The sequence below is a fragment of the Bradyrhizobium sp. 23 genome, from assembly GCF_023073295.1.
Classification (GTDB): Bacteria; Pseudomonadota; Alphaproteobacteria; order Rhizobiales; family Xanthobacteraceae; genus Bradyrhizobium; species Bradyrhizobium canariense_D.
The window spans coordinates 67,151-124,821 of the sequence record NZ_JADPJF010000109.1 but is presented as its reverse complement, the minus strand read 5'-3'; the positions used below and the strand labels follow the sequence as shown (position 1 = coordinate 124,821).

Sequence of the window (57,671 nt, the reverse complement as noted above, 5' to 3'; positions counted from 1 at the left end):
GGTCGCAAAAATCGCTGAACTTCTGCAGAAGCAATGGTCACTTCGTGCTCTTGCGTTGAAAGACTTCCGTACAACTGGCTGGTTCAAGTTAGATATGGCGTCGGTGATGGCTTCGATTGACGATCGATTAAATGAGATCCGACACGTGCGGAATGACATTTGGCGCTGTCGAAGAAGGCTTAAAAGCGAGCTGAGTGATCTCGAGCGTAAGGTTCTCGAAGATCGCCTGCTTGAGCGGCAATCTGCCTTTGAACGGCTCCTAGCGACCACGTTTCCTTTTACATTGACACTGTCAAGCAAAATTCGGGAGCCGCAGGTCATTGGCGCGCAAAATGGCGTCGGCTCATAGAACGCATGCGCCTGCGTCAGAAACGTAGGCTCCGTCGCCGCGGACCGCCGCGCCATCATGGCCGCCGCCGAGCTGAAATGCGTCGGTCCTCAGCCTTTTCACCGATGTGCTGGCCCGTGGCGCACCGTGAGCGCCGATAATGAAACCGTTCGGGCCGGCCATCCAGGACCACGGCTGGGGGACACCGATTGCGCCGTTTCTGCGAAACCGCGGTCACCATGAGCAGCTTTCATCGACAGAGCGATCGAAGAAAGCTTGAATCGGCCGTAGCGTCAGATTGTACAGAGCAGGCGAACGATACTCCAGACTAGGTGTAGCCGAATGAGAAGAGCCGTTATCGCTTTTGCATTATGTTCCGCTCTCGAGCTGCTCGGGCTAAGCGCGAGCGCGGTTGCGGACACAAGGCGGTACGCGTGCACGATCACTGCCGCCGATAGAGAGCCGGTCGGAGTTCGGAACGAGCGGGTCATTCTCACGGTTCAATATGGCTGCCGGATCGCGGATGGTCTCTCGAGTGACGCGGGGATTACAGCAGTGTCGGTCAGCGAGTGGGCTGCTGATAAAGGAACGTACCTAGCGTCCGTGGAATTTCACCGCGCGCTGGGGGGAGTTGCAATTGGGCAACTCTCGGAGGCGACCGGCTTCTCTAGCATGGAAGGCGAGCAAGGCATTGCGGTCGCAACTTCCGGCACGACAGTATTCAAGTTCGCATCTGGCTCATTGGCAGCCCTTTCAGGGAAGACCCTTAAATTCACCACCAAACTTACTGGCCTACGTAGCTTCGAATTGGAGTTCACAGATTGGCCAGAATCTCTTTTTTGGAAGTGACTCGTGTCGTAACCGTCCGGTGAGGCTTTCAATTACCCACATTTCCAGCCGCTCCGATTTTGGCGCCGAGTTCGATATCGGTGAGTCTGGAGAGTCCGCGCCAGATGACAACATTTCCGGGTGGCGGATCGGCGGCGCTGGCCAGGTAGCCACCCAATCGTGCAAGTTTGGTCAAGTAGAATGCGAGGGTTCCAGGGCGACATCGTCGATCGCCAACGTCGCTGATGAGTTCATCGAGCAATGCGATCTCGGTGTCCGTCAAGGCCATCTTCGGTGACGCGTCTGGGGCCGTGCGATTGAGCATGGTGAGCCAGAGGACGCGCCAGCTGAGAATGCAGAAGACCGCCATCAGATTAGCGAGGCGCTCCGCGGTCCGCAGTTTCGAGTCTTCCGCCCTGCAGCCCGATTTCAGGATCTTGTGGAACATCTCGATTTTCCACCGCATGGCGTACCAGTTAATCTTCTCGATTGCCTCGGAGCGTCCGCGGACGGGTAGGTCCGTGATTAGCTTCCACTCAATGGGTTTCCGGCCCTTCGGCGCACCGCGCTCGCCGGCGTGGATTACCCTCAGGTTGAGGGCGGGATAGCGGTTTTGCTTTCCGATCGGAGGCAAGACCGCAATCCGCTTGAACTTGATCTCCAGCGCTGCTTTCGTCATCTCGCCCTTGTGGTCTCGCACGTCGATGTAATGCAGGCCCTTGACGCTAGTCTCTTCTATCTCGATCGCAATCGTATCGCCGCCATCGCCTGCCAGCCGATCGACGCAGGCGCGGACAAGGAAGTGAGCGCCAAGCTCTTGCGTCAGGCAATACAATTCGTAGATGTCGCTTTCGCGGTCGCCGATATGAATTGCAACGCTCCGGCTGTCCGAGCCGTTCGATCGATTGCCTGAGATTGTCGAGCCATCGAACGCTCTCCTTCTTCTCGATGGGAACGCGGGTCGGGTTGACCTTCTTCTTGAGTTGGGCCGTGCCCTTGAATTGTTTCCGTGTCCAGAACTTCACCGCCGCCAATCCCAGGGGGAGGCCCTCTACGGTCACCGCGAGGCTCGAATGCATCAGCATTCCGCAGACCGTGTGATGGCGCCAACGGCCACCTTTGTCCCGGCCGCTATTGACGCTCTTGGTTATGCCGATCGCGCTCGTGTTCGCGCGTTGGTAGGAGAATTCTGTGGTGTCCTGGATAAGGAGAATCGGGCCTGTACAATCATCGTAACGGGTGCGCGTGGCGGCGAAGTGGCCGCTAAGAATGTCGGCTTCCTCCACGCGCTCGTTGGCGAAAAAGCGGTAGGCTGCCTTCGTGTTCGCCCAGTCTTGGCACGCGAACGGTATGCTCCCGCCCATGCCATCACCAATTTGCCTTAACAGCTCGCCAAATCGTTGACCAAGACGGGCGTCCTTGAAAGCCGTCTTGTCGAATCTCGCGCTCAGTCCAGTGTGCGACGGCGCTTTCATCACGATCATCCTGGTGATCATCCGGGCCCGCCGACCGACGAGATATCGCACCGCTCGAACACATGAAGGCACCTCGCCGTCGCGATTCAGGTGCTCAACAATGAATCACAACCGAGTCATCTGATTCAAGATTCTTCGATCGAGCCCTCCCGCAAATGAATCAAGCACTTGTGGGTAATTGAAAGCCGGCGAGGGCCGCCTTGTTGGATTAGTCCAATTGGTGCGTAACAGTTCTTATGGACATGTGTGGACGCCCCCGTTGATGCAAAAGGAATCTTTCGAATGAGTCTAGAGCGCGCGGTCGGGTGCGGACATGTGTCCGGCCTCTGATGCGGCCGTTATATGCCGCCGGCCTGTATGGGAGTTCGCGGAGCGGGTCCAATTCAGTGATGCGCGCTCGAGGCGCGTGTCCATAATCTGGTTTTCCCGATCCCGTCTCTGACTGTTGCGCCATACTCTCCGTTCGACCTTCTCACATCGTAGACAGCGGGAGAATTAGCCCACGACGGCCGGAGCTCGATATATTCCGCCTCTCGCCATCAATGCCCAGACTATCCGCGCCATCTTGTTAGCTAGGGTGACAATCACCAGCATGGGCGGCTTACGACTTAAAATATTCATGAGCCAAGGGTTAGAAGAGCCCTTGCCCTTGCGCCTTGCCCATCGCACGGCAGCACTTGCGCCGATGATCAGCAGCCTGCGTAATGTTCGCTCACCCATGCGAGAGGTTTCACCAAGCCTCTGCTTTCCTCCGGTCGAGCGCTGCAGCGGCGTTAGACCAAGCCACCCAGCAAAATCACGGCCTTTCTTAAAGGCCTGGGCAGTCGGAGCTAACGCAACAAGCGCCGTCGCGGTAATAGGTCCTATTCCGGGAACGGTCATCAACCGCTTGGCTTGCTCATCCTCTTTAACACGATGGGCAAGTTCTTGGTCCAATTGGGTGATCTTCTCATCTAATGACCGTAATTGATCGGCGAGCAATTGCAGGATCGGTTGGGCCATCGTGGGAATGTCCGCTATCTTAGCCAGGAGCTTGGCGACGTGACAGGGACCCTTTGCGACGATGCTCCCGAACTCGGCCAAGTGGCCTCGTATCGCATTAATGATTTGGGTTCGCTGACGGACTAGAAGATCGCGAGCACGAAATACGATCGCCGCTGCTTGTTGCTCTTCTGTTTTCATCGCCACGAAACGCATGGTCGGCCGCTGCGCGGCTTCACAGATGGCTTCCGCATCGGCTGCGTCGTTCTTTTGCCGCTTAACAAACGGCTTGACGTAAGCCGGTGCGATGAGGCGAATCCGATGTCCGAATTTTGCGATCTCCCGCCCCCAATGATGACTACTAGCGCAGGCTTCCATGGCAACCGTGCAGGCCGGCTGCGTGGCGAAAAACTTAAGCACCTGCTCTCGCCGCCGCTTCTTGCGGAGAGTCACGGTTCCTGAGACATCAGAGCCATGGACTTGAAACACGTTTTTCGCCAGATCCAGCCCAATCGTGCTAACCCCTGACATAGGAACCTCCGTTTCAATGATGTTGGACGATGCCACCTTGCCACAAGGATGCTGCGAGGGGGCATCCACCCCATCAGCCATAAGCGCAGTACTCAGCTTGAACGGCTTGAGGTGGTCGAGACTGGTCGTCGTCGGCGCTGGTCGGATGACGAGAAGCTGCGGATCGTGAGCGAGAGCTTTGAAGCGCCGCGCGCTATATCGTCGACGGCACGGCGCCATGGCATATCACGTTCGTTGCTGATGACATGGGCGACGCGCGTTCGGGCCCGAGCCGATCAGCCCTCAAAGCGAACAATCTGGCTTTGCGCGGGTCGTCCTGGCCGCTGAGGTCGAGCCGGCGGTTGCTCCCACACCGCCGAGTGGGCAGATGGTGATCGTGATTGGCAGGGATCGTCGAGTGATTGTCGACGCCAGCGTCGATGCGGCAGCGCTGGCGGGTGCTGCAGGTTCTGGAGCGTCGATGATACCGATCTCTTCGAACGCACGGATCTGGATTGGGCTTCGAAATCCCAGTGCGTTAGGGCGGCCAGAGGCCTGCCTCTCACCTCCGCTTAGCGCCACGTAGGGCAGCCATACCGCCGAGGACGGCTACGAGCAGATCGGCATCTTCCGCCGTGCCGTCCCACACGGACAGTGCGCTATCGACGATGCGCTTCTTGGCGTCCTCATCTCCGTGAACACGCCCGACGAAACGCAACGGGTCAATTCCAAGTTTTATGCAAATTTGCAAGACATTCTGGCTAACCGCCCTGAAGTCTTGTGCGAGAATCCTGCTGACTTGGCCTTGGTTTACACCGGCTATTGTTGCCAAATCCGATGCAGAAAGCTGGCGCGCGCTCATCTGATCGCGGATTTCGTCCACCAGCGCTCGCTTCGATTCGCTTGCCAACTTCATGCAAATTTGCATATATAGCGGCATTCGATTTTGCAACCTTATTCAAAGGCACGTGTCCTGCGCCCGACGCCAATGGAACAAGGTTCGCATTTCGGCATATACTCGGAGGGACTGATGCCTTGGGAAGCGAACACAGTGGTTGCGGTCAGGATAGATGTCGGACCATCGATCATGCTCCAAAGCGGGGCATGGTTCGACTTCGCTGCGCCTCACGCCAGCCCCTTCACGGTCGAAGACATCGCTCATGGACTCGCTCACATCTGCCGGTATTCCGGGCAGTGCAGGGAGTTCTACTCGGTAGCCGAGCACAGCCTCCTCGTCAGTGATGTGGCCACTGGCTTCGAGTTCGAAGCGTTGATGCACGACGCTGCCGAGGCGTTCCTCGGTGACATCACCCGGCCGCTGAAGCAGATGCTGCCCGACTACAAGCGAATCGAGGGCGAAGTCGAGCGGGCGATCTTCTCCCGCTTCGGGCTTCAGACCCCGATGCCGCGCGAAGTGAAGCAGGCCGACCTCCGCGTGCTCGCCGCCGAGCAGCGCCAGATCATGCCAAGGGGAACCGACGAGTGGCTCCGGGGACTGGACGTCGTTCCCGCCCCCGTGACTGTGCGCAACCTGTCTTCGCAGGAGGCAAAGCGGGCGTGGCTGGAGCGTTTTGAGGCTCTGTTTTCGCAGCGATCGAGAGTCAATCCCCTCAGATCCGCTCGGTGAAATGCGGTGAAAACCGCTTCCCCGTCTGGACGTGAGCCGATCGCACCTGTAGCACCCGCGTTAGTTTAGTTCTGTATCGTTCTCGAGACGAGGTCTTGCATATGTCGCTCAGGAAAGACCAATCGCTCGACGAACTCGCGCGGATCGGCAACGTCGCCCAATTCGTGAGCTACTCGCCGGGCGGAAAGACACCCAATCAGCAGTTCTGCCGGATCGCCGGCTATGAGCCGAACCACCGCTTCACAACGGTACGTGACGGCCTCTACAGCCTCGTGGAACGCAGCCCCGAAGGCACGATCAATCTTCGGAGCTTCACGCCGGAAAGTCCCCGTAGCAGGGACTTCCACTACGGCCTGGGTAACGTCGATGAAGCGGAATCCTTGCTGACGAGGATGTCGGCGGAGGGTCTTTTCGTCATTGCAAACGAAACGGTCGACGTCTCAGACGGCGGCGTGTCGGGCGTCATACAAGGCGGGGTCGCGGAGTTCGCTCCCGACGACACTCCTCGTTGCGTCGAGAAAGAAGGCACGGCGTCCATGCCGTCCGATCTGGCGAAGTCGATCATCCGCATGGTTTTCGGGTTCGAGCCGGAAACGGTCGCGGCCGATCGGGGGCGTCTGGAGTTTAGCATCCATCCGAAGCCCCGCGGCTGGCGTCGGTCCCATACCCTGATGTGGGAGTACGAGGGCACCGAGTCCGCGCCGGCGCAGGCTGCAATGAAGTGGCCGAACCGGTTCAGCCAGCACATCGGCGACAAGACGTTCGGTCTCCTCGTCGCACACGCGATCGGCCTGCCCGTCCCCCGCACGACTTGCTTCTCGAGAAGGGTCGCGCCGTTCACGTTCGGTCAGGATACGGCTTCCCGCGAGGTCTGGACGCGTACTTGCCCGCGGGAACAGGAGCCGGGCCGATACACGACCGTCAAAGGATGGGCCGACCCGTTCAAGCTATTGGCGATCGAAGACCCGCAAGGCACGCAGATCCCCGCGATCCTTTGCCAGGCCGCCGTTCCGGCGACCCATTCGGGCGCAGCCATCACGGACGCAACCGGCAAATTGGTCATCGAGGGTACGGCCGGTGAAGGCGATCACTTCATGCTCGGCCGGAAGATGCCGGAGAGAATTCCGACTTCGGTAATGGCCGATGTCGGGGCTCTCTACGATCTCGCGAAGGCGTCTCTAGGCCCCGTTCGTTTCGAGTGGGTCCATGACGGTTCGAGGGCGTGGATCGTACAGCTGCACAAAGGCGCGACTGACAGTGCCGCATCGACGATCGTGCCGGGCGACGCACGGCGCTGGGAAGTTTTCCAGGTATCGCGCGGCCTTGAAGCGTTGCGTGGCTTCCTCGATGAACTACCGGGGGACGTCGGCGTGAGCATCGAAGGCGAAATTGGATTGACGAGCCACTTCGCCGACCTGTTGAGGAAGGCGCGGCGCCCGGCTCGCATCGAGAGCGCAGCGGCCGCGGGCCACTGACTACGGCCCCTCGTCTGCGGCCGTTCCTTTCTTGCGCCAAAGCTCAGTCTGCTGGCCGTTGTGGACCGAGTGTACCGCTATCGCGTGGTCGGTGATGTCCAGAACCCCGTCGAGTACTGTAAGCTCGACGACGGCGTTGCTGGCTCTTCGTTTCTTGCGCCACTGGTCGAACGGGTAATCGGCGATAGGTAGAAACGTATCGACTCCGCGCGGAGCCGGCCTGTAGATCGTGGCACCGCTATTGATCGGACTGAGCCTGATGCGATCCCGGTTCGCCTCGACCAGGCTCTTTGTGTCGAGCGTTAGCACGGTCTGCGGTCGCCCTCTGTAAGCTCGCGCACCAAGCAGTCCTCTCAGCCTGTCACGCGAGAGCCAGAAGAAGACGCGAGCATTGAGCGTTTCGAACCATTGCTCCGGCGTCGTGCCGTCGGTCAGGCACTTTTCGAGCGCGGACGCGGTCATCGGTTTCTGGTCCCGAACCACCGCATGAGGCATGCCGTCAGCGGCGATCAGAACGGACTCCGGACGCCGCGCGGACTCGAGATCGTGTCGGGCCTTGCCCTTGTACTTGTAGAGATCGAGCAGCGAGGTCGTCGACAGCAGCCCATGCTTCCGGATCGAATCCCAACTACCGTCCTCGGCCATGTGCCACAGCCGCGGGTATTGCCGGAGCAGATCCTCTTCCTTCAACGCCAACTCCTCCGGTCGATGACGCCAAAGCGCTCGAAGCGCGTGGAGATCAGCGAAACCGGCGCGTTGGCGACGCGCTCGACCTCTGCGATGAAAGTCTTGGTTTCGTCGGTGAGCTGGTCGAAACGCCGCGCCAAGCGGTTCTCGACGTTGATGTAGTCGGAGAACGAGAGGGCGATATCGGTCGCGCCGTTCAGGACGGCCGAGCGTCTAAGCTGCTCCCAATCAAATTCGGCTACCCGCCTGGGATTGCCCGACACAGAGCCGATTTCCTTTTCCTTCAGCTCCGCGGCCGGAATTCCGGAACGCTCGGCGATCTTGTCGAAGTTGATGACGATGTCCATCGGGCCCGAGGCGCCGCCGACGCGGATCGGGTATCTCCTAACCACCATGACGATCCTTCGCACCCGAGTGGGCGCAACTCCGGCATCGGCCAGACAACCGGATGCGGTCGTCTCTCGCGCCGTCACGTGCGGGTAACTGCCGTGGTGCAGGCTTAGTCCCGTTCCCTGCGTGCCCTCGATCATGATCCGCGTGCCGTTCGCATAAGCGTTCTCCAGCTCGCGCTGCACGGGCTTCACATATGGAAGCAAATCGGGATGGTTCTTCGCAAGCCGCACGCTCGGTCCGAGCATTGGCTTGTCGCTGCGATTGAGGATCTTGCGGGCGAGCGCGGCACCGGCGCCCTGCTTGGTCGAACCGATCGATCCCAAGCCGCCCTCCTGACGCTCAAACTCCCTGTCCCAATCCTCGATCACCATGGCCTGCTCGTCGATCACGAGCCGATCCGGCGTCAACCCGCAGTCCTTAATCTCCTTCAAAATCCTCTCGGGAAGAATCGTAGAGCCCGCGGCGATAAGGATCTTCGCCGTGTCATTGGACTGCGTACCGGACGGGAGCTGCCGGTAGTTGTAAGGCGGGAAAGCCACTTGATGGCCAGCATTCGGGCCTCCCACCCGCACCAGAATGTCATATCCCTGCGCTATGTGTGCGCAAACGTGCCCCTTGCCCTCGCTGCCGTACTGGCCGCTGATGATCACGTCCACGAGCGGTTCGGCGACCGCGGGGAAGAGGCCCATGCCGACGACGGCGCGCGCAAGCAATGAAGGCGGCTTGCACCTCCAGTTCTCGACCACGCGATCGGCGACGCGATCGAGAAGCCAGACTCCGCTTTCGGTGCTGTCAGCCCTGACTTGATCGTATTCCAGGCCGGTGTCGGCGACCGAGCCGCGGTCATCGTATTGCTTCTTGATCACGTCGTATGGCGCGGTCACATGGATGTGCACGAACTTCTCGCCGAACGTATCCCGCAAGTGCCCGATCTGGCCGGCGGTCCTGACGGAATCGACCAGGACGATCTCCTTCTCACCGTGCACGCGGAGATGGTCGACGACGCCGTCACGAACCCATGTGCCCCCAGTCTGCACATCCAGACGTTTGCCGGCTTCGATGAGTTCGGAGCGTTCGTTCTTGGTCCCCGCCGCGATGAGCAGGGTACGTGTCGAGATCTTGTATGCGCCGAAACGCCTTTCGAATTCCCCCGCAAGCGCGGATTTGCCGACAGCGACGGGGCCGGATAACGCGATGACGTACTTCACAAGACCTCCCTCCTCGTCCTGACGACAAGGCCGAATCCCACTCGTATATCCAGCTGATTAATCGGCGGGCAGTGGATGACAACCTAGGTATTCCCCGAGGTCTTCCAAGGCCTCCATCATCCTAACGCGCGGCTTTATTCTTCCGACGATTCAATCCCTTGTGCCAAGTTCCGTCTCGGACACCATCGCTAGCGGTTTAGTTCGCGATGTCTGGCCTGGCGAGCGATTCTTGATCGGCTACCCGCGAATCCGCTCAAAAGCTTGCTGTGCTTTGGAATGGTCATCAGGAAAAGATCGTCTCCGGTGAAGTCGCCAAGATTGATGCTGGCGGCAACATCCATGTTCAGGAGAACATCGACAAGCATTTGCGGTCGGAGATTGAGACATTCTTGAACGCCGCAACTCGTTGCTTGAAGACGGGTATGCAGAATATTGCCCAAGAACTCGGCGTGAAAATTGGTTATCTCTTCCAGCAGAAAGACTCTTTCGAACGAGGTATCGCCGCTCTTCAGGCCACGGACCCTGATCTCGCGTCGTATCTGCAGCAGACGCGGGTTTGGTCAGAGCCGATGTTGAAGAGCCGGATTGATCTCGAGCACGGCACATGGGTTCTTCCTCGAACGGACTATACGGTGACAAACGGAGCGGTCGAGGCGAACGAGCCGACCGTGGCAGGGAAGCCCGTATCGGAGTTTGCGGACTTCACTTTTGATCGGCTTTGCTGCTTCGTTGAGGAGTTCTCATCACATTGTCTGCTTCGGAGGATGCCAGGCGGAGTAACACTTACCGAAATTCCGTTAGCTGAACGAGTTCCGGAGGTCCCGGAACGTTTTCGAATTACATTGGCAGATGGCGGGCAGCCTGCGTGGCGCATCGCCTTCCATCGGTCGCGTTTCGAAAACACCTGATCGTTGCCCACAATCCCTTGCTCTTAGGGGGCACAATCGATTTCTGCCTTGGCCCGCAACGTTCATGCCGAGCGAGCTGGACGGAGTCTGCATTCGAGCGCAAAGCGGAGGCGGCGGTCAGCCGGAGCGAAGTGGCCATCTGACGCCCTCGCCAGCGCAAATCTGGTCAACGAACGGTGGACTCCGTGTTCAGTAGCGACCGGGTCGCGAACTGCCCCGTTTAGATCAAATTCGATGAAGCGTTCAGCGATTGATTGAGGGCACGGGGGAAGCCAGCGAGCAGCCGCCACTAGGTCGTGGCGGTAAGGGGGGAACAGGAATTCGCCGCCACGAGGGTCACCCCTCACATTTGGGAGCCCTGCCGATTTTTTTTCCGGGATCATCAGCGAGAAGCCTGATCCAGGAGCTAAATCAGAACTGCTCACTCAAGCGCTCGGCTGCAAAAACGCACACCATCAAATGTAAACAGATAGATCAATCGACAGCTTCAGCCGATCGACTGAGGGTGGCCTTCCCGATCGCAACCGGCCGCGCTAGAGTCGATGCGGGCGCGAAATCGTACACTTCAAGAGGCTAATCTCCCGCCTTCAATGCAAGCTGGCTACGTACGGCGCCGTTTCATCGATTACCTTGGCGGCATTGCTCCGGTCTGGGGTTCCGAAATCAGGCGGGGCAGACCATTGCGGCTGCCGCACGCAACCTTCGGCGCAGTCATACGCCATAATATCTCGAACATGCTGTGTAGGTTTAAGGAAGCCGTGTCCATACGCAAACGGAACGCCCGCGCTGTCCTCCTCAGGGTTGTGCCTGGCGCCTTGAAGGTGACCGATCTCGTGCGGGAAAGAGAGGTTGGTCACTGCACAGTCGTAGTAAACGACCGCGTAGGCATTGGCGGGGTTGGCGTAGATCTGCGAAGCTAAACCACAGGCTTGGCTTTCATTTACAAGCACCACGACGACGTTTGCATTCGCTGAATGCCTCGCCTCCCGAAGCGACTGCATGGTTCTTAGCGCAGCGAGATCTTTGGAAAAATTCCCGCTCTCCACCAAGTTGACCTCGACCGTGCCAGCCAAAACTGCCTTCGCACGAATTTTGGAAGCCTGGTAAGATGAATTGGTGGCGTCAATCGCAAGGCCAATCAAACCCGCTGGTGAGTCGACAGCCGCTTTCACAGCTGGTGTGTAGCCAACCAGTACCCTTATGTCGTAGACCTTGCTGTCGTTAGGCTTCCGAAGTTGGCTATTTTGAACCACCCCTGCATCTGGCGGCAGGTCACCACGGTTGTCAGGCCGAGACGCTGGCGGGTGCTCAGGAGGGAATTTAGTTTGGTCTACTTTTATCAGTACGTGCGCTGATCCGCCCGCAATAGGCCGTATATCGTATACAGCGTCGCTGGCAAAGATGCTTCCAAAAACGCGGTTGCCTTCGACATGGAAAATTGACTTGCGGGGAGTGGGATTGTCGCTGCTTGGCGAAATGGAGCCAACCCGCGCAAAGTCCTGTGATGCAGCCGTAGTAGTACCTAATGCACTACTCTTGCTAAGCTCACCGTTGGGACCTGCGATGTATTTGTCACTAGATCCCGAAGACGCTGTCTGTAAGCCGCCCAAGCCAATGTCGGTTGCGCGAGAGCTGTCAAGGCGAACCGTAACCGTCGATGCAGACCGCAATGCTTCAACGTCCAACGAGATCACCTTCGCGTCGACGGTAGTCTTCAGGTTACGGATCTTCTGAAGGTCACGGCTCTGCTCGGGAGTGAGGTCGCCTTCGTTCAATTGCTTGAACAGCTCGGTATTAGCTCCTTGCGGCCGCGCATCTTGGGCTAATGTAGCGCTAGCTACCAAAGAAACGACAATTATCGAGACGCCCATTCTATAGAACATCGCTGCATTCCTCGTGAAACAATGTTGTCTGCTTTGAGCCTACGTGCTGTGCGCTATGCACGCCCTGTCGCCCGCTCAGAGACGACAAAATCATGTGCGTTTCGCCAAAAGACCTATCCTAATCTCGCTAGGCCGAGATTTTCAAGCAGGATCCCAAGCCGCCCGAGAAACGCGCCGGCAAGCTGCCGCCTCATTAGCGTTTTTAGATCGCGTTAGCTGTCCCTTCGTATGGCTGCCTAGCGGGGCAAAGAGCCCGCTATTAGAATGAAAGAGCACGTGCGTCAGGACTTGCCACAACCATTAAACGGTGTATCTTTATAGTTGTGTCCCACCCAAGTCGGGTCGGGAGCCGCTAAGTATTGATAGTACGGCAATCAACACCATTACTCCGTTTAATTGCGCAGCATGCGGACCATTTTTACTGCCCGAAAGTACACATTGTAAATTTCGTTGGAGATGTGCCATGCCACAACTTAATCGCAGAGAATTCGTTCTCACCAGCGCTGCAGCAGCAGCCGTATCGGGATTGCCGTGGTCACATGCGCACGCCGATGAGTTGCCGGCCGCACTCGCAGACTTTCAACAGAAGTACTACAACTTTCTTGGGAGCTTGGTCTCATCACCGAACATCAAAGACCCGCTGTTGGTGATGAATAATACGATCACTCCGCTTGATGCAGATCCAAAGACGCCCTACTACAATCAAGAATTGTTTAGGCTGTATGCCGACCAAACTTTCTCGAGTCCTACGACCTCTCTCATTGCACCGGGAGCAATGAACCAGTCTGGGCGCTTCTCGACAATTTACCGCGACACCGTTGGGATCGCAGCATCCCAGGTGGACCAGGACCACCCTGAAATTGCTCAGGTCGTTACAGATCTGCAAGGCAGATTGACTGATGCTCAAAAAGCTTTTCAGGAGAAGGACAAACAATTCAATGAACAGTGGGCGGATTTATCGCGATCAAGGGGGCTGCAGCCCGGGACACGCGAGTACACCCTGAACTATCTTAAATGGTTGGAAGACGTCCGTTATAATGATCAGATGGCCACTTATTCCACTGCTATCGACCGGCTAAACTCGCAAATAAGAACAGTCCGAAGGTCGAAATACACAGCGTCCCAGGTCGCGCTGCTCGACAATGTCGACGCTCTCGACTCGTCATTCGATATAGCGCGTCCCCGCTATGCACAGACGGAATTAGATCAACTCGAAGCCGGTCAGAGATTAACCGATTTAACGCTTGCCGATCCGCATCAAACCCCCGCCGCTTTGTTCGATCGGTCGCCGCTAATCCTGCCTATAGCGGATCTGAAGAAATTTCTAACTGGAACGGGAGGGCGCAGCTTCGACTCTACAACCCAATCTGCGGCGATTAGCTCGGGATCTTCCAGTTGGTCTGGTTCAGGCGGTGCAAGCTTCTTTGGATGGAGCGTAGGCGGGGGCGGCTCGGGTAGCTCTTCATATCGGAAAGACGTCGAGTCATCCAAGGCTCTGAAGCTGTCCTTCAAGAACGTCGACGAAATATATATCGACCGCGGTCAGTGGTTCAATCCCGGTGTCCTGCAAGACAAGAGCACTTTCGAATTAGTAAAGACACTAACCCAACTGCAATACTTGAAATATGTAGCGGTGTCTCTGTTCATCGCCCGCGGGACAACTCTCTCTTTAGAGCTTAAGAATAATGCAAGTTCAAGTGATTGGTCTACACAGTCATTCAGCGGTCATGGCGGCGGCTCATTCTTCGGGTTTTCCTTTGGAGGCGGAGGTGGGTCGTCCAGAACGAGCTCGAACTTCACGTCGGATGCGAATGGGACGACAATTACATTCGCGGACGGTGAGGATGTAATCCGGGTTCTCGGCGCACGTGTGGAACCCTTCCTCCAGATTCCTGCATCTAACGCGCTTGCCGCTTCTGACATCCCAGACTTGTCGGGAGCAGTCGCCGACATGAAGGCCGGCAAAATCACATATCTAGAGTATCAGAAGAGGCGGGCCGCTATCCCCTCTCGTACACTGCCGTAGCTAGAATGCTGCGGATTGCTATTTTCCTCATTTACCTGCTTAGCGCTTCAAACACCGCGAGCGCGAAGACAAGGCTTTATCCTATCTGCTTCTTTGGCAATGCGCGGCCGGATCAGACCGAGATCAATGATCATTATGTGCCGATGTTGATCTCTGCCTTGCGTGCAGCCGCTTATCTCGCGCCCAAGGCTAAGGTCGTTGCATCGCCCGATGGAAAGTGGCTTATCGCGGATACTTCAAGAAAGCAGAATGCGAGAATTGCTAGCATTTGGTCGAGGCTTGCTTGCATTGGGAATGCAACCAATAGTGACCGAATTCGGGTTGAGCAGGCCTGTTTCGATTACGTTCACAAGGTGGTCAGTCTCGGCCAATCTGAGCACGTTGATCAAAATGAGGTAGGCGGGACAAAAATATCGGCGGATGACTTGCTGAACAATTATTCCTTGTACTGCAAAACTGTAGGCACCAATTCGGACCCGTAAATGTGACTTGATCTTGTTTCGACTGGCACACTGAAACGACGGTCGCCGCTGCGTGCCTTTTGGCTTGACGCTGGATGCGCCGTTTCATGCGGTCCACCGATGACCCCTATAGAGAGTCTGTCACGGCATCACCCCGCAGCTGAACTCGACCCTCAGCGTGAAACAGATAGAGATCGCGAGCCCTGCGGATAGCGAAAGCACAACCTTGGTGTAGACGAGTTCGTTTCCATCGCAGAGACTGAGGACTTCGCTCGGGTCTTCAACCGCTATCCGGTGCGTTATCCTCGCCTTCAACAAGCACTCGGCAGAACTCTCGCGAACGCGCCCGTGCAGGCAATGGAGGCTTACATCGCGGCCCTTAACTTGTACGATGTGTCATTCGATGATCAAGGCAGAGACATTGCAGCCACCTGCCTGCGCACATTTCGAGATCAAGCAGCTCGAGACCAACGCCAGGCTATGTGGCGGCTGGCATATGACCGCTGGTCGGCGTGGGATTTTGCGAGATCCGAGACTGATACCCATCTCTTACACATACGCGCCTCGATACTCGATTACGCTATCGTCGGATACGCCATCGAATGCCTGGACACAAACGCCGCTGCAAGAGCCCGTTCCGACATTATCGCTAGATGTCTTAGGTTACATCAGATGTGGCATGTCTCAGCGAAGGCCATGACGACCGATTGGAACCGATGCCTATCATTGTTTCAGCCATTCGGGCATGCCGAACATGTTCTTTCAGCCGGAAACGAAGATTGGTTGTGCAAGACCAAGAACTATTTGCCGGGCGCAACGCAAACCGATTATTTCAAGGTGAAGTACCGCATGTCTTGATTGCCAGTAGATGCCCTTGCTGCGGCGTCAAATTCCGGTGAGAATCTGCAATTATGCCGCTTGGGAGGCCTCAGCTTATATCGCGGTCGAGCTCTGAGCGCATGCCTATATCACCTCGATGAAAGGAAACTTCGCCATAGCGTTCGCCTTCGCCTTGACGGTCACGTCTCCGTAGCCCTCCGAGACATTGCGCGGCGCATGCCCCTGAATGGCGTCAAGCACGCGCGTTTCGACGCCATGATCAATTCCGACGGTCTTGAAGCGATGCCGCCAGCCGTGGCTTGGATCAACGTTCTTATCCTTTACCACCTCTCGCACGAACGCATTGACCTTGTTACGCGCCGTCTTCACCGCATTGCGCACGCCCAGCTCGCTAGCTTTTGGATCGATGAACAGATAGCCACCCTCGGATTTCTCAAAGAATTCGAAAAAGCCTTCATCGATGATTTGCCGATGGAGCACGACATCACGCGCCTCGTCCGTCTTCACCGGGCCTGCTTCGGGCGTTACATGCAGCACCAAGAGCTTGCCTTCGCGCCGGATGTCCTCTTTGCGAATCTGGATCATTTCACCCCCGCGAGCACCCGTGAAGGCGCATAGCCACGGCACCCACCGCTTGGCCGCCCCCAGCTTCGAGGCTTCCCGGCCGGGCACGAACTCACGGGCGTGCTTCAGGATCGCGATGGCCTCCGAATCATAGAACCCCTTGGACCGGAGCTTGCGCGACTTGCCGACCTTGATGGTTATCCCTTCGGCCGGATTGCTGGGCAGCCGACGATTGACCACCGCCCATCCAAACACGGTCTTCATGCCCGCGAGGTCGCTATCCTTCACGGTCTTCGGGCTCACGCCGCTTTGCACGCGATAGTCCTTGAAGCGAACGATGGCCTGAGCGCCCTCGCTGGGCGTCACGAAAACGAAGCCATCCCCAAGCGGAATCGCCAGTTCGAAACCGACCGCTTTGCGCCGGACATCAGCCGGAATGCGCTGCACAAAAAGAGGAAAGCGAGACCCGTCCCGGCGCATCGGCCGAACAACCCTGAACAGCAATGTTACCTCCCATTGTTACACAGTCGGGGCCAACGCAACACTCTGATTGGGCTTATCTATCTGGATTTTGTTTGATATCCAGAACTGTATGGTGCCCAGGAAAGGACTCTGACCTCCAAGTCATCGACCGGACAGCACTCCGGTCGAATCGCGCCAGTCACGGCGGTCCGCGCCATACCTGGCGCACCAAAAAACAGCCCGGCCTCCGGAGGCCGGGCGAAAATCACGCAGGAATGACGCTGCTTTACGCATCGCACCAGCTTTCGTCGGTAGGGAGGACTTACCGGCGATCGATTTTCGGCGAGGGCATTCGCCGTCGAAACAAGGAGAAACGGATATCACTCCGCGCGAAATCTGGAGCCGTTTGCCTTCCGCTCCTGTCGGAAACTTCACGACTTGTCCACCACTCGCCCGCTGTCCGGTTGGGACGGCGGCAGTGCCTTGATCGAGCTGAGATCCTACGCGCAACCGGTTTGGCTGCCGTGCCCTGAAACACAAGCGGCAGTTTGCCGACGCGCAGCAGCATTTGGCACGTCCCCAAAAACCAACAACGCTCGATTACCTCTCCCGAAGGGCGTGCCAGGGCGTGAATTTCGTATGACGTTCCGTAAGGACCGTAAAATAGATTGTTGTGATGAGACGCATCCACGCGATGGATAAATGAAAAAGTAGGGCTGTGCTTCGCGTCGAGCGTTAATGACGTCGCAATAGGACCTGATCGGACCTCGCCGGCATGCTGTCGGTCGTCGGGTCGAGAATCGAGCTTGTCGCCGGCTGTATGCGACCGCCTCCGCCCGACGCCCGCCCGCATTCCGCGGCGCTGGGAACTTTGAAAGCTCCCAAGGGCATTGTAAGCCCCCAAAGCGCGTGCATCTTGTTCACAAACGCGTTGGCGAAACGCTCCGGCCCATCATGGCTCGGCCCGCAACTCGCGTGCGGCGGCCACCATATTGACGAGCGCGGGACGCACCTCCTCCCACCTTCGCGTTTTCAGTCCGCAGTCGGGATTGATCCAGAGCTGCCGATCGGAAACTCGCTGCCGCGCCAACACAATAAGCTGCTTGATTTCCGCCGCTGCGGGAATGCGCGGTGAATGAATGTCATAGACGCCGGGCCCGATCTCATTGGGATATTTGTAGCTCTTGAAAGCCTCGAGCAATTCCATCTTAGAACGCGACGTCTCGATTGAAATGACGTCGGCATCCATTGCTGCGATCGCATCGATGATTTCGTTGAACTCGGAATAACACATGTGAGTATGGATCTGAGTTCCGTCGGCGACCGGGGAGGAGCAAAGGCGGAAGCTGTCCACCGCCCAATCGAGATAGTTCTTCCACTGCGATTTGCGTAGCGGCAATCCCTCCCGCAACGCAGCCTCGTCGATCTGGATCATGGTCGCTCCAGCCGCCTCAAGGTCGATGACCTCATCTCGGATCGCGAGAGCGATCTGTCGGCATGTCTCGCGCCGCGAGATGTCGTCACGGACAAACGACCAGTTCAGGATCGTCACCGGTCCGGTCAGCATAGCCTTGACGGGTTTTTTGGTCAGAGACTGCGCATAGCGCCACCATTCGACGGTCATGGGCTTCGGCCGGGAGACATCTCCGAACAGGATAGGCGGACGAACGTACCGCGAGCCATAAGACTGAACCCAGCCATGCTTGGTGAAAGCGAAGCCCAACAGCTGCTCGGCAAAGTATTGAACCATGTCATTGCGCTCGAACTCACCGTGTACGAGCACGTCCAGGCCGATATCTTCCTGCCACTTCACGGTACGGGCTGTCTCCGCTTTCAGAAGCTGCTCGTACTGCGTGTCATTCAACGTTCCCCGCGCATGAGCCGCGCGCGCATTCCGGACATCGGCCGTTTGCGGGAAGGATCCGATGGTTGTCGTTGGAAACATCGGCAATGCGAACGCGACGCGCTGGACGTCGGCACGCTGGGTGAACGCACTGCGACGGCGAAGCATGCTATCGTCGATCGCGGCGATTCGTCCGGCGACATTCGCATTGTGGATCTCGGGCGATGTTTCGCGGGTGACGGCTGCCCCCTCCGAAAGCGCAAGTTCATCGGCCACCTCGGCAGCATGGCCGGCCAGCGCTTTGCCCAATATCGAAAGTTCCTTGATCTTCTGAACTGAGAACGCCAGCCATGTCTTCAGATTGGGATCGAGATCGGTCTCTAGCTCAATGTCGATCGGAACATGAAGCAGCGAGCAGGAAGGAGCAATCTGAACACGGTGCCTGCCCAATTTTTGGACCATAGGAGCAAGTTGGTCGAGCAGCGCCGGAAGATTGGAGCGCCACACGTTCCGACCATCAACGACGCCTAGTGAGACCACGAGATCTCTACGGGTTGTGGCGACAATTGCGTCCAACTGGTCAGGTGCCCGAACCAGATCCACATGAAGCCCGGCAACGGGCAAGGCCAAGGTTGTTTCAAGATTGTCGCCGATAGCCCCGAAATATGTGGCCAGCATTATTTTAAGGGCCGGCACAACCTTTGCGAAATGAGCATAGGCCCGGCGGACAGCCGCCCGCGATGCTTCGTCGACGTCCATCACCAGGCATGGCTCGTCCAGCTGAACCCATTCAGCACCGCGCGAGGATAGTTCGCGGAGAACATCGACATAGACTGGGAGGAGCCGATCGAGCAGCGACAGCGGATTGAATGCGGGATTTGCGCTTTTGCCGAGCTTCAGGAAAGTGACTGGGCCAACTAGGACGGGGCGCGTTTGGTAGCCGAGGCTTTTTGCCTCCTCATATTCCTCGATCGGCTTTCGAGAGGAATACTTAAAGATCTGATCCCGGTGAAATTCCGGCACCATGTAGTGGTAGTTGGTATCGAACCACTTCGTCATTTCCTGTGCGGCTACGCCAGGCCCGTGCTGAGCGTGACCACTGTCCTGAGCGCCACGCGCCATGGTGAAGTAGGTCTTGAGCGACACAGGACCTTCGGTCCAGCCATAGACGTCGGGAATGGCGCCGACCATTAGGCTGGTATCGAGCACATGGTCGTAAAACGAGAAGTCATTCGAAGGAATGACGGTCGCACCGCGGGATTTCTGCCGTGCCCAATTAGCGGCACGAAGTCCACTCCCCGCCTCGAGGAGCTCGGCTTCGCTGGAGTTTCCCGCCCAGTAGCTCTCGAGCGCGACTTTGAGTTCGCGTCGTGGGCCGATGCGTGACGTCCCCAGTGTGGCAACGGGAAGCGAAAGAAAAGACATAGCTCAGACCCCATGATTGGGGCAAAGGCCATGGCGGACGCATGCAGCGAATATCGCGTGAGCGACAGCTGCTTGGCGCACACCGGGACACCCCGCCCGTGGACGATATATTGTCGAGGCAGGTCTCCTGGCTCGCGGGTCGTCGCTGCTGTCCGGCCTTCCCGAAGCCGCATGGCTTCAGTGACTTCGTTGGACAGCGGCTCGCCGCTTACAGTTGCGGGGGCAGCGCCGGCATTGCACCGGCTTCCCTCTTAGCTCCGGATCAAACGAATCCGAAGACCACGACGACTGGCATTAGGCGCACGAGGATCGATCCGTCAACCTACTAAGTGTCGCCGCGATATTGCCCAAGCGATTGCGAGCTGTACCAGCTAGGGCACAACGGTCTTACTCCCGGCCTGGTAAAAACGCCTAGATCTGTGGAGCCTCCGCTTGTGAATGCGTCCGTCAACACCCGCTTGGCGTACTCGGATGAGCCAACGCGAGCAGAACGAACGCGGTGGGCGCTTCGACATCTGCGTGATCGCGACAATCCGGTCTTTTCCGTCAGCAGCTTCTCGAACTCGCCCGCGAGGACGTTTGCGATCATCCTCGGCCGGCATCCGCTTGATCACAGCGCCATGAGGCTTCTTAGGAATTGTCAAGGCCGGGTTGCTCCAGGATCAAACGGATGATCAGGCCGGACTGCCCGGACTGCCTGTGTTCGGCGGACCCCGCGACGAGCCGTGAGCTCGATCGCTCCGTGGCGTTGGTCAAGATGATCTCCTTCGGTGTGCCAAGCATTTACGTGCTGAGCGACTTTGGCCGCGCATTCGTTGTTTCCGTCGCCGCTGGCGAGTAGTGCAGCCTGGACGTTGGCCTGCGCGGCATCGCAGGAACAGTTCCGGACGTCAGGATGCGCGCTAACTTGCGAAACTGGAGTAAGCAGCGAGAGCGCGGGCGGCGGGGATCCTGTTACGACCCTAGCTCCATGCACTCGTGCATGGTGACCGTGGGCAAGCGGATGCCGAGCTTCTCGTACGTCTTCAGGATCTCCGGACCGATCTCGTCGCGCGTGGAGACCGTCTCTTCGGCTTCGAAGTGACCTAGCTTTAGATATCCTGCAAGCTGATCTTGGGATATTCGACGCCCGTCCACCTCGCCTCGGCTCGTCAGCCAACGACGATAAGCCTCAACGCGACGACCTGGAGCATCGAGGCGGCCTTGTCATTATTCGAAACAAATTTGACGGTCTCCTCTGACCGAGCCCTTCGAGCGTTTCTCGGAGTCGATCAGCGCCTTAAGCTCATAACGATGTTGATCGACCTCGATACGCCGCACGCGGACGGCGGCCTCCACAAGCTCGACATCTAGTCCTTCGTTCGCGAAATCGAGCGGTGAAGCCTTCTGGACGCGGGCTGGTTATGTTGTCTTAGACGGGACACAGGTGTCAGGCACCGGACAGACCACAGCGCATTGCGGCGTGTCGGAATGGCCCTCGCACTCCGTACACTTTTTTGCATCGATAACGTAAATGTCGCGCTTGAGGCTGATCGCCGCGTTGGGACACTCGAACTCACATGCCCCACAAACGGTACATTGCGAAGCGACGATCTTGTAAGCCATGCCTTCCGACTCCTTAGGCGAGCGATGCCATTGGCGATCCCTTTCAAATGCCGTGCCAAGGACAGGCGCGCTCAATGATGGGCAATTTGCCCAATGGTGCTGTGCGGGGTCTGAGACCATGTTGCATCTGCGACAGCATGGGCCGCTTCAATATCAAGCCGTGCGAGCCCTCGGGCCCCTACTCCGATAGCCAGTCGCGACTCGACTGCAGCGAGTTTCCGTCGGTTTGTCTGGCATGGCAGCGCGGGGCCAAGCGACGCTCGACGATTCCCGAAACCGGCAGCGCGAGTAAAAGCCGCGAGCCGACGCACGTCTACGCCGGATGTCGGCAAACCTCCGGTCACACGCCCTGACCGGAGATTTTGTCCAAGCCGCGCTCACGCCTGCAACGTTAACTCCGCGGATTGACTCGCTGGAGCCTTGCCAAAAGGGCTTTGTGCTACAATAACCTTCGGCATCGCTTCGGAGGGAAATGAAGTTCGGCCGGGAGGAGCGATACTGGGTTTGCAAAGTGACCGATTAAATTGCAGTCAGCCGCATGCCTGGTGCCGAGTAGGCATGCCGCGCGGGCCAGCGCTGGTACGCTTTGCCTGGCTGTGCTCAGTCACTCCTCATACAACTATTTTGGACGAAGTGGAACAGGGCTGAAAGATGAGTGTGCAAATTGCTTCAGCGGCATGGCCTTTCCGAACAGATGGCCCTGCGCAAGGTCGAAGCCGAGTTCGGTCACAGCGATCAGGTCGGCGTGGCTCTCCACGCCTGCGGCGACGGTGCGCACACTGTACTCTTTGGCTAGATCGACGATATGGCGGCACACCGTTCGCTTCAGGGGCCCATTTCCGCAACCGGCGACGTACTGCCGGTCCACTTTTAATTTCATGAACGGGAATTTTTCGAGCCCCATCAGCTGCGGCCAATTGGCGCCGATATTGTCGATTGCAAGGCCAATGTTGTGAAAGCGAACCTCACGCGCGACCTCGATCAGGAGATCTAGGTTCTGGATCGCTTCCTCGCTCTCGATTTCGATCGTCAAGCCGCCGAAAGCGGGGTGCGACGGCATGCGCTGACAGAGATCGCGTACCGCCTGCGGGTCAATCAGGAATGCTGCCGGGAGATTGATGGAGAGATCGGTCGAAGTTTGCTGCTCCAGAAGATACTTCCAATCCTTGATCGCGCGGTCGATCACGAACTGCGACAAGTCCCTAAAATGCGGATCGTGAGCCTCCGGGATGAAATACGCTGGTGGAACAACGCCCCAGGTCGGATGCCGCATTCGCACAAGCGCCTCGGCGCCGCGGCGGCTGAGGGTACACGGGTCAAAGTTCGGCTCATACCAGAGCTCAAGCCAGCCAGCGTGTAAGGCTTCTCCGACATGGACTGCGGGACGGGGCGCCGGCTCTCTGGGCAAGAGCATGGCGACCCGATCGCGCAGCGTCTCGGCTGCAAACGGCGTCCTCAGCGGCGGCAGCATATCAAGTCCATATTCGCCCCCGACCTGCTGCACTGCCGTCATGACGATCGACTCGCGGGCGCCGAACGCCAGCACTCTGCCTGCAAATTCTTCGCGTACGAGTATCTCGAGCAATCGTCCAGGCTCGATGCGATCCGAGCCAATGCCGAGCAGGATCAGATCAGGGAAGTCCGTGCAGAGTACGCGCGGCAGCTCGTCAGCAGTCCCGCATTCGCTGATCACAAACCCCATATCCTCTAGCACATCGCGTAGAAAGGCGCGCAGATGCCGCTTGCCCACGGCCACGCACGCTCGCGGCCGCACCTTACGCTGGCCGAAGATTACAGGTTTCCCTCCGACCAGTTCGGCCTGCCCATGCTCCATCGCAACCACTCCCCTTCCGTGAAGGTCCCTTAAACGAGGAGCGAAGGTCCAAACAAGCAGTGCTTGCCATTATCTTTCGATTCTTCGAGGTAAGCTTAAGATAGTGCATTAGCGTGCAAAATCTTTTCGCGATGTTGTTCAGACGATTTTGTCGGGCGCACGCGTATGATACCTGTCCCGGCTCGCGCAACTTTGTACGAGTGACGCACACGAGTGTGGGGAATCTCACCTTCGGACGCGCCGAGCTGATGCGCCCTATGCCACGGCAATGATCATGCTGCAAGATGTACTGAATCGACTCTCGTGAGTGATGATCAGCAATCTCTCCTACGAAATGTTTGATCGCCATGGCCGGCCTGCCCACGCGCGAATGTGCCGTCTCGTGGATTCCCTATCTAGTCGAAGGAGATCCAACTGAGTTCGCAGCGGGTCAAGCCGCGGTCGATTCTGAGAACGGCAACAGCTTGCACTTACCTCACCTCTGTTGGTTATAGCGAGTGCGGACGTCCTATTCCCTATCGAGCTTGATAGTTTCTCTCAGTTGCGTTCTCTGTATCCTTCTGAACATGGATATCCTCAAGAGGGACTGGAGGGACTAACGTGACGGGTGTTCGTGTTGGCGCTGAAGCGCAAGGCTTGCCCCACGGGGGCACGGCTTTGCGCAAAGGCGTGCCAGGAGATGAGAACGCGATCGTAGAAGCCGTCGGAAAGCTACTTTCTGAATTAGGTGGTCCCGGACCAGAGTTCAGCCTTGAAGGCGCAAAGCAGACTGCTTTGCGCCTGATTCAGGATCCCGAAGAGGGCTTTATTTTTGTCATCGAGGAACAAGCCACCGGGCAGATTGTAGGGATCGCTGCCATCTCCGCCGTACTGGCCGTGAGAGCAGCTGGAGCGTACGGCGTGCTTCAGGAGCTATGGATTTCTCGGGACTTCCGAAGCTCTGACCGCGGTGGGCATCTGCTCGAGGCGGTACGTTCGGAGGCGAAGCGCCGAGGCTGGCAGATGATTGAGGTTGCGTTGCCCCCTGATGGCTATCCGGCCTTAGAACGGGTACGCCGTTTCTACGAGGAGAGGGGATATCGGGTTGGAGGATTGCGCGCGCGCAAGAGGCTATGACAGTACTGCGACCTCTGCTCCACACTTAAAAGCGCTCCTGGTCCTGTCACTAAAGACTTTCAAGGCAGAAAATCCTGCTGCTTGTTGCTTCTCAAAACGAACGCTCCAACGCGTGCGTCGCGGCCGAGGACAATCGAGAACCTCGGCGCTGATGCGGTGCTTACTCCCACTGCGAGCGGGTTACCTCTTCGACTTTTTTGGCGGGTATCAACCATCAAATCGTTCTTCATGGTGCGGAGCGATACGATGGTCTTCTCAAGGCTCGTGGACCGCGAGCGGAAACCTGCCCGGCTAGAAGGCGCGGAGCCAGGTCGGCGGCGGCCCGTTGCGGGCGAAGCCCGACCCAGCCTTACAAACGATAGCCGAGTCGTTCTTTCGTGCTTCCCACACAATGCCGCCAGTTTGGGATCACCGCACACAAATGCGATCCATTCGTCGCCAAGTCCAATGCCTCGGCAACTGGCAAGCCAATCATCTATGGGGCTTCTTCCTGCAACTTGATTCGGTGGACCGTCGCGTAAAGGGATTCGGTACCACGCTGTCGCTCCTGCTGGCGAATGTTCAAGGAAGGTGACGAAATCAGCCATCAACACTGATTCGGTAGAGGATTCCGTAATGAGCAATGTGCCGTTTGCCGCCTCCAATACGAGGTTCGTGCAGGTCGCCCCAGCGCAGGACTTGATGCGGGCGATCGTTTCGCCGTTCGGCGCCATGACGAAGACGTGGCCGAGGGAGGCGAGCGCGACAAAGAGCCGCCCGTTTTGATCCATCGTCAGCCCGTCAGGACCGCTGGTCCCGAAGGACAAGCTGAACCGTCCCACCTTCGCAGCCCCGCCGTCACGCATCAGCGGCACGCGCCAGCTGCTGTTGTCGCGCGTCATTGCAACGAACAACAAGGCCTCGTCGGCGCTGAGCACCAGCCCGCTCGGGCTTGGCCAGTTCGAAATCAGGCAATCGAGCAGGCCGGCAGGACACAGTCGGACACCCAGCCGGTCGGATCGTGCACTCCAGTTCGCCCCTGATCGGTGAAATAGATGTCGCCGTTAGTCGCGGTATGCAGGTCGTTGCAGCCTCTGAAGGACTCGCAATTGCGGTTGCCCCAGAAGCGGGCTGATAGTATCCCGCTGCGGATCGAGCTCCATGAGGCCGTTCATGTAGTCGGCCACCAGCCCCCGGCCATCAGGTGCGATCTTCAGACCAATCGGCCAGCCGTCATATTCGATTATCAGAGACCAGATCCCGTCGCGCGAAATCTGGAAAATGCGGCCGAAGGGGATATCGACGACGTAGAGATCCCCGGACTTGTCGAACGACGGCCCCTCGATGAAACAATCCACCGATGGCCTCCGCGGTTGGCATCCGGCCCATTTCGAGGAAACACCACGGCGACGAAATTCCGCGGCATCGACGAGAACACGCGGGTCTCAGCCAGCTGAGGCGGCTTGTCGAGATACATCATGACGGGCCTCCCAGCGTGCGGCGCGGCTGTCCCTCATATTTGTAGCCAAACTGCTTGGGCATCGGTCCCTTGTTACGATCCTTGCGCCTGGTCTGTTCCCAGGCGTGGGCCAGGATTCCGACCGCTCGCGACAGGCAGAAGACGCCGCGCGCCAGCGGTGGCGCGAATCCGAGCTCGCCGTAAATGACCGCGGTCGCGCCATCAATGTTCATTGGGATGAGTTTGCCCTTGCGCTGCTGCATCACCCGCTCGATCGCGCGGGCGGCCTTGGCATAGTCGCCGCTGACACTGCCCTCAGCACTTGCGTCATCCACCAGCGCCAATAGCGGTGCGGCGCGGGGGTCGACCGAATGAAACCGGTGGCCGAAGCCGGGCAGATATTTGCCGCACCTTGCAGTGAAATGGTCAATTGCGGCGGCCGCGGCCTCGCCGATCTCTAGGCCATCGCGCCTCCGCAGCACATCTTCGTAGAGTTCGACCGCCTGCTCCCCTGCTCCGCCGTGCACCTCATCGAGTGTATTGATGGCGGACGCCATCGCACCATTCAGGGGCAGCCCACAGCTCACCGCCATCTGCGCAATTGCGATGGAGGGCGCGTGCGGACCGTGGTCAACGGACGCGACCAGCGCAGCTTGCAGCAGCCGCTCCTGCGCTGGCGTCGGCAGATCGCCGCTCAACATCAGCCAGATCATGGCGGGAAAGGAAATCCGGCCGATCAAATCTTCGATTGGATAACCCCGATAGGCGATGCGACCGGGCGCGATGTCGCAGATGGAGGTTCGCCACCAACGGGCCGCTTGCTGCCGCAATTCTTCTTCGCTCATTTGTGGTTCCGCCCCTTCAACCCTGCCATTGCCGATCGGCGCAAGCCGTCGAATATCATGATATTGGTCCGTCCGCGGCTACGCGGACGGGCAGGAAATCAGCCGCCCGTTGCTTTGGCGTCCCGACGGCCCGGGTTGAGACCAGCTGCTCGACCTCCGCATACGAATAGCCGAGCCGCTGCAGCCATCGCTCGGTGTCTGCGCCGAGCGTCGCAGGTGGCGAAGGCACCGAAAACTCCTCATCCAGCCGGAAGCCCGGCCGCATGATTCGTAACGGCTGCGCACCATCTTGTTCTGGGGCCAAAGTCTCGACGAATCCGCGCTCGAGGAGCTGTGGCTGCTGCAAGATTTGGGAGACCGTCAGCACGCAGCCTGCGGGGACTCCAGCCAGATTCATTTGGGCCTCCCATTCTTCAGCGGGCTTGCAACTCAACGCCTGGTTCAACTCCGTGTTCAGCGCTGCGCGATGGACCTTGCGCATCTCGCGCTCAGCAAAGCGTGGATCCGTCTTCAGGTTCGGTCGGCCAATCAGGTCGCATAGGGCTTGGTACTGCTTCTGCTCGTTGGCGGAAATGTTCAGCGGGCCTGTTGCGGTGCGGAACGTGCCGGAGGGAGCCGCGGTGAAGTTCTCGTTGCCGATGGGCTGCGGTTCCACACCAGCGTTCAGGTGGTTGGAGACGACCCATCCCATCGCTGCAACGGTGGCTTCGAGCAGGGACACGTCAATGAACCGACCGCGGCCGCTATGCCGCTGTTCGACCAGAGCCGCGGCGATGGCAAAGGCAGCAGTGAGTCCCGCAATCGTGTCCGAGATTGGAAAGCCGGTGCGCAGGGGAGCCGAGGCCGTATCGCCAGTGACGCTCATGGCACCAGACAGACCCTGAACGATCTGGTCATAGGCCGGACGGGCGGACCATGGCCCGCTCTGCCCAAAGCCGGAGATCGCGCAGTAGACGAGACGCGGGTTGTGCCTGCTGAGCACATTAAAGCCTAGGCTAAGCCGTTCCATCACCTTCGGCCGGAAGCTTTCGAGCACCACATCGGCTTCCTTGACGAGTCGCAAGAATACCTCGCGGCCCGATTCCGACTTCAAGTCCAGCGCCACGGATTGCTTGCCGGCGTTCACCGCGACAAAAGAGAGGCCCTGCAAGCGCTCTGCCCTTTGCGGATCGGCGCCGAGGCGCCGCGCGAGGTCGCCGCCGTTCGGATTTTCGACTTTGATGACCTCCGCGCCAAGACGCGCGAGATGATAACCGCAGAACGGACCGGCCAACACGTTCGACAGGTCCAGGACGCGGATGCCGGTGAGCGGCAGAGACATCTGAAGACGCCTTCCTTTAGGTGATCCGATGGTGAGAGCTTGCCGGCTGGCAGCTATTTCAGTTGTTGTGCGGCGCGTTCCGCAAAACGATTGGTGAAGGTTTTGTTCAAGTCGATCTTTGCGGCAGCAATTTTTGGATCAAAGTCGCTCAGGACGGCCAGCGGGACCTTGGCCGCCTCGATGTCCATCTGTCCGGTTGGCGAGAAGAGCGCTTTCGATGCGTTCATGATTTCGATATTCACCTCGCGATTGTCAGTCTTGTAACCAGGAGGAATCGTATCGACGAGCTGCTCCGTCGGCGTTGCGTTGATCCAACGGTGAGTTTTGAGCAAGGCGTTGACCAGGCGCTGGACCGTTTCGGGATTTTTGTCGATGAAAGTCTGCTGAAGGTAGAGACACGCGGTCGGATAGGACCCGCCGAAGGCCTGCTTTGAGCCTTCGATCGTGCGCGCATCGAACAGCGCTGTCGCGTTCTTTTTGCGCGCGAGAAGCGTCGCGATGGGATCGAAATAGACCAGGGCATCGACGTTCATGGCCTCAAGCGCCACCATGCCCGGTGCGCCGCTGCCGACGGCAATGATGTTGACATCGCGTGAACCCAATCCTGACTTCTTGATGTAGTAGCGCGCCATACTCTCCGTCGATGACCCCGGCGCCGTGATCCCGAGCCTGAGCCCCTTCAGGTCGGCGCCGGTTCTGACCTTGTCGGCGAGGTCGCTGCGGACACCGAGCAGGACGCCGGGAATGTCATTCAACAGGAACACGCAGGAAATTTGCTTACCCAGCACCTGCATCTGAATGGTATGATCGTAAAAGCCGATAGTCCCGTCGACAGAGCCGCCGATCAGGGCCTGCAGAGCCTTTGAGCCACCGGCCTGGAAGTTCTCGACGGTAACGTCAAGGCCTTCTTCCTTAAAGGAGCCAAGCTTCACTCCAAGTTCGACAGGCATATAGTTGAGGATTTTTGACCCCACCGCGATCTTCAATTTTGTTTTCTCGGGCGCGGTGGCATGCGCCAAAATGACCGAGAATGCGGCCAGCGCCACCACCGGCATCAATCTTATGGAAACGTGCATGCGAACCTCCATAATTGATGGGAGAGCGTACGATCAGCTTTCGTGCGCAGGCGCCGGCCGCCAGACCAGGAGCCGCTTTTCCGCGCAGTCGACGATGGCATCGAGGGCAACGACGAAGGCGGAGAGAACGATAATTCCTGCGAACACTCCGGTCGCATCGAGGACGCCTTCGGCCTGCGCAATTAAGTGCCCCAATCCTGCGGACGAGCCGAGATATTCCGCGACCACGGCTCCCATCACAGCCATGCCGACGGACACCCGCAGGCTCGACAAAATCCAGGTCGTGGCGGACGGCAGGTAGACGTGCCGTAGCAGGGACGACTTCGATGCACGCAGCAGGCGGGCATTCGCCAGCACGACCGGATTGACCTCGCGGACGCCCTGGAATGTATTGAAGAATGCGACGAATAGAACCAGCGTGACGCCGAGCGCAACCTTGGAGGTGAGGCCCAATCCGAACCAGATGACGAAAATGGGTCCAAGCAAGATCCGCGGGATGGCGTTGAACATCTTGATAAAGGGCTGAACGACTTCGGCAGCAAATGGGCTTAAGCCCAGCCAGATCCCAAGCGCTGTGCCGATCCCGATGCCAGCCAGGAACGACAGGACCGTCTCCAGCAATGTTATGCCAATATCGCCCCAAAAGTCCGCCGTCGACATCCACTCCCCGATCCTTACGACAAGTGTCGACGGTGCCGGAAAGAAGAAGGGATCGATCAGTCCGGCCCAGACGCCCAATTCCCAGATCAGGATCATGCCAAGCAGGATGGCGAACTGCGTGAGAGCGACCCTACCCCTGCGTGACATAGCTTTTCTCCACTTCGGCGCCGAGCAGCGACCAAATTTCACGATAGAGCGCGACGAATTCGTCGGTGGTCTGCAGCGCAGAAACATCGCGCGGACGAGGGAGCGTGATCCTGACGTCGGCAACCATGCGGCTGGCGGGACCGGCAGACATCACAACGACGCGGTCCGCCAGCGTGATCGCCTCATCGAGATCATGGGTGATGAAGATGAGCGAGCGCCGGTCCGCCTGCCAGAGGTCGAGCAGGATGCGGTGCATGAGTCGGCGTGTGTGAACGTCCAGCGCGGAGAACGGCTCATCCATGAGAACGATTTTGGGCTCCATGATGAGGGTTTGTGCCATCGCAACGCGCTTGCGTTGGCCGCCGGACAATTGATGCAGATAGCGCTCCTCGAATCCCTTCAATCCGACCTTGGCGAGCCAGGGCCGTGCCTGCTCGCGCGCTTTCGCGACCGACCTGCCCTGAAAGACGAGCCCGAGGCCGACATTGTCCTGGGCGGTCTTCCAGGGCAGCAGCCCTTCCTGTTGAAGCATGTAGCCGGACTGACCGTTCAGGCCCGTAAGAGACTTGCCGAAAATGCGAACGTCGCCGGCGGCGGGCTTCAGCAGTCCGGTGACAGTGTTGAGAATGGTCGATTTTCCGCAGCCGGTCGGCCCCACCACTGCAACGAATTCCGTCTCGGCCACCTGGAGGTTCATGCTTTTGACTGCCGTGAAGTCGCCGAAGCGAATCATGACGTCGTGCAAGTCCACGGCAAGTCCCGGCCGCCCCATTGTTTCGCTCCATAGAACTTGTTCTGAAACCTGGAACCGAGTAGCTCGCGTTCTCACGAGGAGTCAATTGTATTCTGGCGTGCAGGATTGTGCTCGCGCTAACTTGGGTGGACTCCTGGCGTCATTTTGACTATTGGTTCTGCAGAGCAGAACCAGAGGTAGCGATGGTAAGAACAGGGGTTGATGCGGTCGGGCGGGCACTGGCAATCCTTAAGGCATTCGACCCGGAGCGCGCCGCTATGACGCTGACGGAGATTGCGAATGCGACTGACCTCTACAAGAGCACAGTCCTTCGCCTTGCCGCATCTCTGGAGGCGGATGGCTTCCTGGTGCGGGGTACGAACCGGCTATTTCGACCCGGACCGGAGCTATGGCGCCTTGGGGCGCTCTATCAGCGCGGGCTCGACCTTGGTGACCTGATCAGACCCTCGCTCCATCGTCTGGTCGAGGCTACCGGAGAGACCGCATCCTTCTACATCGCGGAGGGCGACGAGCGCATCTGCCTTTATCGCGTCAATTCTCCGCGTTCGGTCCGGCATCACCTCGAAGAGGGTCACCGACTGCCGATTGACCGCGGCGCTGCCGGCCGTGTTCTTACCGCCTACCGCGATTCTGCATCAACTGATGGAAAGAAGGTCAGAGATCGTGGCTTCTACGTCTCGATCGGCGAGCGGGATCGTGAGGTCGCGGCCGCAGCTGTGCCTGTGATCGACGTTCATGGCCAATTGCGCGGCGCTCTCTCGGTCTCCGCCATTCGGAGTCGGTTTGATGCAGATGCTCGGAAGGCTGCGATTCTAGTTCTGAAGTCGGAGGCTAAAGCGCTGATCGGTCTGCTGCCCGCAAGCGAGCGCTGAACTACAATGGCAGCGTTCCGTTCATGACGCACAGCTCAGCGGGTGCCGCCAGGGCCTCTCCTAAGCGCAGCGTGCATTTTTCACATTATTGAGGAGCATCGGGGCGCGAATCGGCGAGGCGTTCTTTTGCAACAAGAATTTGGTGGTGGAAGGAATGCCCTGACAACGACAGAGCGTCGTGCAGTGGTGACGCCCCTGAAGCCGTTCCTGGAGTCGTCCAAGTGATCCCGCCGCAGATCATCCTCGAGCTCGACGCCACCCACCTGTACACGGGCATCAGGAGGGAGGCTTCTTCAAAGGCTACGCTGCTGGATATATGTGCTGGTGTTCTGGAGCCGGCATCTGCTGAGGGCCAAGCTGCGGCGCGCTGACATCGATGCAAGCGCGGCCAGAACGTTGCGCAGATTGTGCGGCCGTTCGACCCATTTGGCCACCATCTTCGGCGTGGTGTTGAACTGGCGCGCGGCGGCGTGCATTGCTCAGTGCCGTTTCCACACACCGCACCATGGCCTCTCGACCTTTCGGCGCTCCTTGAGAGCTTCTGGCAGGCTCGACATCCGCCTGATACGCCGCCTATCTCAGTCCGTCATCACCCAGCTTATTCAGAGATCGAAGTGATCGATGATGATCTCGGTCGTTCAGCCGCCGGCGGCTTACACACGCCGGCTTCGAGCGAATGGTAGCGGAGGTTTGCCTTGGTAGGGTTGGTGCGGTTTGCGCCCGCGACGTCTCGCGCTTCGCTCGCAACAGTCGGGATTGGCAGCAACTCATCGAGATGTGCCGCGTGGCCGATACCGGTTCTGGTCGATCAGGAGACCATCTAAGCGCTGAGGCATGGCAACGACCGCCTGCTGCTCGGGGTAAGGGGCAGCCTCAACGAGTACGAACCGGATCTGTTGCGCCAGCGCTCGCTCTCGGCACGCTGTGAGAAGGCGCTCCGGGGCGAGTTGGTTATGGCAGCGCCCGTGGGCTTCATGAAGCCCGGCGACCGTTATGAGAAAGACCCGGATCGGCGCGTCCAGGATCAAGATGGTGTTCGACCAGGTCGAGGAACTGGGCGGATCGCGACAGGCGCGTTGCTGGCGCCACGGGTCCAATCTCGATCCCGGTGAAGCAGACCAACGGGGACACGGCCCGGCGGCGACCACACTACTCCGCCATCGGCAGGCTTAAACACCGGGATATGGTAGTTCGAGCGCATTGATGTGACGCGCTCGGGGTACGCGATTGCCGTTGCCGGTCTTGAGGCCATTGCGATTGAGGGGGCGGCAATGAGATCGTCGCTGGCGATCAGCACCAGTCGGCGCGCGGTTGGATGGTGTCGGCGGAGAGCATCACGCAACTGATGCCGCCGTTCTTTAGCTCTCTTGCCGGCCGCGGTTGCAGCGGCGATCGCCCCGGGGACCGACGACACCAAGCGGCGCTTCCTCGATCACCGCGCTGAACGATGCGGAGTTGCATGCCCTACACCGGCGTATTGAGGGGCGATGGGACAACTGTTCGAAGCGCGACGCCCTGTCGGACGATAGCAGCGCAGACTGTCAGTCTTGAGACAAATGTCAGCAACTTGACGCTACACACCTCACGGAGTGCCTGCAGAGCTTCGAACTCTCTTCGGCACGAGGTTTGCTTTACTCAGTCATCATCATCACCACGCAGTGCGATGGTCTTCGGGACGGGCTCGGCGCATCGCCGTTAGCGTCTGGTCCGCCCCGACGTTTTGCTGCGGCGATAACTTAAGGGCGCTCGGTTGTCGACCGAGAAAATGCAGGGAAGGAAGTATTGGTGCGATCTGGAGTTTTTCTTTCGGGAGCCACAACAATTGCGCTCATCGCAACCGGTGCAGCCAATGCGGCGGACCTTGAGCCAGAAGTGAAACTGCCAGCAGCGGTGTGGAGCTGGTCCGGAGGCTATATTGGCGGGCACGTCGGCGGTGGGTACGGCCGAACCTCCTTCGGTAATCCCTACGGTCCGTCAATCTATGGCGGCGTCGTCGATACCCCAGTGTTCCTCGCAGGAGGCCAGATCGGCTACAATTGGCAGAAGAACGGCTGGGTCTTTGGCGTCGAACTAGATGCCAGCGGCGCTGTCTCCGATGGCACAAATACTTGTCTGGCCGCCTCCGGCTTTGTTGTGAGCGCAAACTGCACGGCTGGTCCAAACCTCTTTATCACCGGGACCGGTCGCGTCGGTTACGTGTTGGACGCTCTCGGCCATACGCTGGCCTATCTCAAGGGAGGCGTGGCTTGGCAATACAATCAGGGCAACGTCCTCAATAACTACGAATTCAATGACCTCGGGCTACAGAAGAAAACTCATTTCGACTATGGTCAGGTCGGTGGCGTCATCGGGCTGGGCGTCGAACAAGCGCTTACGCCTGCATGGTCGGTCAACGTAGAGTATGACTATCTGCATTTCGGTGGGCCAAGCGTCGCAACGCTTCCGACGGTGCAGCTTCCGCCGTTCGCAATTCTTCCGGCGAACACAACGAGCCTGTCCAGCAGCTATCACATCGGAAAGATCGGGTTGAACTACCATTTTGGCGCCGCCCCATGGGCGGCGCAATGGGCCGATGCGCCGCTGTATGCGAAAGCACCTGCCGGCGCGCCGCCGATTGCTTACACGGCCGGTTGGTCGTTCGAAGGCGGATCGCGGCTCTGGCTCAGCCGGGGACGATTCCAATGGGACGCCAGCGCTGTTCCCCATGGGATCGCTACTGGAGATCCTAACATTCTTGTATCAAGGCTCACCTACCATGGCCTCGACGGACTTTCCGGGGAATTATTTGGCCGTCTTGACAGCCCGTGGGGAGTGTTCCTGAAGAGCAACGTCGGCATCGGGCGCTTCGATAAAGGAAAGATGAACGATGAAGATTGGAGCCTCCCGAGCGGGGTCTCTTATAGCAACACGATTTCGGGCCAGGCAAACGGAAGGTTCACCTATTATACGGTCGACGCGGGTTACGATTTTTTGCGCGGCGCCAACTACAAGCTAGGCGGATTTATCGGCTGGGCCTATTACGCCCAGAACTCCGACACGATGGGATGCATGCAGATTGCCAACCCCATGACACTATGCCCGGCGTCGGCTGATCAAATCATTGGCAGCCAGGATACGCAGTGGAATGCACCTCGCGTCGGCCTGAGCGCCGAAACCATGCTTACCGAGCGTTGGCGTTTAAGCACGGATGTCGCTTACCTGCCTTGGACCGATTTCGCTGGTCGCGACCACCATCTCTTGCGCCCGGGGACGACCTTCGTTGATCAACGCGGCAACGGAGGCGGGGGTGTACAGGTTGAAGGCGTGTTGTCCTACTTCATTACCAATAATCTCAGCATCGGCGTCGGCGGGCGCTATTGGGCAATGTGGAGCGAAAAGGACAGCGAAACGACGTGCACAGGCTGTTATCGGGGAACCACTGCGACTCAGTTTTCAAAGTTCAGCATGGAGCGCTGGGGTACGTTCTTTCAGGCCTCTTACAAGGTCAATTGAAAAGGCCCCACCTTAGTCAAGCTCCAGACACCAGCCCTGCTGGACGAGCATCCTGAAGCCGTACGCGTTTCCCTGGCAGAAGTAACTTGAACCGTCCCAGGCGTTTTCGAAGCTGGAAGTCATTACCGGCGTGGCCCGCCCGGATTTACGTTGGATTCCGCCGCCAAATAATAGTGAGATACTGTCGAGCAGCTGATGGAAACGTGGAAGCGGCGCCAGGCTGAAATCGGTAACTTCAACAAGCTCCGCATTTGCCTTTGTAGGACGATTCGCGAAGTGTGACGGGTGAAAACAAGGTTCAATTCTGATCGACGGGCGGTTCGTAAGACGCACGCACTCATTCACTAGTAAAGAAGGGGCCGCCGCCGTGAACTTCGGCGGTGACCCCCCTAGGCCTACGGTGCAGAAACTCCGGTCCGTCATCGGCCCGGCATATCGAACTGGATAACAAAGACATTCAGCGAGATCACACTAATGGGGAAACCGTCCGCGTGTTTCTTTTGCTCCACGAACGCGCTCGACATCTATCGCGATGGCTGCCGTGCGATTGTTTTCACGTTTGCTTCGCGCCAAGACGCGCTCGAAAGCACGATCCAAAGTTGATACTCCCTACTCGTGACTTCCTCCTCCTCCCAGAATAGTCGTTGGAAGCCCTGCACCCCATTCAAAGTAGCTGACCACGACACCGCCCGAGTTGCGGAGAATATAGGGATGAGAAAGATCTGCTCCTGATGGCCTTGCTACTGGCTATTTCGGGGTCGATGCCCCGTTCCGGGCAGCCGGAACAAGCACGTCACACGGGATCGTCAGCAGCTCGCCTGGGTCTAGAGCAAGCTCGCTGGAGTGGCCATCCAGGCTACCTAGGAGGCAGCATGTCCGACCAGCTGTGGTATATCGAGCGCCGAGGTCGATAAAGCGCGCCCGTGTGATCTCCGACTCCGATCACTTTCGCTCGCATATTGTGTAGCTCGAGTGCGGTGATCGAACCGACATCTCCAAAGCCTTGAACAATACCGTGACAGATTCCTTCGGCATCAGCAGGCGGGTTCTTAGGTCGTCTGGTATCCTCGGGATAATTCGCGATCAGTTCGAATTGCTTTACGGCCATCTCAAACACTTGCCCAGTGCAGACAGTCACGATAGCTCCTGAGCCTGGATATGAAACGTCGGAATGCTTGTGCTTCAGAGCACCGAGCTCCCTGGTGCGTGTTGCGCGTTTCAGACGCGGGTGAGACAACTAGTCCAATCAGCAAGATTGCGTCTCGCGGTCACGCCAGAAATATCACCAATGCGATGAAAGCGAGATTGACCGAGGCGGCCACGACGGCCCAACAGCAAATCGTGGCAGGCGAAAATTCAAGAGCGTCCTGCGAAGTGTCGACCCAAAGCGGCGGCATTCAAGTCAGCTCCAAAGACGCGGGTTAAGAGACAAACCTGCATAAGCGCAGAAACCACCCACTCTGCTAAAGCCGAGCCTTTCGACCTTGCGTAGAGCCCTTGCCACCCCGCCTGGGGAGCGGGAGCACATCGGCTATCGCTCGCCGAACTGCCCGATCCGTCCGCTAGGCGAGCCGGTGCGATCCGCGAGTGCGAGGAGCACGGCTGGAGGAAGGACCGCGCGGATCGCACGCCCGCGAGCCCGCAAAATCCGTGCCCACTGGCAGCCCGTCTTGCCGCGAGCTTCTCGGGAGGCTTGCGCCCAATGCTCTGGGTTCGATGACATCCATTCTAAGGTCAACCCGCTATCCCGATCGCTCTTGAGCCACGGTGCCGGAGCGCTCGTCTGAGCTCACCGAACTGATGGAACATGACGAACAGAGCGATCATTCCGGCGCCCAGCTCAGCGATTGCTTGACTGGCTAACAGCCCATCGAAACCCGCAACCACCGGGAATAACAGTACGGCCGGTATGAAGAGATAGCCCTGCCTCGCCAGGGCCACAATTGCACTGAGGCGTGCTCTCCCAAACGCTTGAAGCATTGCCGTCACGAAACTCTGAACCCCAAACAGTCCAAAGAAGAGATGGAACACGATGCAGGACGAGACGGCTATTTCCGTGACATTCTCGTTATCGCTAAATAGACTCACCAAAGGCCTTGCAAAAACAACAACGGCCGCAGAATACGCGATGGAGAATGCGACCGTCACGAAGAGCATGAACTTCGCAGCCTTCAGAATACGAACATAGTCGCGTGCGCCCCAACCGAAACCCAGGATAGCTTGAGCGCCTATGCAGAACCCGGTGATAGGCAGTGCGCCGACCATCAAGATTCGCACAGCTATTCCAACTGCAGCGATGGAATCATCGCCGAACGGTGCGGCAGCTCCGTACAAGAGCATAACCGCAAGAGCCGATAAGATACTCGTCATTGTCGCTGGCGCGCCCACCAACGCGAGCTGTCTGATGCGATCTGCTCGCAATGATATGTGAGATATCCTGACGAGAACTGTCCCGCCAAGCTTCGCAAAATACGCAATATAAAGTCCAATAGCGGCGATCTGCGATACCAGCGTTGCGAGGGCTGCGCCACGCACGCCAAGGTCAAACAAGAATATGAAGACAGGGTCAAGCACAGCGTTCAGTAGAAACGCGGTAAGCATCGCCCACATGCTGAATCGCGTATCGCCTTCGGCTCTGACAATGAACCCGCTAACGATGTTTAGAAGCATCAGGGTGTTCCCGAACAAAAGCGTTCCCGCGTAGTCGAGCGCCACGGGCATGATGGTTGGAGTCGCTCCGAGGATTGCGAATATCACTGGCAGACTTGGAAGCAGAGCGACGGTAACTATGATGCCAATCGGAGCGGTGAGCGCGAGAGCTGTACTTGCGCCTCGACTCGCCTCTAGGTACTCACGAGCGCCCAGATGACGAGATATGAAGGACGCCGTTCCAACACCGATTCCCTGTGCGGCTGCCGCGAGCAGGACCATGATCGGCAAGGTCATGCTCACAGCTGCGGTCGCCTGCGCGCCAAGTGCGCCAACAAAGATCGCATTGACGACCTGCTGTAAAGCATGGATCGATAACCCAACAACAGATGGAATGGCGAGCCGCAGGATAAGGCTCGAGAGATTCGGGTCCGATAGATCGATGTGCTGTTTCTTCTGTGGCATCAAACTTCGCTCGCTCTCGAGCGCGAATTCCGTATCCGGCTCATTCATGCATGAACGTGTCGCTACTTTCCAAATTCGCTGATCGCGCACTCAGCGCAAGCTTTTCCGATCCGCTCTTGCACAGGGGTACATAAGTTTATCTGCGCCGATCGATCGTCGTGATCGCGTGGACCCGTTTGACGTTTCACAAGCTGATTTTTGCCTTGGTCGATTTTCCCTAGGCATACGCCTCCCGCCAATCGCAGGCTTCTGCGGCTCTTAAGTAGAACAACGAGGATCCTGATTGAGGTGTCCGTGCGTAGCCACCTAGGTTCTGCCAGTCATATTGTGCCGTTCTGCCCTTTGTTGACTTCTCATCCGTTGCGTTTTTCCTCGATGATGATCGGCGGGGGAACGCGGCCGGACCCTAGAGCCTCAACTTGGCTTTGGCATCTACCGGATCTTGTAGTAGACGCTCCATCGTCTGCATGGCACACGCAATGAACGTGCCCAGAACCAGTGTTAGGTTCGGCGACGATGTCGTGCAAACGCTCCATGATCTCGGGTTCCTTGTCGCGATCGAGACGAACGGCAGGCTGCTGGTCCCGGCCGGCGTGGTAACTGGGTTTGCGGCAGCAAATCGCGCCGCACTGGCCATCGCTCGCGGACACGAACTCAAAATTCGTGTAGCCGCAGCCGTGTGCCGGCGGTTCGATGAGAGGGCTCGGACGATTTCTGCTTCGGCCCACAGACGGCCCTGGCGCCGTCGACCACATGCGGCAGGCCGTCGCGCAACGCCTGACTCATCGGAAATGGCGAATCAGCGTGCAATGTCACAAACATCCCGGCATCAGATGAAGATATCCCAGGTATTTAAGTTCGAGGCAGCGCACCGACTTCCAACCGTCCCGCAGACACATCGCTGTCATCGGACGCACGGTCATTCCTATCGCGTCGAGGTCGTGCTGAACGGGCCCGTCGATCCGCACACGGGGTTCGTAATGGATTTCTTCAGCATGGAAGAAGCGTTCGGTCTTCTTCTAAAGAAGCTCGATCACCATTGCCTGAACGAAGTCCCGGGACTCGAAAATCCGACGGCGGAAAATATCGCCATCTGGATCTGGCAGCACGCGAAACCGCGCCTTGCGCAACTCTCGAGCTTGAGGGTGTACGAGACGACAGATTGTTGGGCCGAATATGAGGGGCCCGATCGCTGAATTCCGCGCTCATTTTGGGCTGTATTGATGCGGCGCGCCTGTCCTTCTTCGGCTCCGAAACCGACGATCTGCGCTTCGGCTCCTCATCGGCCCGATCCGCGGGCAGATTCCCTCGCTCACGGGAGCCCCTTTGGATCTCGCGGGAGGTCAGACGACGGCGCCCTGCAAGGCTAGGATTTCAAGGAGCGCGAGGCAGCCATCGACAGCGCCATGAGCCGCCGCCTTCATCAGCAAAGGCGGCAGCTGTAGGCCTCCGAAGCCCGCCGGACCAATTGCCCCGGTTGAGCCGATTTATGCCTCCCGCGACGACCTGGTGTATGTGCCTGCATGGATGATGATCAGGACCTTTACGCGAGAGGCGGCCTTGAGGGACGACCGGGTTTGACGGGAATCTGAGTCGAGAAGGCCCTCATCATAGGGCACTTTCGGCTTCGGTAGGTTCCCCTTCCACGCCACGCTCGTCGAGCGCTTGACGCGCCGCGCCGGTGAAGCCATCCGGCGTCAGCCTCGAGGGACTGGCACGGCCATGGGGCGTGGCCGAGCCGTACAAGACGGCCCTTGCCCAGAGGGGTGCGAAGCGCGCGCAAGGCCTGATCTTCACCGCCGAGCTTGGTAAACTCACACACTAGGAAGACAGCGTCATCCTTCTTGCGCTCGATCTTTTCAAGCGAGGTCTGATGCTTTGGCATCGTGGTCTCCGTTCCCACAAAACATGGACGCATAAACGCGAAGACGTTCAATAAAATAGGACAAAACATAATTACACCACTCCGACGCACCGAGGCGGCCATCCTAATGCCTCGACGGAGCCGCGATTCCCGTTGCGGGCTGGCTGATTCCTCGTGGAAAACGGCGAAGGTATCCTGTCCAACCCGATCTTGGCCGAGACGGCAGACTCGGCGTGCTCTTCCCACCACAGGCCAGCGGGTCGCGTATATCGCCAGCGCTGGTGAGGCGCCACGGGGCATCGTCGACGGTGTCTCGCCAGCCGACAGGGAGGAAATCCGCGGGGATCCAGACGCCGGACGGGAGCTGAAGCGAGTTCAGTTTTGAACTGCTTGGATGCCGGAACGGGAGGACTCTGTCAGAAGTAAGCGTTTTTCTGACAGTGCTTTTTCGACGCGCGCTTGCGGAGCTCACCCACACGCGAGTGCTTGCTCTTGGAGGCTCGACGCAAGGGTCATCGAACCAACGGAATAAGAAAGCCCCAACCAGCGACGGTTCCTTGGGTCGAACCACGGCGTCTGGGCTGTGCGCGACAATCCGTCCGCCAGCGGTTGATGGACGAGCCGGCGCTCCGCGCCGGCCACTACACATCTGTACGAGAGCCTCATGAACCGAGAACGGGTCCGCTAGGCACAGCTCACGCAGCACGGACTTCGTCGCCGTCACCTGCAAGTATTTTTACTCCGCTTTGCTTAGCGTATCTGCTCTCGACTACGCGCCTCATCGCTAGGAATGCCCTCACGCGCGCCGCGGCACTTCAACAATTTCATTTTCATTCGACGCTGCCGAAGTCAGCATGCGAGAAGCGTTGCGAGTAATCGCTGCGGCTTGGCTGTAGCGCAGCGCAGAAATTTAGGCTAGCTTCTGCTCGCGAGTTTGCAAATGCGTACCCGCACCCGATCTCTCCGAAGACAACGAGCGATCATTCGACCGCTCGCCCCCTCACATCCTCAGAGCTGGGATAATCCGGACAATGAGGAAATCTGGTTTGAGTTGGCGCGCGCTATCGGACGTCAGGTCGCACGGGATGAAAATCACGGCTCGGGGCAGCCGATAAAGGACCGACATGACGACAGCGTCATCGAAGAAAACGGCCGTACTATACGCCCGCTATTCCAGCGACATGCAAAAGGCGACCTCGATTGATGGTCAGCTATTGCTCTGCCGGAAGGTCGCATTGCGCAACGACCTCGATGTCATCGGCGAGTTTGTCGATGCCGCAAAATCTGGTCTTACCGAAGGTGCGCGGGACGGCTATCAGCGTTTACTCAACGGTGTGAGAAACCGGGACTTTGACGTAGTCGTGGTTGAGCATTTCGACCGCTTGTCGCGCGATCCCGCAACCATCCAGCGTCTCAAGCAGGTTTTCGAGTTCAACGGCGTTGAGCTGATGGATCAGAAGGGGGTCTATGCGACCGCCACTGATATCAGCATCGCAAGTCTCTACAACACGATTTACAAGCCGCAGCTCGCCGAAAAGGTTCGGCGCGGCCATGACAACGCTGTTGCCAACGGAAGAATTCCTGGCTCATGCGCCTATGGTTATCGACCGAGGCCGGGCGCGCCGGGCGAACGCGTGATCGATGACAACGAAGCAAAGATTGTGCTCCGCATCTTCAGCGAATATGCAGCGGGCCGCTCGACCCGAACTATCGCCGCTGATCTCACCCGCGAAGGCGTGCCCTCACCAGGGGCAACTCGTCACGAGAACAAGGCTGATCGTACCACCTGGAATCACCAGTGCATTACAGGCGGCCGGCATGGTCGCGGTATTATCGGCAACGATCTATATATAGGCGAGATACATTGGAACGTTCGCTCGACAATTCTCAACCCGGAGACCCAGAAGAAACAGAAGCGCCGCAATCCAGAAGAGCGCCACATCATAGTTAAGAAGCCGGAGCTACGGATCGTGCCGCAAGCGCTCTGGAATCGAGTGCATGAGGTTCGTAGCGCGCGCGCCGTATCTATGTTCGGACCGACTGGCAAGCCGCGGCGTCGCGCCGTGATCCCGCGCAACAACGAGCACCCGCTTGCCGGTGTGCTCCGGTGCGGCGTCTGCAATGGCCACATGCGAATCGCTCAATCCTCGCGTAACGGTGCACCGCGCGCGGCATGCGCGAGCGCGCATCAGCGGGGCACGTGCGAGCACACCCGTAGCTTCGACATGGACGTTCTGCTCGAGGATGCCTCCGACAAAATCCAACTGAAATTGCTTTCGCCGAAAGCCATTGAAGAGGCGATGTGTGCCTGGAAGGAGGAGCGCAAAAATGATCGGAACAAGGGCAGCGAACACTCTAAGCTAGAGCGTCGACGCCGCGTGTTGACTACCGAGATGGAACGCCTGTCATATGCCATCGCAAATAGCCGCCGGAAGCCGGACGAGTTGCTCAAGCGCATCGATGAGTGCGACCTGGAGCGGGAAAGCGTTGAAGAGCGCTTGCGGCTGCTGGGCGCTGGCGGCGAAAATGTCATTGGCTTCGATCACCCGAAATTCGGTGACCGATACCGTTCGGAGGTTAGAAGACTGGTCACCGCGCTCAAGGCCAATCCGAAGGCGATCGAAACTCGCGTAGCCTTCCGCAACTTGATCGAATGCATAGTAGTGCATCCGGTTCGCAAGCGGATGCCCTACGAATATACGCCCTACCTGAACAGCTCCGCGCTTTACGGCAAGAACCTTTTCCCAGAAAACCGCAGCAAGGCGCGAGAAATCAGCACGTTTGCCTACTACGACAATGGCAAGTCAGGGAAATCCGTGTCCTCGTAATAGACGCGGACCTGCATATGGTGGCGGCCGTCGCGGATCTCGCCGTCGAGATGAGCTGTCACGTCGCGAGCCTCTTCGCTTTTCGGTAACCAGCCCGTTTTGCGCAAAAACGGCCGGCTGCGCAAGCGTGGCTAGACCACCGCCGGCCCACGCCCCAGCGTCACCTCGACGATCTCCGGCGGCACGCCGACGCGGAGCGGCATGATGCTGCAACCGAGGCCGCCGGAGATGATGACGTCGCATTTCAGCCGGACATGACCATAGGCGAGCCGGATGCCGTGCTGCGGCGGAACCGCCGGCGACCAGCCGAGCAGGCGGACCTGGCCACCATGGGTGTGGCCGGACAGTTGCAGCGCGACGCGGGCGGGCATGCGCGGCGCGATATTGGGCTCATGCGCGAGCAGGATGATCGGCGCGTCGTCGGTGACCTTGGCAAGCGTCGCGTCGAGATCGTCGGCGCCGAAGCGTCCCGTGCTCCGGAAGCGTCGCGCCGGCAGAAAGGCGAGTTGATCGCCAAGGCCGGCGAGCCAGAATGCGCGGCCATCCTTGGCGAGCCGCACGACGTCGTTCTCGTAGACGGGAATGCCGGCCGCCTCCAGCGCGCGATGCGCGACCGTCGGCCCGTGGCCGGCCTGCTGCACGGTCCTATCGGCCCAATAGTCATGGTTGCCCATGACGGCATGGACGCCGAGCGGCGCTTTCAGGCCGGCCAGCACCTTGGCCCATTCGCTCGCCGGAATGATGCGCGTGACCTGGTGCAGACCGGCAACATAGTCGCCGAGCAGCACGATGATATCCGCGCTGAGCGCATTGGTGCGGTCGACGATGGCTTCGATCCGCTCCAGCGGCATCCAGGGATCGCAGGCATGGATGTCGGCGATCACGGCAATCTTCAGCGGGAAGTCCGCCGGCCATTGCCGCGGGGTTGGATGATAGCGGGTGACGCGAAGCCGCAGCACCGGCTCGACGCCGACGCCGTAGGCCGCGGTCGAGACGGCGAGAGCGGAGAGGCCGCCGAAGGAACGGATGAGGTGACGGCGCGTGATCATGGCAGCCCGATCGTGATGCAGCTTGTTGATGCGACCCGATTGAAGCGGAAATGGGGTGCGCTTGTGCAGACCCTCTGCACGAGATCACCGGAAATTCATGACGGCCCGACCGTCCGTACTTGCGCAGATCAGTCGTCGCTCTCGTCGGTGCCGAACAGGCCGAACTGTGCCGCCGCATCGCGCGATGGCTCGCTGATGCCGAGATGGCGAAAGGCGTGCGAGGTGAGCAGGCGGCCGCGCGGAGTGCGCTGCAGATAGCCGCACTGGATCAGATAGGGCTCGATGATGTCTTCGATCGCATCGCGCGGCTCCGACAGAGCGGCGGCCATCGTCTCGACGCCGACCGGGCCGCCGCCATAGTTCTGCGCGATGGTCGTGAGGTAACGGCGGTCCATCGCGTCGAGGCCGGCGGCATCGACCTCGAGCGCGCTCAGCGCGTGGTCGGCAATCTTGCGATCGATCCTGTCGGCATCGGCCGCCGAAGCAAAATCGCGCACGCGGCGCAGCAGCCGGCCGGCGATACGCGGCGTGCCACGCGCGCGTCGCGCGATCTCGTTGGCGCCATCCGCGCTCATGCCGACGTTGAGCACGCGGGCACCACGGGTGACGATGCTTTCCAGCTCCTCGATGGTGTAGAAATTCAACCGGACCGGAATGCCGAAGCGGTCGCGCAAGGGATTGGTGAGCAGACCGGCGCGGGTGGTGGCGCCGACGAGGGTGAATTTCGATAGCTCGATCTTGACCGAGCGCGCCGCCGGACCCTCGCCGATGATGAGGTCGAGCTGGAAATCCTCCATCGCGGGATAGAGTACTTCTTCCACCGCCGGGCTCAGGCGATGGATCTCGTCGATGAACAGCACGTCGCGCTCTTCGAGATTGGTGAGCAGCGCGGCGAGATCGCCGGCCTTGGCGATCACCGGGCCCGACGTGGCACGAAAGCCGACGCCGAGCTCCTTGGCCACGATCTGCGCCAGCGTGGTCTTGCCGAGGCCGGGAGGACCGACGAACAACACGTGATCCAGCGCCTCGCCGCGCTTGCGCGCCGCCTCGATGAAGATGGACAGATTCTTGCGCGCCTGCTGCTGGCCGACGAAGTCGGACAGCGATTGCGGACGCAGCGCAGTGTCGCCGACATCGTCGCTGCGGCGCTCGGGCGTGACCATGCGGTTGGCCTTAGGATCGCTCACTTCGCGAGCTCCTTCAGGCCAAGGCGAATGAGCTGCGCGGTCTCCGCATTCTCACCCGCGCTGCGCGATGCAGATGCAATGGCCGCGGCAGCTTGCGGCTGGCCGTAGCCGAGATTGACCAGCGCGGAGATCGCGTCCGCCACGGGCCGCGGCGCGCGCTGGTCGTCGACGGCGCCGGCGAGGTGCACGACCGCCGGATCGACATTGGCAAAGGCCGGCGCCTTGTCCTTCAACTCGGTGACGATGCGCTCTGCGACTTTGGGGCCGACACCCGGCGTGCGCGCCACCGCAGCCTTGTCGCGCAACGCGATCGCGTTGGCGAGGTCGGACGGCCCAAGCGTGCCGAGCACGGCGAGCGCGACCTTGGCGCCGACGCCCTGCACGGTCTGAAGCAGGCGAAACCATTCGCGCTCCTGATCGCTGCGGAAGCCGAACAGCTTGATCTGATCCTCGCGAACATAGGTCTCGATCGACAGCACGGCGGCCTCGCCCGGCGAGGGCAGATGCTGCAGCGTGCGCGTCGAGCAATGCACCTGATAACCGACCCCGCCGACGTCGAGGATGACGAAATCCTCGCCGTAGGAATCGATCAGGCCCTTGAGCTTGCCGATCATAAGCCTGCCACCTTCAGCCGCAGCGCGGTGCTCTGGCGATGATGGGCATGGGTGATGGCGATGGCGAGCGCGTCGGCGGCGTCCGCGGACGGCGGATCGGCCTTCGGCAGCAAAATCTTGAGCATCATCGCGATCTGCTGCTTGTCGGCGTGGCCGGCGCCGACCACCGTCTTCTTCACCTGGTTCGGCGCGTATTCGGCAACACTGATGCCGAACATCGCAGGCGCGAGCATGGCGACGCCGCGGGCCTGGCCGAGCTTCAGCGTCGCGACGCCGTCCTTATTGACGAAAGTCTGCTCGACCGCGGCTTCCATCGGCTTGTGACTGGACAGGACGGCGGCCAGCCCCTCATGGATCGCGAGCAGCCGGCTCGCCAGCGGCAAATCGTCCGGCGGCTCCACCGAGCCGCAGGCGACGTAGATCAGGCGGTTGCCCTCGGCCTCGATCACGCCCCAGCCGGTGCGGCGCAGGCCAGGGTCGATGCCGATGATGCGAACGGGGCCACGAATCGGGAGCGTCGTCATGAGCCAGTGATAGCGGCTGGCCGCCGTGGGGGAAACAGAAACAGAACGGAAGTAACAGGGGAAGTGCCCCCCTACCCGCCCATCTTCGCCAGCAGCGCGTCCGACACCTCGAAATTGGCGTAGACGTGCTGGACGTCGTCGTGCTCGTTGAGCAGGTCCATCAGCTTGAGCAGCTTCTCGCCGGTCTCGTCGTCGACTGCGACCGTGTTCTGCGGCTTCCAGATCAGCGCGGCCTTGCGCGGCTCGCCGAACTTGGCCTCCAGCGCCTTGGCGACGTCGCGATAGCCTTCGGTCGAGGCGTAGATCTCGTGGCCGCCTTCGCTCGAGATCACGTCGTCGGCGCCGGCCTCGATCGCGGCATCCAGCACCGCATCGTCGGAGGCGATGCTGCGGTCGTATTCGATGATGCCGGTTCGGTCGAACATGAAGGAGACCGAGCCGGTTTCACCGAGATTGCCGCCGGACTTGGCGAAGAAGGAGCGGATGTCGGAAGCCGCGCGGTTGCGATTGTCGGTCAGCGCCTCGACGATGACGGCAACGCCGCCCGGGCCGTAACCCTCGTAGCGGATCTCGTCATAATTCTCGCTGTCGCTGCCGAGCGCCTTCTTGACGGCGCGCTCGATATTGTCCTTCGGCATGTTCTCCTGGCGCGCCGCGGTGATGGCGGCACGCAGGCGCGGGTTCATGTTGGGGTCGGGCGTCCCCAGCTTGGCCGCGACGGTGATTTCCCGCGCCAGCTTGCCGAACAGTTTCGACTTCTGGGCATCCTGCCGCCCCTTGCGGTGCATGATGTTCTTGAATTGGGAATGTCCGGCCATGCGTGATCTTCTCTAGGGACTCGTGCGCCAAGGTGAGCGTGGGAAGCGCGGCCTTATAGGCCGCGACCCCCCTGGAAAGAAAGAGGCTCTACGACTTTAAGGTAACACCGTACGGGCCCGTGCCTAGATGTCAGGCATCGTTAACCCTGATTTCATTCCAGCCTGCGAAAATAGCCTCCGACCGTCCCGTGACAAGAGAGAGCTGATGGCATTCGAACTATTTCGGAAGCGTCTGCCGGACATGGCTGCAACTGCGGCTGCCCCGCAGGCCGCGCAGCCGGCGGCCCATCCCGAGCCTGCCGCGGCCGTCGAAAGCGATTCGGCCAAGGAAATCCTGGAACTGCTGGAACTCGAGCTGGGCGCCATGATTCGCCAGCTCGAGCGCGCCGCCAATTCGGTGGCCGGCGGCGCCGAGGCGACCGCCACGACGCTTGCCGCCATTCGCGACCGCACCGACGCCCTGACCGGCCGGACCAACGCCGCGCAATCGAATGCCTCCACCTTCGCCCATGCCGCCGACAAATTCACCCAGTCGGCGCTGGGCATCGGGGCGCAGGTTCGCGAGGCCGGCAAGCTCGCCGACGAGGCCAGTGCCGCGGCACAGGAAGCCCGCGCCAATGTCGATCGCTTGCGCGAATCCTCGGCCGCCATCGGCAACGTCGTCAATCTGATCGCACAGATCGCGCGGCAGACGACGCTGCTCGCGCTCAACTCGACCATCGAGGCCGCGCGCGCGGGCGCTGCGGGAAGAGGCTTCGCGGTCGTCGCCACCGAGGTCAAGGCACTCGCGGTGCAGACCCAGGGCGCGACGGAGGAGATCACCAAAAAGATCGACGCTCTGCAGCGCGACGCCGCCGGCTCAGCAGATGCGGTGCACCGCATCTCGCAGGCGATCGAGGCGATCCGTCCGGTGTTCGAGACCGTCAACGGCGCGGTCGCCGAACAGAATGCCACCACCAGCGAAGTCTCCGGCAACGCGACCAGCGCGTCGCAGTTCATCATCTCGGTCGGCGAAAGCGCAGCCGAGATCGATGCTGCGACCAAGGCGGCCGAGAGCCACGGCGAGCACGTCGCCAGCGCAGGCAAGGCCGTGACCGCCTTCGCACAGAAACTGAAATCGCGCTGCGCCGTGCTGCTGCGCCAGAGCGAGCACGACGACCGCCGCAAGACCGAGCGGCTGCCCTGCCATCTCAAGCTCGAAACCGCCCGCGGCGTGCTGCCGGTCTACGAGATAGCGATGGACGGCGTGCTGATCGGCGGCGCGGACGCGGGCCGCCTTGCATCGCAAGCCATGGTCGAAGGCACCCTCGAAGGCGTCGGTGCCTGCCGCCTGCGCGTGGTCGAGCAGTCCAAGGCCGGGGCCCGCGCGCAATTCGTTAGTCCCAATGCCGAGCTACGCGAGAAGATCGAGGACAGGCTGTGGTCGATCCACGAGGAGAACACGGAGTTTGTCACCCGCGCCATGGAGGCGGGTAACGCGCTGACCGCGATCTTCGAGCAGGCGGTTGCCCGCGGCGAGGTGAAGATCGACCACCTCTTCGACACCGATTATGCCGAAATCGCCGGAACCAATCCGCAGCAGTACCGCACCAGATATCTGGATTGGGCCGATCGCGCGCTGCCGGCGTTCCAGGAAGCCTTTCTGGCGAAGGACCCGCGCATGGCATTCTGCGCCATGGTCGATCGCAACGGCTTCCTGCCGGTGCACAATAGGATCTATTCGCATCCGCAGCGGCCTGGTGATGCCGCCTGGAACACGGCCAACAGCCGCAACCGGCGGATGTTCAACGATCCGGCGGGGTTGGCTGCCGCGCGCAACCTGCGCTCGTATCTGGTGCAGAGCTATGCACGCGACATGGGCAACGGAAATACGGTGATGATGCGCGAGATCGACGTTCCGATCCGCGTGCAAGGCCGGCACTGGGGCGGATTCAGGACGGCCTACAAGCTCTAGTGCGCGCTCAGGCAAGACGCCAAAGCGCGAATCACCTCCTAAGATCGATATTGGAATGGGAATGCCGCGGAGAGCCGGCGAATGGCTCTGACTGGAGGACTCTCAAGACATGTCCGTCGTACAACTTGCAGTACTGGACACCGGCTCCAACCGAACACTTTCCGAACGGCTGATCGATCAGCTCGCCGACCGCATCGGCGGCCTCGGCGTGGAACTGGCTGACATCGCCGGCAACGTCCAGGAAGTCGCAAGCCGCGTCGCGAACCAGTCGGAACGTTTCCACCACCTCCAGGAAACCGCCGAGACGATGGTGTCGGCCAACCACGACATCGCCAATGCGTCACAGGCGGTGCAAACGACCACGTCAGCGGCGGTCGGCGAGATCGCGCAGTCGCGCGGCGCAGTCGACGCCGCGGTTAGCCACATCTCCGAACTCGTTGCAGCCGTCGAACGCATCGAGGCGCGGCTCAGCGCAGTCGGCTCCGCGCTGGCACAAGTCGCAAAGGTCTCCGGCTCGATCGAGGCGATCGCGAAGCAGACCAATCTGCTCGCGCTCAATGCCACCATCGAGGCGGCACGCGCCGGCAATGCCGGCCGCGGCTTCGCGGTGGTGGCAAGCGAGGTCAAGAACCTCGCGGAAGCCACCCGCCAGGCCACGCACCAGATCTCCGACACCGTGCGCGATCTCGACGGCCAGATCGAAGGTCTGATCGGCGAGAGCAGCGATGCCTCGCAGCGCGCGAAGACGGCCGGCGAAGGCGCCCAGCGGATCTCCGGCATCATCTCGCGGGTTCAGCAGGGCTTCGCCTCGGTGGAAGCGGAGATCGGCAGCGTCACGCGCGCGGCAACCTCCAACCTCGGACACTGCGACACCGTCATCAGCGAGCTCAACGAACTCGCCAAGGGCGTCGATCTCTCCTCACGCGATCTCAAGAACGCCGATCAGCGCGTGACCAAACTGCTCGACACGTCGGAAGGGCTGATCGCGCTGATCGCCGACAGCGGCGTCGAGACATCGGATGCGCCGCTGATCCGAATTGTCGTCGAGATCGCAAAGCGGATCTCGGACGAGTTCGAAGCCGCCATCGGCCGCGGCGAGATCACGCTCGACCAGTTCATGGACGAGAACTATCGGGAAATCCCCGGCACCGATCCCAAGCAGTACAACACCAACTATGTCGACTTCACAGACCGCGTGCTGCCCGCGATCCAGGACCCGATCCAGAAATCCGATCCCCGCATCGTGTTCTGCGTCGCCTGGGCCAAGGGCGGCTATCTGCCGACGCACAACCCGAACTACCGCCTGCCGCAGGGCAAGGACCCGGTCTGGAATAACGCCAATTGCCGCAACCGCCGCCTGTTCACCGATCGCGCGGTGCAGAAGGTCGCGGCCAACACCAAGCCGTTCCTGCTGCAGACCTATCGCCGCGACATGGGCGGCGGGCAGTTCGTGCTGATGAAGGACCTGTCCTCGCCGATCATGATCCGCGGCAAGCACTGGGGCGCCTTCCGGATGGGCTTTCGGCAGAGCTGAGGGTCGTCGCGACGCGCTTGCGGCGGGGGCGCATGGTCTCCCTGAATCAGAAACCTCGAAAACAACCCCATGCACAGTAGCCGGGGCGGGCAGAATCAATGGCTTAAGCGCCTGATGAATCCCTCGATCCAGACGCCTCTGAAGCGCTTGCGCCGTCGGGCAAAACAGGCGTATACTGCTATTATTCCGAAATTTCCATCCCCTCCTCTTCTCCCCTCGCGAGAGAAGCCGATTTCGATAGCCCCGCCCCGCTTTCCGTAGACGGCGCTGGCCGCGCGCTGTACGGCCTTCCGGGCCTACGCTTGGGCGGCCCGGTAGCTGTGCTTGGCAATGAACGGACTACTTCTTTTGCTCGGTGGTCGTCGTGGCGGCCGGGGTGCCGTCGCGAGCGTCCCGTCGCTCGTCGCGTCCCGTACGCCTCTCTTGGCGCCGCTCTGTGCGTCCCGTGCGGCGTTCCTGGCGGCGCTCTGTTCGCCCGCTGCGCCGCTCCTGGCGGCGTTCTGTGCCTGACTTCGGCGCGTCCGCTGGCGGCGTGGTAGGCGCGGCGGCTGGCGCAGTGGTTTGAGCAACAGCCTCTGAGGCCGCCAAAATTGAGGACGAAACCACAAGCCCAAACACCCCTGCGTATCCAAGGAAGGTTAGTGCGTTGCGACGACAGACCTGTTTCGGCTCCGAACGTTCATTCATGGTCAGGCTCCCGGTTGCTGCCCCTTAGAGCATGTCACCAGCGTCGGTGGCCTAGTTATTGATCTGGATCAACTTGGTTCGGTGCTTCGAGCCACGTTGGGATTTCGGCCGATGGGATCGACACTCTCGGAAAGTGAGGGATGACAGTCCCTGCACTGACGATCAGTCCGTCGTTGAATTTGGTTCGCGCAAAATCCTTGGCTGCTGCTTCGCTTTCAAACGTGTTGGTTAGCCGCGGATGTCGCCGTCTTGACAGTGTGCCATCCAGCGGCACTTCAAAAGTGACGTACCAAGTGTGTTTCATGCCTAAAGCCGCCCCGTCGGTACCGTGGCCTATCCCCGCCAGACAAAGCAAAGCCGCCACCGGGACGAAGCGATGGCGGCTTCTTCCTGGCTTGCGAAACCGGCCTTTACCGCCTGGCTCCGACACGATTGACGCCACCATTCGCATTGCCGCCGGCGTTATGACGGACTGCGGCGCGCGCCACCGGGCGGGGCCTGAGCACGACGCCTGCCCGAGCAACGCAACCCGCTGGGTAGGCAGTGTATTGGCAATACACGACCGCATTGGCTGGGCCTGGATTGAGCGTGAGACCTGCAAGGCCCAACAGGGCGCTGGCAGCAATCCCGGCAACAGTCGCTGACCTGATCGAAAGATGCTTGCTCGGATGCATGGCGGACCTCTCTCTTGGAACTTGCGCAACTGAGGCTCATCGCCTTCTCAGGTGCGGCAGAACACAGCGTAGTCGCCGCAGTGCGCGGGTTCGATTGATCTACATCAAGCTCCTGCGCGGAGAGAGCCGCAATCTCGCGAGCGGGGCTTAAGGAATTCATGGAAGGGTTTCTGTCATGCTCCGCTTCATTCTTGCTTCTCTTGCAGCTTTCGTTTTGCTCACCGCCTGCTTGATCCCCGATGATGCCGAGGCTCGGCGCGGCGGAGGTGCCTATCGGGGTGGCGGCGGTTATCGCGGCGGTGCGGTCGCAGTTCGAGGACCGCGAGGCGGCGGCGCTGTTGCGGTGCGCGGCGCAGGCTACCGTGGCTACGGCTATCGGGGCGGCTATCGCGGCTACGGCTATCGGGGCTACGGTGTAGGAGCGGCAGCGGTAGGCGCGGCTGCCGTTGGCACTGCTGCGTACCGCCGCAGTTGCTACGATGCTTACGGAAACTATATTTGCGCCTATTAACCCGTCGACCGCGACTTCCATCGTCTTCCGCTCAAGTCCGCGCCTGATCGAGCGAATAGGCGTGGACGGTGAAGAGCGGCTTCGGGCTTTGGCCGGGACCGGCTGATAGACGGTGAACGGCTTCGGGCTTCGCATGGCTTGCTCCTGTTGAAGCTCGGGCGAACCCCGAGCTTCAACTTTCAGCCACCGTTAGCGCGTGCAGTTAAACCAAGATTTCGGCTGGAATTCATTGTCCCCGGAATCGTTGCGGTCCGCTGCCGCTGGGTCCAGTCCTGATCGCTCTCCCCGGCCAAGCCGCCGACAGCCGTTTTTCGGCCTATTAAACATTCGGCCGTGCCATTAGGCTCCGGGACCGAGGGGACTAGGATGGCAATGCGGTTTTGCCTGTTCTCACTATCCTGGCGATCCTTTTGCAGGCGGACCTTCGCCGCCCCGCTGGTCGTCGCATTGTTGCTGGCAACACTGGGGCCGGGTCGGGCGGCTGATCCTGAGCCCAAGCGCGTTTTGATGCTGCAATCATTCGGCCTCCGCTTCAAACCGTGGACCGATTTCGCTGAGTTTCTTCGCCCTCAAATGATCAAGCAATCGAAAGTCCCAATCGACTTTCAGGACCACTCGCTGCTAAGCGCCCTTGTGGACGACGACAAGGCGCTCGCACCCTTTATCGGTTACCTCCAAGCATTGTACGGGGCCAAACCTCCCGACCTCATTGTCGCCCTCGGTGCGCCAGCTGCCGAGTTTGTGCAGCGGTATCGCGCTCAGCTTTTCCCCAAGACACCAATGATGTTTACTTCCGTCGAGGCGCGACGGGTCCAATACGACAAGCTGACCGAGTATGACACCGTGGCCGCTGCGGCTCATAATTTTCCTGCCGCCATCGAAACTATTCTGAAGGTGTTGCCCGACACGAAAGTGATCGCCGTCGTGAATGGGGCTTCGCCCAATGAAACATTTTGGCAAGGGGTATTGGAGCGAGAACTCGCACCGTTCAGCGGGCGGGTTGAACTACGATGGTATAACAAGCTGTCATTTGAAGATATCCTGAAAGACGCGGCACATCTTCCACCTCACAGCGCCATCTTCTGGCATCTGATGAGCGTTGATGCGGCGGGTGTTACACATGAGGGCACTGCCGCCTTGCACAGGCTCTCGGCTGCCGCCGATGCTCCCATCTTTTCCTATCTTGACGGATTTTTTGATGGCTCGATTGTCGGCGGCTCTATGCATTCGATCGAGAAGGGCATGACTATCGCAGCCGCGGCGGCAATCCGTATTCTAAACGGTGAAAAAGCTGGCGACGTAAAGGTCGCACCCAGCCAATTCGAGCTGCCAAGGTTCGATTGGCGGCAAATGCAGCGGTTCGGGATCAGCGACAGCCACCTGCCGCCCGGCAGCACGGTCTACTTCCGCGAGCCATCGGTGTGGGAACGGTATTTATGGCTGATCGCATCCGTCGTCGCGGTTTTTCTCATACAAGCCGGGCTTATTGCTATCCTGCTACGTGAGCATCGCCGTCGTCAATTCGCCGAAGTACAGTCGCGACAGCGCATGACTGAACTGGCCCACGTTAATCGCTTCGCGACCGCTGGCGAACTGACCGCCTCGATTGCTCACGAGATCAACCAGCCGCTTGGGTCTATTCTGACGAACGCCGAAACCGCAGCCGCGATCCTGCAATCGCAGCGTCCCGATATCGCTGCACTTTCCGATGTCGTTGAACTCAGGGAAATTGTGAACGATATTTTACAGGATGACCGGCGTGCCACCGAGGTCATTCGCAGGATGCGCAGCCTCCTAAAGAAGGCGCCGTTCGAATTGAAGCAACTGGACCTCAATGAGGTTGTGCAAGAGACGGTCAGATTTCTTTCGGCGCTAACCGTCAGCCGAAAATTCGAAATGGTCAACGTGATCACGCCAGATGCGCTACCGATCCTCGGCGATCGCATTCAGCTTCAACAAGTCATTTTGAACCTTGTGCTGAACGGGGTCGAGGCTATGAAGGACACGTCTCACGAAAGCCGCACTATCAGCATCCGGACCGCGCGCGTCGAGCCATTCGCCGAGCTATCCGTGTCAGATCGCGGACCCGGCATTCCAGAAGACAAATTGAAACAGGTTTTCGAGCCGTTTTACAGCAGTAAAGCGGAAGGCATGGGCATGGGCTTGTCCATTGCGCGCACCATTATCGAAGCACACAACGGGTTCATATCAGCGAGCAATCGGGAGCATGGCGGTGCCTCGTTCGCGATCAGGCTTCCCTTTGTCGCTTGATCCAAAACGGCGCCCGTACGCGGAGACGGACCCCTCACCCGAATGAGCCTGCGTCTACCGGCCTCGCTGCCCTCTCCCACAAGGGGAGAGGGCACAACAATGAGTCGCGGCAATTGATCGCGCCGTCGATCGACTTCCACAATCGCACGAGTTTCGTCATCGCATGATTTTGCGCATTCGCACGATCTTCTGTGGCCATCAATGACGCTTGTGAGCAAAATGCGTCAGAAAATGACGATTATCATATCAATTAGCCCAAAATTACTGCAGTGATCGCCGCACAAATTCGTGAACGTCATGGCCTAACGCGCTCACTGCGCAAAAATGCATTGCCGGACATGTCGACGCTTCATCGTTTCGCATCGATATGATTATTGTGCGCGCAAATTCGCTGACTAGATCGCCGCAAGCGATCGAGCGAGCAAGGGGATGCATATGGCAACTGTTCTCACCATCAACGGCGAAACGAAATCGTTCGACGCGCCACCTGACATGCCGCTGCTGTGGGTGCTGCGCGACGTCCTTGGGATGACCGGCACCAAGTTCGGCTGCGGGATTGCGCAGTGTGGCGCCTGCACCGTGCACGTCGACGGCAAGGCAGTCCGCTCCTGCGTCTTGCCGGTCAGCGCGGTCGCGAACCGCGCCATCACCACGATCGAGCATGTCGGCAGCACGCCAGCGGGCGCAAAGGTGCAGAAGGCCTGGCTCGATGCCGAAGTGATCCAGTGCGGCTACTGCCAGTCCGGCCAGATCATGTCGGCCGCGGCACTGCTGGCGGCAACGCCCAGCCCTGACGATTCCGACATCGACGCCGCGATGGCCGGCAACATCTGCCGCTGCGGCACCTATGTGCGCATCCGCGAGGCCATCAAGCAAGCCGCCTCCGGCCGTCAGTCGTGAGGTCCGCCATGATCACCGACAAGACTCTTCCTGACGTCTCCCGCCGTGCGGTTCTGACCGGCGGTCTCGCCACCGGCTTCCTGCTCGCCTTCCATCTGCCGCTCCGCGCCGCCGTCAACGAGCCGGAGCAGCCGAAGGACACGACCGACGGCAAATTCGCGCCGAACGCCTTCATCCGGGTCGAAGACACCGGCCGCACCGTGCTCCTGATGCCGCAAGTCGAGATGGGCCAGGGGGTCTATACCTCGATTGCGATGATCCTGGCCGAAGAGCTCGACGCGGATTGGGCAAAGGTTGCGGTGCTGCACGCGCCGCCCAACGACAAGCTCTACGCCAATCCGGCGTTCGGCCTGCAGGCCACGGGTGGTTCGACCTCGATCCGCGCCTGGTGGAATCCGTTGCGCGCCGCCGGCGCCAGCGCGAAGGCGATGCTGGTGCAGGCCGCAGCGGCGCAATGGCAGGTCGAGCCGGCAAGCTGCACGACATCGAAAGGCGAGGTCGTGCATGCCGCAAGCGGCCGCAAGCTCGGCTATGGCGAACTGGCACTGGCCGCACAGGGCCAAACGCCGCCGAAGGACGTCCGGGTGAAGGACCCCAAGGACTTCGTCATCATCGGCCAGCCGCTGAAGCGGCTCGACACGCCGGACAAGGTCAATGGCAAGGTCGTCTACGGCATCGACGCGATCCTGCCCGGCATGAAGATCGCCGCGATCGCCAATTGCCCGGTCTTTGGCGGCAAGGTCGGCAAGGTCGACGACAGCGCGGCGGTCAAAATTGCGGGCGTACGCAAGGTCGTGGTGCTCGAGGATGCGGTCGCGGTGATCGGCGATCACATGTGGGCCGCAAAGAAGGGCCTCGATGCGCTCAAGATCGAGTGGAACGAGGGACCGAACGCGAAGCTCAGCACGAAGGACGTCTGGCAGCATCTGCGCGCCGCCAGCGAGAAGGACGGCGTGGTCGCGAAATCGGTCGGCGACATCGCCAAGGGGCTCGCCAGCGGCGACAGGTTCGAGGCAAGCTTCGAACTGCCGTTCCTTGCGCATGCCTCGATGGAGCCGATCAACGCCACCGTTCACGTCAGGCCGGATGCCTGCGAGATCTGGACCGGCACGCAGATCATGACGCGCGTGCAGTCGGAGGCGGCGAAGGCTGCGGGCCTCCCGGTCGACAAGGTGATTGTCAACCAGCATCTGCTCGGTGGCGGCTTCGGCCGCAAGCTCGAGCCGGATATGGTGGTGGCCGCCGTGAAGATCGCAAAGCAGGTCGACTATCCCGTCAAGGTGATATGGACCCGTGAGGAGGACATCCAGCACGACGTCTACCGTCCGGTCTATCGCGACCAGGTCACGGCGTCGCTGGTCGACGGCAAGGTCGCGGCCTGGAAGTACAAGGTCGCCGGTTCCGCCGTGCTGGCGCGCTGGCTGCCGCCGGCGTTCCAGAAGGGTATCGACATCGACGCGGTCGATGCCGCCGTGGATGCACCCTACGACTTCACCAACTTCCATGTCGAATATGTCCGCGCCGAACCGCCGGCGGTGCCCACCGGCTTCTGGCGCGGCGTCGGTCCGAACAACAACGTGTTTGCGGTCGAATGCGCGATGGACGAGCTCGCGCGCAAGGCCGGCAAGGATCCGGTCGAATTCCGCCGCTCGATGCTGACGAAGAATCCGCGCATGCTCGCGGTGCTCAATCTTGCCGCCGAGAAATCTGGCTGGGGCCAACCGCTTCCACCGCGCGTCGGCCGCGGCGTCTGCGTCCAGCCGTCGTTTGCAAGCTTCCTCGCCACCGTGGTGGAAGCGGAGATCGACGATATCGGCGAGATCGTGCTCCGCCGTATCGTCTCGGTGGTCGACACCGGCATCGCGGTCAACCCCGACACGGTGAAGGCGCAGATCGAAGGCGGCCTGGTGTTCGGCCTCACCGCCGCACTCTATGGCGAGATCACCATCGAGAAGGGCCGCGTGCAGCAGTCGAACTTCCACGACTACCGCATGATGCGCATCAATGAGACACCGAAGATCGAGGTCGTCGTCGTCAAGAGCGGCGAAGCGCCCGGCG

45 protein-coding genes, 2 pseudogenes and 1 riboswitch (1 of these 48 cut by a window edge) are annotated in these 57,671 nt (G+C 59.8%); of the genes and pseudogenes, 20 read left to right on the top strand and 27 right to left on the bottom strand.

Features of this window, described 5'->3' with window-relative positions:
- Both IVB32_RS28210 and IVB32_RS28205 read left to right on the top strand, forming a co-directional pair.
- Positions 1-349 carry the 3' portion of a hypothetical protein gene (locus tag IVB32_RS28210; protein WP_247412040.1) on the top strand. It extends 17 nt beyond the left edge of the window, so the window shows 349 of its 366 coding nt (coding positions 18-366); its start codon lies off the left edge, out of view; the stop codon is at positions 347-349.
- A gap of 534 nt (positions 350-883) precedes the next feature.
- Positions 884-1,177, top strand: a complete 294-nt coding sequence (locus IVB32_RS28205) for a hypothetical protein (RefSeq protein WP_247412039.1) — start codon at positions 884-886, stop codon at positions 1,175-1,177.
- A gap of 28 nt (positions 1,178-1,205) precedes the next feature.
- Here the strand turns inward: IVB32_RS28205 and IVB32_RS28200 are convergent, their stop codons facing one another.
- From IVB32_RS28200 to IVB32_RS28190, 3 genes are all read right to left on the bottom strand, one after another.
- Complete coding sequence (locus IVB32_RS28200) at positions 1,206-1,991, bottom strand: IS4 family transposase (RefSeq protein WP_247412037.1); 786 nt, start codon at positions 1,989-1,991, stop codon at positions 1,206-1,208.
- The gene (locus IVB32_RS28195; protein WP_247412033.1) at positions 1,882-2,640 is read right to left on the bottom strand and encodes a transposase DNA-binding-containing protein; all 759 of its coding nucleotides are present in this window, start codon (positions 2,638-2,640) and stop codon (positions 1,882-1,884) included. Before IVB32_RS28195 ends, IVB32_RS28200 begins: the two co-directional genes overlap by 110 nt.
- Positions 2,641-3,126: 486 nt before the next feature.
- Positions 3,127-4,143, bottom strand: coding sequence for an IS110 family transposase (locus tag IVB32_RS28190; protein ID WP_247412029.1), 1,017 nt, complete (start codon positions 4,141-4,143; stop codon positions 3,127-3,129).
- A 48-nt stretch (positions 4,144-4,191) separates the two neighbouring features.
- On the opposite strand from IVB32_RS28190, the gene IVB32_RS28185 reads away from it, so the two are divergent.
- Positions 4,192-4,470 carry a transposase gene (locus IVB32_RS28185; RefSeq protein ID WP_247412026.1) on the top strand — a complete coding sequence of 93 codons (279 nt, stop codon included), beginning with the start codon at positions 4,192-4,194 and terminating at the stop codon, positions 4,468-4,470.
- 214 nt (positions 4,471-4,684) lie between these two features.
- On the opposite strand, the gene IVB32_RS28180 is transcribed toward IVB32_RS28185, so the two are convergent.
- A complete protein-coding gene (locus tag IVB32_RS28180; protein WP_247412023.1) occupies positions 4,685-5,062 on the bottom strand; it encodes a helix-turn-helix transcriptional regulator in 378 nt (125 codons plus the stop codon).
- Positions 5,063-5,152: 90 nt separating this feature from the next.
- Between IVB32_RS28180 and IVB32_RS28175 the strand changes: the two genes are divergently transcribed.
- Both IVB32_RS28175 and IVB32_RS28170 read left to right on the top strand, forming a co-directional pair.
- Positions 5,153-5,749, top strand: a complete 597-nt coding sequence (locus tag IVB32_RS28175; protein ID WP_247412020.1) for a hypothetical protein — start codon at positions 5,153-5,155, stop codon at positions 5,747-5,749.
- Positions 5,750-5,850: 101 nt separating this feature from the next.
- Positions 5,851-7,224, top strand: coding sequence for a hypothetical protein (locus tag IVB32_RS28170; RefSeq protein ID WP_247412018.1), 1,374 nt, complete (start codon positions 5,851-5,853; stop codon positions 7,222-7,224).
- On the opposite strand, the gene IVB32_RS28165 is transcribed toward IVB32_RS28170, so the two are convergent.
- Complete coding sequence (locus tag IVB32_RS28165; RefSeq protein WP_247412016.1) at positions 7,225-7,914, bottom strand: hypothetical protein; 690 nt, start codon at positions 7,912-7,914, stop codon at positions 7,225-7,227. It abuts the gene before it with no gap.
- A complete protein-coding gene (locus tag IVB32_RS28160) occupies positions 7,911-9,512 on the bottom strand; it encodes an adenylosuccinate synthetase (RefSeq protein WP_247412014.1) in 1,602 nt (533 codons plus the stop codon). Before IVB32_RS28160 ends, IVB32_RS28165 begins: the two co-directional genes overlap by 4 nt.
- Positions 9,513-9,778: 266 nt before the next feature.
- On the opposite strand from IVB32_RS28160, the gene IVB32_RS28155 reads away from it, so the two are divergent.
- Positions 9,779-10,420: a hypothetical protein gene (locus IVB32_RS28155; protein ID WP_247412012.1), complete on the top strand. Its 642-nt coding sequence runs from the start codon at positions 9,779-9,781 to the stop codon at positions 10,418-10,420.
- Positions 10,421-11,007: 587 nt separating this feature from the next.
- Here the strand turns inward: IVB32_RS28155 and IVB32_RS28150 are convergent.
- Positions 11,008-12,303: a zinc-dependent metalloprotease family protein gene (locus IVB32_RS28150; protein WP_247412010.1), complete on the bottom strand. Its 1,296-nt coding sequence runs from the start codon at positions 12,301-12,303 to the stop codon at positions 11,008-11,010.
- Between the two features lie 463 nt (positions 12,304-12,766).
- On the opposite strand from IVB32_RS28150, the gene IVB32_RS28145 reads away from it, so the two are divergent.
- Positions 12,767-14,329, top strand: a complete 1,563-nt coding sequence (locus tag IVB32_RS28145; RefSeq protein ID WP_247412009.1) for a hypothetical protein — start codon at positions 12,767-12,769, stop codon at positions 14,327-14,329.
- 5 nt (positions 14,330-14,334) lie between these two features.
- The gene (locus IVB32_RS28140) at positions 14,335-14,811 is read left to right on the top strand and encodes a hypothetical protein (protein WP_247412008.1); all 477 of its coding nucleotides are present in this window, start codon (positions 14,335-14,337) and stop codon (positions 14,809-14,811) included.
- 942 nt (positions 14,812-15,753) lie between these two features.
- On the opposite strand, the gene IVB32_RS28135 is transcribed toward IVB32_RS28140, so the two are convergent.
- Complete coding sequence (locus IVB32_RS28135) at positions 15,754-16,698, bottom strand: tyrosine-type recombinase/integrase (protein WP_247412006.1); 945 nt, start codon at positions 16,696-16,698, stop codon at positions 15,754-15,756.
- A gap of 910 nt (positions 16,699-17,608) precedes the next feature.
- Entirely contained in the window at positions 17,609-19,924 is a 2,316-nt protein-coding gene (gene metE / locus IVB32_RS28130; RefSeq protein WP_247412004.1) for a 5-methyltetrahydropteroyltriglutamate--homocysteine S-methyltransferase, read from the bottom strand.
- 99 nt (positions 19,925-20,023) lie between these two features.
- A riboswitch (cobalamin riboswitch) is annotated at positions 20,024-20,223 on the bottom strand.
- 371 nt (positions 20,224-20,594) lie between these two features.
- On the opposite strand from metE, the gene IVB32_RS28125 reads away from it, so the two are divergent.
- The gene (locus IVB32_RS28125) at positions 20,595-20,765 is read left to right on the top strand and encodes a hypothetical protein (RefSeq protein WP_247412002.1); all 171 of its coding nucleotides are present in this window, start codon (positions 20,595-20,597) and stop codon (positions 20,763-20,765) included.
- Positions 20,766-21,325: 560 nt separating this feature from the next.
- On the opposite strand, the gene IVB32_RS28120 is transcribed toward IVB32_RS28125, so the two are convergent.
- Entirely contained in the window at positions 21,326-21,529 is a 204-nt protein-coding gene (locus tag IVB32_RS28120) for a 4Fe-4S binding protein (protein ID WP_083926370.1), read from the bottom strand.
- Positions 21,530-22,148: 619 nt separating this feature from the next.
- Positions 22,149-23,363 carry an EAL domain-containing response regulator gene (locus IVB32_RS28115; RefSeq protein ID WP_247391032.1) on the bottom strand — a complete coding sequence of 405 codons (1,215 nt, stop codon included), beginning with the start codon at positions 23,361-23,363 and terminating at the stop codon, positions 22,149-22,151.
- Between the two features lie 600 nt (positions 23,364-23,963).
- On the opposite strand from IVB32_RS28115, the gene IVB32_RS28110 reads away from it, so the two are divergent.
- Positions 23,964-24,479: a GNAT family N-acetyltransferase gene (locus tag IVB32_RS28110; RefSeq protein WP_247367138.1), complete on the top strand. Its 516-nt coding sequence runs from the start codon at positions 23,964-23,966 to the stop codon at positions 24,477-24,479.
- A gap of 578 nt (positions 24,480-25,057) precedes the next feature.
- On the opposite strand, the pseudogene IVB32_RS28105 reads toward IVB32_RS28110, so the two are convergent.
- From IVB32_RS28105 to IVB32_RS28080, 6 genes and pseudogenes are all read right to left on the bottom strand, one after another.
- A pseudogene (locus IVB32_RS28105) lies at positions 25,058-25,938 on the bottom strand (SMP-30/gluconolactonase/LRE family protein); the annotation flags it as partial.
- Positions 25,935-26,762: a citryl-CoA lyase gene (locus IVB32_RS28100; RefSeq protein ID WP_247411999.1), complete on the bottom strand. Its 828-nt coding sequence runs from the start codon at positions 26,760-26,762 to the stop codon at positions 25,935-25,937. The pseudogene IVB32_RS28105 and the gene IVB32_RS28100, both read right to left, overlap by 4 nt.
- 55 nt (positions 26,763-26,817) lie before the next feature.
- A complete protein-coding gene (locus IVB32_RS28095; protein ID WP_018454575.1) occupies positions 26,818-28,083 on the bottom strand; it encodes a CoA transferase in 1,266 nt (421 codons plus the stop codon).
- Between the two features lie 53 nt (positions 28,084-28,136).
- Positions 28,137-29,159, bottom strand: a complete 1,023-nt coding sequence (locus IVB32_RS28090; RefSeq protein WP_247411997.1) for an ABC transporter substrate-binding protein — start codon at positions 29,157-29,159, stop codon at positions 28,137-28,139.
- Positions 29,160-29,192: 33 nt separating this feature from the next.
- Positions 29,193-29,966, bottom strand: a complete 774-nt coding sequence (locus IVB32_RS28085; RefSeq protein WP_247299131.1) for an ABC transporter permease — start codon at positions 29,964-29,966, stop codon at positions 29,193-29,195.
- Complete coding sequence (locus IVB32_RS28080) at positions 29,950-30,738, bottom strand: ABC transporter ATP-binding protein (protein WP_247299133.1); 789 nt, start codon at positions 30,736-30,738, stop codon at positions 29,950-29,952. The genes IVB32_RS28085 and IVB32_RS28080 overlap by 17 nt, the downstream gene beginning before the upstream one ends.
- A gap of 107 nt (positions 30,739-30,845) precedes the next feature.
- Between IVB32_RS28080 and IVB32_RS28075 the strand changes: the two genes are divergently transcribed.
- The 3 genes from IVB32_RS28075 to IVB32_RS28065 all read left to right on the top strand — a co-directional run bounded on the left by IVB32_RS28075 (position 30,846) and on the right by IVB32_RS28065 (position 35,084).
- Positions 30,846-31,592 (top strand): IclR family transcriptional regulator, encoded by a 747-nt coding sequence (locus IVB32_RS28075; RefSeq protein WP_247411994.1) that lies wholly within the window; start codon positions 30,846-30,848, stop codon positions 31,590-31,592.
- A gap of 318 nt (positions 31,593-31,910) precedes the next feature.
- On the top strand, positions 31,911-32,210 hold the full coding sequence (locus IVB32_RS28070; RefSeq protein ID WP_247411991.1) for a hypothetical protein: 300 nt from the start codon (positions 31,911-31,913) through the stop codon (positions 32,208-32,210).
- Between the two features lie 1,167 nt (positions 32,211-33,377).
- A complete protein-coding gene (locus IVB32_RS28065) occupies positions 33,378-35,084 on the top strand; it encodes an outer membrane beta-barrel protein (protein ID WP_247411990.1) in 1,707 nt (568 codons plus the stop codon).
- An 856-nt stretch (positions 35,085-35,940) separates the two neighbouring features.
- Here the strand turns inward: IVB32_RS28065 and IVB32_RS28060 are convergent.
- Together IVB32_RS28060 and IVB32_RS28055 are read right to left on the bottom strand one after the other, a co-directional pair.
- Positions 35,941-36,192, bottom strand: a complete 252-nt coding sequence (locus IVB32_RS28060; protein ID WP_247412068.1) for a hypothetical protein — start codon at positions 36,190-36,192, stop codon at positions 35,941-35,943.
- A gap of 626 nt (positions 36,193-36,818) precedes the next feature.
- Positions 36,819-38,246 carry an MATE family efflux transporter gene (locus IVB32_RS28055; RefSeq protein WP_247411989.1) on the bottom strand — a complete coding sequence of 476 codons (1,428 nt, stop codon included), beginning with the start codon at positions 38,244-38,246 and terminating at the stop codon, positions 36,819-36,821.
- 785 nt (positions 38,247-39,031) lie between these two features.
- Here IVB32_RS28055 and queD point away from each other — a divergent pair.
- Positions 39,032-39,394, top strand: coding sequence for a 6-carboxytetrahydropterin synthase QueD (gene queD, locus IVB32_RS28050; protein ID WP_247412065.1), 363 nt, complete (start codon positions 39,032-39,034; stop codon positions 39,392-39,394).
- A 1,792-nt stretch (positions 39,395-41,186) separates the two neighbouring features.
- A complete protein-coding gene (locus tag IVB32_RS28045) occupies positions 41,187-42,890 on the top strand; it encodes a recombinase family protein (RefSeq protein ID WP_247411988.1) in 1,704 nt (567 codons plus the stop codon).
- Here IVB32_RS28045 and IVB32_RS43110 read toward each other — a convergent pair.
- The 6 genes and pseudogenes from IVB32_RS43110 to IVB32_RS28015 form a co-directional block, all read right to left on the bottom strand.
- A pseudogene (locus tag IVB32_RS43110) lies at positions 42,872-42,952 on the bottom strand (acyl-CoA thioester hydrolase); the annotation flags it as partial. The gene IVB32_RS28045 and the pseudogene IVB32_RS43110 sit on opposite strands and share 19 nt — an antisense overlap.
- Positions 42,953-43,021: 69 nt before the next feature.
- The gene (locus IVB32_RS28035; RefSeq protein WP_018454588.1) at positions 43,022-43,939 is read right to left on the bottom strand and encodes a metallophosphoesterase; all 918 of its coding nucleotides are present in this window, start codon (positions 43,937-43,939) and stop codon (positions 43,022-43,024) included.
- 128 nt (positions 43,940-44,067) lie between these two features.
- Positions 44,068-45,126 carry a Holliday junction branch migration DNA helicase RuvB gene (ruvB, locus tag IVB32_RS28030; protein WP_026232771.1) on the bottom strand — a complete coding sequence of 353 codons (1,059 nt, stop codon included), beginning with the start codon at positions 45,124-45,126 and terminating at the stop codon, positions 44,068-44,070.
- The gene (ruvA, locus tag IVB32_RS28025; protein WP_018454590.1) at positions 45,123-45,740 is read right to left on the bottom strand and encodes a Holliday junction branch migration protein RuvA; all 618 of its coding nucleotides are present in this window, start codon (positions 45,738-45,740) and stop codon (positions 45,123-45,125) included. Before ruvA ends, ruvB begins: the two co-directional genes overlap by 4 nt.
- Positions 45,737-46,264 carry a crossover junction endodeoxyribonuclease RuvC gene (gene ruvC / locus IVB32_RS28020; RefSeq protein WP_018454591.1) on the bottom strand — a complete coding sequence of 176 codons (528 nt, stop codon included), beginning with the start codon at positions 46,262-46,264 and terminating at the stop codon, positions 45,737-45,739. Before ruvC ends, ruvA begins: the two co-directional genes overlap by 4 nt.
- A 71-nt stretch (positions 46,265-46,335) precedes the next feature.
- On the bottom strand, positions 46,336-47,082 hold the full coding sequence (locus IVB32_RS28015; RefSeq protein ID WP_018454592.1) for a YebC/PmpR family DNA-binding transcriptional regulator: 747 nt from the start codon (positions 47,080-47,082) through the stop codon (positions 46,336-46,338).
- 205 nt (positions 47,083-47,287) lie between these two features.
- On the opposite strand from IVB32_RS28015, the gene IVB32_RS28010 reads away from it, so the two are divergent.
- Positions 47,288-49,036, top strand: coding sequence for a methyl-accepting chemotaxis protein (locus IVB32_RS28010; protein WP_247336586.1), 1,749 nt, complete (start codon positions 47,288-47,290; stop codon positions 49,034-49,036).
- A 109-nt stretch (positions 49,037-49,145) separates the two neighbouring features.
- The gene (locus IVB32_RS28005) at positions 49,146-50,570 is read left to right on the top strand and encodes a methyl-accepting chemotaxis protein (RefSeq protein WP_247294131.1); all 1,425 of its coding nucleotides are present in this window, start codon (positions 49,146-49,148) and stop codon (positions 50,568-50,570) included.
- 742 nt (positions 50,571-51,312) lie between these two features.
- Here the strand turns inward: IVB32_RS28005 and IVB32_RS28000 are convergent.
- Positions 51,313-51,702: a hypothetical protein gene (locus tag IVB32_RS28000; RefSeq protein ID WP_231191003.1), complete on the bottom strand. Its 390-nt coding sequence runs from the start codon at positions 51,700-51,702 to the stop codon at positions 51,313-51,315.
- Complete coding sequence (locus IVB32_RS27995; protein WP_083926371.1) at positions 51,668-51,931, bottom strand: hypothetical protein; 264 nt, start codon at positions 51,929-51,931, stop codon at positions 51,668-51,670. The genes IVB32_RS28000 and IVB32_RS27995 overlap by 35 nt, the downstream gene beginning before the upstream one ends.
- Before the next feature lie 877 nt (positions 51,932-52,808).
- Between IVB32_RS27995 and IVB32_RS27990 the strand changes: the two genes are divergently transcribed.
- The 3 genes from IVB32_RS27990 to IVB32_RS27980 form a co-directional block, all read left to right on the top strand.
- Positions 52,809-54,713, top strand: a complete 1,905-nt coding sequence (locus IVB32_RS27990; RefSeq protein WP_247369362.1) for a HAMP domain-containing sensor histidine kinase — start codon at positions 52,809-52,811, stop codon at positions 54,711-54,713.
- Positions 54,714-55,148: 435 nt separating this feature from the next.
- Positions 55,149-55,613: a (2Fe-2S)-binding protein gene (locus IVB32_RS27985; RefSeq protein WP_018454596.1), complete on the top strand. Its 465-nt coding sequence runs from the start codon at positions 55,149-55,151 to the stop codon at positions 55,611-55,613.
- An 8-nt stretch (positions 55,614-55,621) separates the two neighbouring features.
- Positions 55,622-57,671: molybdopterin cofactor-binding domain-containing protein (locus tag IVB32_RS27980; protein WP_247411987.1), on the top strand; the 2,050-nt coding region annotated here is incomplete at its 3' end.

What these genes read in the sequence shown, in the direction of transcription:
- IVB32_RS27985 (WP_018454596.1), top strand. Translation starts at nt 55,149, where the DNA reads ATGGCAACTGTTCTCACCATCAACGGCGAAACGAAATCGTTCGACGCG.
- ruvC (WP_018454591.1), bottom strand. Translation starts at nt 46,264, where the DNA reads ATGACGACGCTCCCGATTCGTGGCCCCGTTCGCATCATCGGCATCGAC.
- IVB32_RS28005 (WP_247294131.1), top strand. Translation starts at nt 49,146, where the DNA reads ATGTCCGTCGTACAACTTGCAGTACTGGACACCGGCTCCAACCGAACA.
- IVB32_RS28180 (WP_247412023.1), bottom strand. Translation starts at nt 5,062, where the DNA reads ATGCCGCTATATATGCAAATTTGCATGAAGTTGGCAAGCGAATCGAAG.
- IVB32_RS28100 (WP_247411999.1), bottom strand. Translation starts at nt 26,762, where the DNA reads ATGAGCGAAGAAGAATTGCGGCAGCAAGCGGCCCGTTGGTGGCGAACC.
- IVB32_RS28185 (WP_247412026.1), top strand. Translation starts at nt 4,192, where the DNA reads ATGCTGCGAGGGGGCATCCACCCCATCAGCCATAAGCGCAGTACTCAG.
- IVB32_RS28080 (WP_247299133.1), bottom strand. Translation starts at nt 30,738, where the DNA reads ATGGGGCGGCCGGGACTTGCCGTGGACTTGCACGACGTCATGATTCGC.
- IVB32_RS28170 (WP_247412018.1), top strand. Translation starts at nt 5,851, where the DNA reads ATGTCGCTCAGGAAAGACCAATCGCTCGACGAACTCGCGCGGATCGGC.
- IVB32_RS28125 (WP_247412002.1), top strand. Translation starts at nt 20,595, where the DNA reads ATGATCAGGCCGGACTGCCCGGACTGCCTGTGTTCGGCGGACCCCGCG.
- IVB32_RS28120 (WP_083926370.1), bottom strand. Translation starts at nt 21,529, where the DNA reads ATGGCTTACAAGATCGTCGCTTCGCAATGTACCGTTTGTGGGGCATGT.
- IVB32_RS28015 (WP_018454592.1), bottom strand. Translation starts at nt 47,082, where the DNA reads ATGGCCGGACATTCCCAATTCAAGAACATCATGCACCGCAAGGGGCGG.
- IVB32_RS28055 (WP_247411989.1), bottom strand. Translation starts at nt 38,246, where the DNA reads ATGAATGAGCCGGATACGGAATTCGCGCTCGAGAGCGAGCGAAGTTTG.
- IVB32_RS28035 (WP_018454588.1), bottom strand. Translation starts at nt 43,939, where the DNA reads ATGATCACGCGCCGTCACCTCATCCGTTCCTTCGGCGGCCTCTCCGCT.
- IVB32_RS28090 (WP_247411997.1), bottom strand. Translation starts at nt 29,159, where the DNA reads ATGCACGTTTCCATAAGATTGATGCCGGTGGTGGCGCTGGCCGCATTC.
- IVB32_RS28000 (WP_231191003.1), bottom strand. Translation starts at nt 51,702, where the DNA reads ATGGTGGCGTCAATCGTGTCGGAGCCAGGCGGTAAAGGCCGGTTTCGC.
- IVB32_RS28195 (WP_247412033.1), bottom strand. Translation starts at nt 2,640, where the DNA reads ATGATCGTGATGAAAGCGCCGTCGCACACTGGACTGAGCGCGAGATTC.
- IVB32_RS28190 (WP_247412029.1), bottom strand. Translation starts at nt 4,143, where the DNA reads ATGTCAGGGGTTAGCACGATTGGGCTGGATCTGGCGAAAAACGTGTTT.
- IVB32_RS28140 (WP_247412008.1), top strand. Translation starts at nt 14,335, where the DNA reads ATGCTGCGGATTGCTATTTTCCTCATTTACCTGCTTAGCGCTTCAAAC.
- queD (WP_247412065.1), top strand. Translation starts at nt 39,032, where the DNA reads ATGAAGATATCCCAGGTATTTAAGTTCGAGGCAGCGCACCGACTTCCA.
- IVB32_RS28115 (WP_247391032.1), bottom strand. Translation starts at nt 23,363, where the DNA reads ATGGAGCATGGGCAGGCCGAACTGGTCGGAGGGAAACCTGTAATCTTC.
- IVB32_RS28060 (WP_247412068.1), bottom strand. Translation starts at nt 36,192, where the DNA reads ATGGCCGTAAAGCAATTCGAACTGATCGCGAATTATCCCGAGGATACC.
- IVB32_RS28045 (WP_247411988.1), top strand. Translation starts at nt 41,187, where the DNA reads ATGACGACAGCGTCATCGAAGAAAACGGCCGTACTATACGCCCGCTAT.
- IVB32_RS28145 (WP_247412009.1), top strand. Translation starts at nt 12,767, where the DNA reads ATGCCACAACTTAATCGCAGAGAATTCGTTCTCACCAGCGCTGCAGCA.
- IVB32_RS27990 (WP_247369362.1), top strand. Translation starts at nt 52,809, where the DNA reads ATGGCAATGCGGTTTTGCCTGTTCTCACTATCCTGGCGATCCTTTTGC.
- IVB32_RS27995 (WP_083926371.1), bottom strand. Translation starts at nt 51,931, where the DNA reads ATGCATCCGAGCAAGCATCTTTCGATCAGGTCAGCGACTGTTGCCGGG.
- ruvA (WP_018454590.1), bottom strand. Translation starts at nt 45,740, where the DNA reads ATGATCGGCAAGCTCAAGGGCCTGATCGATTCCTACGGCGAGGATTTC.
- IVB32_RS28085 (WP_247299131.1), bottom strand. Translation starts at nt 29,966, where the DNA reads ATGTCACGCAGGGGTAGGGTCGCTCTCACGCAGTTCGCCATCCTGCTT.
- metE (WP_247412004.1), bottom strand. Translation starts at nt 19,924, where the DNA reads ATGTCTTTTCTTTCGCTTCCCGTTGCCACACTGGGGACGTCACGCATC.
- IVB32_RS28150 (WP_247412010.1), bottom strand. Translation starts at nt 12,303, where the DNA reads ATGTTCTATAGAATGGGCGTCTCGATAATTGTCGTTTCTTTGGTAGCT.
- IVB32_RS28095 (WP_018454575.1), bottom strand. Translation starts at nt 28,083, where the DNA reads ATGTCTCTGCCGCTCACCGGCATCCGCGTCCTGGACCTGTCGAACGTG.
- IVB32_RS28010 (WP_247336586.1), top strand. Translation starts at nt 47,288, where the DNA reads ATGGCATTCGAACTATTTCGGAAGCGTCTGCCGGACATGGCTGCAACT.
- IVB32_RS28175 (WP_247412020.1), top strand. Translation starts at nt 5,153, where the DNA reads ATGCCTTGGGAAGCGAACACAGTGGTTGCGGTCAGGATAGATGTCGGA.